Here is a 57,671-nt window from a genome sequence, read left to right on the forward strand (position 1 = left end):
GAAGAAACGGATATGTACACCACCCACCATCACTCAAATCCTGCGTCTACGCCCCAACTGCGGAATCCCCAAGGCAGGCGCCACCGCCACCCGCTCCACCCTCCTCCCAACCACCCCCGCCAACCCCACCACCGTCGGCTGACTGAACAACGACCGGGCATCCACCTCCAACCCCGCCTTACGCAGCCGCGCCACCACCCCCACGGCCAACAACGAATGCCCCCCCAACTCAAAGAAATGATCCTTACGCCCAACCCGATCCAGCTTCAGCACCTGCGCCCAAACCCCAGCAATCACCGTCTCCACCTCCCCCTGAGGCGGTTCATAGGCGCGACTCAACACCGCCTCCACCCCAGGCTCCGGCAACCCCTTGCGATCCAGCTTCCCCGCCGGATTAAGCGGCCACACCTCTACCCGCACAAACGCCGAAGGCACCATGTACTCAGGCAACCCCTCCACCATGTAACTGCGCAACGCCTCAAGCCCCGGCACCGCATCACGAACAGTGAAATACGCCACCAACCGCTCATCCCGGATCAACACCGCCACCTCGCGCAATGCAGGATGCGCCGCCAACCGCGCCTCAACCTCCCCCAGCTCCAGCCGCACCCCACGCAGCTTCACCTGAAAGTCATTACGCCCCAGAAACTCCAGATTCCCGTCCGGCAAATACCGCACCAAATCCCCGGTTCGATACAACCGATCCCCCGCCACAAACGGGCTATCGATAAACCGCTCCGCCGTCAACTGCTCCAACCCCAGATACCCGCGAGCCACGCCCACCCCGCCGATATGCAACTGCCCACTGCACCCCAGCGGCACCGGCCGATCATGCTCATCCAATACGTAAAGACGGGTATTACTGATGGCCCGCCCAATCGGCAACTGCACCCCCGGCACCGGCGCACCCGGCTCCAGCGTCCAGGCACTGCTGTCAACCGTCGCCTCGGTCGGTCCGTAGACGTTATGCAAGCGCACCTTGGGCAACCGCGCCTGAACCCCACGGGCCAAGGCCTCTGTCAGCTCCCCACCACCGCATAAAACGTCGGTAAGGCTGGTACAAAGCGCAGACTCCTCCAGCTCCAGAAACTGCTGCAACATCGCCGGCACAAACTTGATCACGCTGACCTGTTGCTCACGAATCACCTGCGCCAGGTACGCCGGCTCACGGTGCCCATCGGGACGCGCCAGGACCAGGCGCATGCCATTGGTCAGCGGCCAGAACAGCTCCCACACCGAACCGTCAAAACTGAACGGCGCCCGCTGCAACAACGCGCCACCCTCGGCATTCGGGCACAGTTGCGAGCCCCAGTGCATCAGGTTGCCCAGGCCGCGATGCTCGATCATCACGCCCTTGGGCGTGCCGGTGGAGCCGGAGGTGTACATCACGTACGCCAGGTTGCGCACGCTCAGCCCCGGCACTCGCGGGTTGCCTTCAGGCGCCTGCTGCCAGGCGCCGTGGTCGAGGTCGATCACCGGTATCGACACCTCCCCCGGCAAATCGCGGGTCGCGCCGTGTACCAGCAAGGCGACCGGCGCGCTGTCTTGCAGCATGTAGGCGAGACGCTCGCGAGGGTAGCCCGGGTCCAACGGTACATAGGCGCCCCCCGCCTTGAGGATGGCCAGCAAGCCCACCACCAGGTCCAACCCGCGCTCGACACACAAGGCCACCCGCGAATCCGGCTGCACGCCGCGCTCGCGCAGGTGATAGGCCAGGCGGTTGGCGCGCTCGTTGAGCTGGCGGTAAGTCAGTTGCTGCTCACCGGCCTGCACCGCCACCGCGTGAGGTGTGTGCCGGGCATGGGCTTCGAACAAGGCGTGGACGGTCTGGTCCACGGGGTAGTCGGTTTCGCTGGCGTTGAAGTCCACCAGTTGCTGTTGCAGTTCGGTCGCGGGCAGCACCTGCACATCGAACAGCGGCGCCTCGGGCGTCTCCACCAATCCCGCCAGCACCGTGCCAAGGTAGTCCAGCAGGCGCTGGGCACCGACCTTGCGGGGCGCCTTGGCCTTGAGCCGGAAACCGCTGGCCAGGTCGTCCACCGTCAGCATCAGTGGGTAGCTGAGGATGTCTTCGCTGCTCAGCAATTCGATGCCGGGCTGCAGCACCTCGAGTGCCTCGACCGAGACATGCCGGTAATTCAGCAGGCTGTTGAACAGCGGTGTGACGCCGCTGCAACGCTGGGCCAACGCCAGGGACGCTTGCTCGTGGGCGAGCAAGGCGCTGAGTTGCTGCTGCGTCTGCCTGATCGCCTCGCGCACCGTCACCCCCGCCAGGCGTACCCGCAGCGGCAAGGTGTTGATGAACATGCCCAGGGCACGGTCGGCGCCCTCACCGGCCTGCAGGCGTCCCAGCAGAACCGTACCGAAGACCACATCGTCACGGCCCGAGACGCGACCCAGTACCTGGGCCCACGCCAGATGAAACAGGCTCGCCGCGCTGACACCCAAGGTGCGGGCCTGCTCACGCAACAACTGGCCGAGTGCGTCGGGAAGCAGCACGTCGGCTTCCTCGGTGTCACGGCGATCCGCCTGGCGTTCCTGTAAACCGAAGGCCAGGGTCGGCTCGTCGACATCCGCCAGCCGCTCGCGAAAGAACGCTTCGTGCCCGGCCTCGCGTTCCGCTGACCGGGCCTGGGCGACCACGTTGCGATAGGGCACCGGCGCCGGCAATTGCTGTTGCTGGCCAAGCAGATGCGCCTGGATTTCCGCCATCAGTACTTGCGTCGATGTGGCGTCGTTCACCAGGTGATGGAAACGCAGCATGCCCACCCAACGGCGGTTCTGCCGGTCTTCGGCGTAATCCAGGGCCATCAGCGGCGCCTTGCGCAAGTCCAGTGGCCGCTGGCGTTCGCGCAGTTGTTCGAGAATTGAGTCCCCCTGGAGGGCCACCGGTTGCACGTCCAGAATCGCCTTGCGCCACACCACTTGCATCGGTTGTTCGAGGGCATCCCACGCCAGGCTGGTGCGCAGGATGTCATGGCGGTCGATCACCTGTTGCAGCGCCTGGGCGAACGCTTCCAGCTGTTCACGGCGGGCAAAGCTGAACATCGCGTGTTGCTGGTACGGATCGCGCTCGTCGGTGATGTGGTGATACAGCAGGCCTTCCTGCAACGGCGCCAGCGGGTAGATCTCCTGCACATTGGCGGCGCCGCCGGGGATCGCGGCGACGATGCGTTCTATCGTCGGCGGGTCCAGTTCGGCCAGCGCCAGCAGGTCCGGAGTAATCAATTGGCAACCCGCCGGAACACGGTTGGCCGGCACATCAAGCACGGTGCCCTGGCCAACCGCTGCCGCCAGTGCGGCCAGGGTCGGCTGGCCGAACAGCACCTGCACGTCGGCCTGCAACCCGACCTGGCGCATGTGCTGCACCAACTGGACCGCCAACAGCGAATGGCCGCCCAACTCGAAGAAATGGTCATGCCGCCCCACCCGCTCGACGTGCAGCACATCGGCCCAGATCTGCGCCAGGGCGATTTCCGTAGGCCCTTCGGGGGCTTCGTAGATTCGACTGATAAATGCATCGGCACCGGGTGCCGGCAAGGCCTTGCGGTCGAGTTTGCCGTTGGCCGTCAGGGGCAGCGCGTCCAGCTTTACGTAGGCCTGCGGCACCATGTAATCCGGCAAGCGTGACTTGAGATGGGCGCGAAGCGCTTCAATCGCAACCGGCGCGTGCTCGGTGAACCAGGCCAACAACTGCCCCTCGCGTACCAGCACCACCGCTTCGGTGACACCTTCATAACCCGCCAGGGCGGACTCGATTTCCCCCGGCTCGATACGCACGCCGCGAATTTTTACCTGGTCGTCGTTGCGGCCCAAATATTCAATATTCCCATCCGGCAGCCAACGCGCCAGGTCGCCGGTGCGGTACATGCGGCCTGGGTTGAATGGGTCATCAAGGAAGCGCTCTGCGGTCATGTCCGGGCGGTTCAAATAGCCCCGCGCCACGCCTTTCCCGCCGACGTACAACTCGCCTGCAGTACCGATGGGCACCGGCCGCTGTTGCTCATCCAGCAGGTAGACCGCGGCATTCGCGATGGGTTTGCCGATGTGCAGCGCCTGCCCGGCCTCAACGAGGCCCGAGGTGGCAACCACGGTGGCTTCAGTGGGACCGTAGTTGTTGATCACCGCGAAACTGCGCGCCTGGTTGAACTGGCGCAGGCGGTCGCCACCGATCAGCAGCGTACGCAAAGTCGGGTGTTCGATATTCTGGCTGAACGCATACTCGGCCACCGGCGTGGGCAGAAAGCATACGTCCAGCGGTTGCGCGCGCCACCAGGCCAGCAGCGCGTCGATGTCTTCGGCGCCGTCGTGGGCCGGCGGCAAGCGCAAGGTCGCGCCCACGCACAGCGCTGGCCAGACCTCCCAGGCCATGGCGTCAAACCCGAAACCGGCAACGCTGGCGGTATGACTGCCCGCGTGCAAATCGAAGGCCTGGCAATGCCAGTCCACCAGGTTGGCCACGGTGTGGTGCTCCACCATCACGCCCTTGGGCAGGCCGGTGGAGCCCGAGGTGTAGATCACATAAGCGAGGTTGGCGGGTGTCATCGCCACTTGCGGGTTGCGCGCCAACTGCGCCGTGGCGTGATCCAGATTGATGACCGGCACGCTCAATACCGGTAGACGCTCGAGCAAATCCGTCTGCGTCAGCACCGCCACCGGCGCGCTGTCATCGAGCAGGTAGTGCAGGCGCTCGGCAGGATGGGCCGGGTCCACCGGAACGTAACAGGCGCCGGACTTGAGAATCCCCAGCAAGCCCACCAGCGTCTCCAGGCCGCGCCGGGCGACGATCGCCACCCGGTCGTCGGGCTTTACCCCGAGCACCAATAGCTGCCGCGCCAGGGCATTGGCCCGTTGATTCAATTGGTCATACGTCAATCGCTGCCCCTGATACACCGCCGCCACCGCATGCGGGGTCGCCGCGGCCTGGGCTTCGATGCGCCCATGCAGGGTTTGCGCTGCGGAATAGGCCTGGGCGGTGGCGTTCCAGCGTTGCAACTGCGCGGTTTCCTCGGGCGTTATCAGCGAGAAGTCAGCCAGGGGCAACGCGGTGTTTTCCAGGCCCTGCTCCAGCAGATACACCAGGCGATCGGCCAGGGCCTGCACCTCGTGTGCCTGGAAATACGCCTCGTTGTAGACGCAGTGCAGGCACGCCGTGTCGTGGTAGCGATTGCTGCGCAAGTGAATCGCCAGCGGCAACGGCTCATGGTGGTTGGACACCTTGATCGCCCGGGCCGATGCCTGGCCGTAGCGAAATTCATGGTCGTCCTGCTCATAGGACACCGACAGGTCGAACAGTTGGCCGCGGTCGGCGCGCAGCAAACCCAGCTCGCGATTCATCTCGCTCAGCGGGAAACGTTGATGTCGGAAATCCTGCTGGAGCTGGTCGCGCACGCCACGCACCAGGGCGCTGAAAGGCAGGTCGTCGCGGAACTGCAAGCGCACGGCACTGACCTGGGTGAACAGCCCCAGGGTCGAACGAAAGCGTGCATTGGAACGGTTGAGTATCGGCAGCCCCACCACCCACTCCTGGCGCTGGCCGGTGCGGCTGAAGTACAGGTACATCGCCGCCAATAACACATGGAACGCCGACGCCTGGTAATGGTTCGCCGCCCGCGCCATGCGATTGAGCAGCGCCGCCGGAAACGGTGCTACCAGGGTGTTGCTCGGCGCATCGCCCTTGGCCTGGTAACGGCGCGTCAGCAGCGGCTCTGGCAGCGCCTGGTATTTGTCCAGCCAGTAGCTGCGGTCCCGGGCGTAACGGGCCGACTCGCGATAGCGTTCATCGTTGTCGATGAAGTCGATATAGGACGGCGCCGACAGGTCCGGTTGTCGGCCCTGCTCCAGGGCGCTGTAGATCCCGGCAAGGGATTGCAGCATCTGGCCAAAGCCCCAGCCATCGAGAATCAGGTGGTGAGCCTGGGTGCCGAGGCGGTAATGCTGGTCATCGAGCTTGACCAGGAAGAAGCGGAACAACGGCTCGTCGACCAGCGCATAGGTTCGCGCCATCTGCGCCTGCAACAAGGCCTCGGCGGCCGCGCGGGGATCCGGCTGGCGCGAGACGTCATGCTGCGGCACCGATACCGCCATGGCCTCGGCAAACGCCTGCCGTGGCAAGCCATCGGCCGCCACTTGCAACACCGTACGCAATGCGTCGTGCTTGGCCACCAGGTGCTCGATGGCTCGCTGGATCAATGCGGGACTCACGGTGCCCGTGAGTTCGATATAACCCCCGATGTTGTACAGCGGCGAGTCACCGAGGCGCAGTTGGTCGAGCCAGATATCCCGCTGGGCGGCGGTCAGGGGGAAATACGTCATAAGATCCTTCTCATGTGAGGTGTCGATAAGGCGCACAACGCCCCATTGAGGCGAAATCAACGGGATTTAAGCATCGCCCCGGAGGGCCGTATGTCACCCGAAACCCGGACAGCCCGGGTACCGCGCCGGGGTTGGCTGATGGTTCAGTGCTGAAACGATTAAATGGATGTAGGAGATTGGCTACATCTGGCCGATGCCATATAGCCGGGCATGTCGAGAAAATTGAGTAAATATGTTTTATATCAACTAGTTAACAAACTCTAAAATCCTTTTACCCTGCAGCTTCAGCCTATATCCCTGTCGGAAATGACGAAATAATGGCGCGCTTTTTATGGCAGGTTGTGTCCCTCGTTTCCGCTACATACGTAGGACAAATCCACGTGGCTAAATGAAGCCTCGAGCACCGACCCAGGTTCAAGGAGAACGGGAGGCCTGCACACGTACGGGCAACCGTTGACGGTTTTCGACATCAAGGATGAGATGGCTATGAGTCTGACCAGCAGTATTCGGAATATGGAAAATCCGCATTTTTATTTCGAGTTGGGAGAGTTGATTTCAAGCACCGGCACTGAACACTTCGCAGCGAAGATGCTGCAACTGGTCAACAAGCTGGTACCGGTTCACTTGGTGGACCTCAGTGAATGGACCCTCGACGAGCACAAGGCCTGCGTGCTCGATATCAAGTTACTTGGCAGCGACGGGTTGAAGCAGGACCTGCCGCCACCGCGCACCCTGCATCACCGCGACGATCATCCGCTGCTGAAAAAAATGCTCGGCATGAACGACCCGCTGTTGATCCAGATGAATGCCAAGGCCGACAGCACCCACACCCGCGGCACCTCCCATCAGTGCAACCTGGTATCGCGCCAGGCCAATCGGCGCTGCGTGATTTCGTTCTACCGGCCCCACACCCAACGCGCCTTTTCCCTGGCGCAGCTGTCGTTTCTCAAGAGCCTTTCGGAAACCTTGCTGCCGTTGATCGAGCGCCACGCGCAGATCAATCGACAGGCCCCGCCGGTAGCGCCCGAGCCCTCTAAAACTCCGTTGGAGCAGTCGCAATTGCAGCGCGAATTCTATAAACGCCTGTCACTCAGTGACATCACCTTATCGGCGCGGGAACAGGAGGTTTGCCTGGGGTTGTTGACCGGCGGAACCGTGCCGCAGATGGCCGAGAAACTCAGCGTGAAAAACAGCTCCATCGAAACCTACCTCAAGCGCGCGGCGGCCAAACTGGGCGTGAGTGGCCGGCATGGCCTCGCCAAATGGATGGTTGGCGCGTGATGAAAAAACTGATGCTCGGCGTGGCGTGTGTGCTTGGCGGGTGTTCGTTGATCCCGGACTATCGGCGGCCCGAGGCACCGACCCCGGCGCACTACCCGGTGTATAACGCGGACCGGGTGGGGCCATCGGCCGCCGGGCCTGACTGGCAACAGTTGTTCCGTGACCCGGTGATGCGGCAGTTGATTGGCCAGGCCCTGGTGAATAACCGTGACCTGCGGGTGGCGGCGCTGAATGTCGAAGCGTTCCAGGCGCAGTACCGCATCCAGCGTGCCGACCTGTTCCCGGCGGTGTCTGCCACGGGTGCCGAAAACCGCCAGAAAGTCCCGCGGCGCGCCACTACCACCGGCAAGTCTGCGATCACCTCTACCTATTCGGCGACATTGGGCGTCAGCGCCTACGAGCTGGATTTTTTCGGCCGTGTACGCAGCCTCAGTGAGCAGGCGATGCTGCAATACCTGGCCACTGAAGAAGCTCGGCGCAGCGCGCAACTGAGCCTGGTGGCCAACGTCGCCAACGCTTACCTGACCTGGCGCGCCGACCAGGAACTGCTGGCCCTGGCCCGGCAGACGCTGGCCTCGGACGAGCACAGCCTGCGCCTGACGTCGCGCAGTAAAACGGCGGGCAAGGCGACGTCGATCGATGTGATCCAGGCCCGGACCAGTGTCGAAAGTACCCGGGCAAGCATTGCGCGCTACCAGCGGCAGGTGGCCCAGGACCTCAACAGCCTGGCATTGCTGGTGGGTGGGCCGGTGCCGGATTCTTTGCCGGCACAGCCGCTGTCCGACGACCTGGTAGCCCGGGTGCCGGCCGGGTTGCCGTCGGACCTGCTGCAACGGCGGCCGGATATTGTGCAGGCCGAGTATCAGCTTCAGGCGGCCAACGCGAATATTGGCGCGGCGCGGGCGGCGTTTTTTCCTTCGGTTACGCTGACTGCCAACGCGGGCACCTCGAGTAAGGATCTGTCGGGATTGTTCCAGGGGGGCTCGGGGAGTTGGGGGTTCCAGCCGCAGATCAATCTGCCGATTTTCAACGCGGGCAGCCTGCGGGCCAGCCTGGATTACGCGAAGATTCAGAAGAACATTTATGTCGCGCAGTATGAGAAGTCGATTCAGACCGCGTTCCAGGAAGTCTCGGACGGGCTGGCGGCGCGGCAAACGTATAACGAGCAACTGGCGGCGCAGCGGGATTTTGTTCGGGCCAACCAGACGTATTACGACCTGGCTCAGCACCGGTATCGCAGTGGGGTGGACAGTAATCTGGTGTTTCTGGATGCGCAGCGGTCGTTGTTCAGTTCGCAGCAGGCGTTGATTGTTGATCGGTTGGCGCAGTTGGTGGCGGAGGTGAATTTGTATACGGCGTTGGGTGGGGGGTGGGAGGGTGATTCTGCTGGGGGTGGGGGCATATCCGTTTCTTCGGTCACGGCGGCTTATGGTTCCGCTCTTACAGCGGCTCACTTTGGAAAAGCCCCAAAGTAAGCAAAAGCAAAAGCACGGCGGCCTGAAAGCCGACCTGAGTGTTAAAAGCCAGATCAAAAGCCAGAGCGAAAGCAGATCTGCTTTTCTGTGGGAGCTGGCTTGCCTGCGATGCAGACAACTCGGTCTTCCAGGTACACCGAGGTGATGCCATCGCAGGCAAGCCAGCTCCCACATTTGAACCGTGCCCGCTTTTGATCTTGATCTTGGGCGCCCCGTTAAACCATGCTGGCCGAACGCACGCTTTGGACCGTGAGCCGCTGTAAGAGCAAAACCCTAAGGCCTTACCCGCGCCACCCGCCACACCTTGTTCCCCACATCATCCGCCACCAGCAACGCGCCCTGCCCGTCCAACGCTACACCCACCGGACGCCCCTGAGCCTCTCCATCACCATTCAAAAACCCAGTCAGGAAATCAACAGGCACACCCGACGGCTTTCCGTCCCGGAACGGAATAAACACCACCTTGTACCCCGCCTGCGGATTACGGTTCCAGGACCCATGCTCCCCCACAAATACCCCATCGGCAAACACCGCTGGCATCCCCCGCGCATCGGAAAAAGTCAGGCCCAACGGCGCAACGTGAGTCCCCAGCGCGTAGTCCGGTGCAATCGCCTGGGCGACCTTGTCCGGACGCGGCGGCTGCACCCGGCTGTCAACGTGAGGCCCGTAATAACTCCACGGCCAACCGTAGAACGCGCCGTCCCGCACCGACGTCAGGTAATCCGGCACCAGATCGCTGCCGATCTCGTCGCGCTCGTTGACCACCGTCCACAACTGCGTAGAGCCGGGTTTCCACGCCAGCCCATTGGGATTGCGCAACCCACTGGCGAACAGACGCTTCTGCCCACTGGCAAGATCCAACTCCCAGATCGCAGCACGCCCTTCCTCGGCCTCAAGCCCGTTCTCACCCACATTGCTGTTGGACCCGACGGTCACATAAAGCTTGGTACCCTCAGGATTGGCCAGGACGTTTTTGGTCCAGTGATGATTGATCCCGGCCGGCAGATCAGTGACCTTCACCGGCACGGCATCGATATGAGTCTGGCCCCGAACATAAGGCACCTTGACCACCGCATCGGCATTGCCGATATACAACTCATCCCCCACCAACGCCATGCCAAACGGTGACGTCAGCCCACTGAGAAACACACTCTTCACCTCGGCACGCCCATCACCGTCGGCGTCCCGCAGCAGCGTGATCCGGTTGGCGCTCGGCGTATCGGCACCGACCCGCCCCATCACAAACCCCATCGCGGTACGACGCGCCCAGGCGAGCAAACCCGTGCCGCCGTCCGTGGCACCTTCAGGCATGGGCGGATGGTTACTCTCGGCTACCAGCACGTCGCCATTGGGCAAGGTGTACACCCAGCGCGGATGGTCAAGGTCCGCGGCCAACGCCGTTACCGTGAACCCATCGGGCGCCGTTGGCTGGGCATTACCGGGCCAGCCGACAGCCTTGGAAACCTTGAGTGTCGGGATCAGTGATGCAGTGGGTTCGGGCAGTTGCGGACTTGGCCCCACACCGGCCTGAAACGGCAGTTTGGAGGAATCGCCACAGGCGCTGAGGGCAGCCGTGGCGGTGATCAGCAGCGCAAGGCGGCTTGGTGCATTCATTGGGAAACCTCGGGACAGCCCTTTATAGGGCAGGCAAAAACCCGACGGAGTATCGCGTCATTCCCCGACACCAAACACCGCCTACCGCGCAATTGAGTTTTAACTCAGTCGCACGAGTGGCTCGGCAGCACTCTCAGGCTTTCCACGGCCCCAACGCCAGGCTGTAGGGAGAAAACCCCTCGAACTGCCAACGCAGCGCCAGCGCCGCATCCCGTCGGACCACGTGTTCCACGGTCACCTTCCACAACCGCTCAGCCCCCTCGAACGTGGCCACTTCATCTCCTTCAAGAATCACCTCGGCCCGCCCGGCCACCTGCAACACATCACCCGTAGCAAAATCCACAAACAGCAAGCCCGCAACCGGGTTGACCTGCACATTGCCCAAGGTGTTGAAAAACGAGTTGCCGGTAAAATCGGGAATCGTCAGCACCTCTCCCTCCAACCGCACAAACCCACTGTTGCCGCCTCGGTGTGAAACGTCCACCGAACGCTTGGCCGCATCTCCTTCCAGGTCCACATAGCTGGCGACGAAAAACGTATCAGCGCTGCGAATCAGCGCCCGGTCAGCGTCATCGAGCGAGTTCGCGCGCCGCACAATACCTTTAGCAGCGCGCTGCCCCCGGGCCCCCGGGTCCACCGCACGCAACTGGATGTACTTCGGGCAATTTCCAAACGTGTGCACCACCGCCACGGTAAAACCGTCGACGCCGGCAGCCCCAATAACCCCGTTCATGCGATTACGCCGCCGCGTATTCAGGTCAATGCCCAACAGCCCGACCGACGCGCCTTGTTTCAGCCCGCTCCCGGCGGGGTCACTCTCCGCAGGCAGGCTGTCGATACGCAAGCTGTAGGGGTCCGGCGAATACGCAAACCCCGGCGTGCCCTCCAGCAGCGTGGCCCAGGGCAGCCCCTGCTCATCCACGGCCCCCACGACCAGATAGGGCAACAACTCATAAAAAGCCCGATGCTGCTCCGGCAAGTGATCCCGTATCACCTTCGCGCCGATCACCTCCATGCGCTCGGCCACGCCGGCACTTTGCTGCAACTGCCGCTCGCCGGCATGCCATGGCGAAACGGGGGAAGCGTCCTGGTGATTCATGATCAAGCCCTCGGTGAATGAAACGCCGGATGTTCACGCAATGCCGCCACGCTGAAATCGACAAAACTGCGCACCCGCATCGAAGCGTTGCGCCCTTCGCGGTAGACCACATGCACCGGCAGCGGCGGCGGTTCATAGGCCTGCAATACTCGACGCAGTTGCCCGCTCGCCAGGTGCTCGTGCACCGGGTAGCTCAAGCACCGGATCAACCCTGCGCCCTGCACCGCCGCATTGATCGCGCCCTGCACCGTGGTGCAACCGAGACGCGCCCGGGCCTTGATGCTGGCGCCCTGGAAATCCCACTGCACCCAATTCGAATACGCCTGGCTGGCGACCAGCCGATGCTCCTTGAGCGCCTCCGGTTGCACCGGTTCGCCATGGCTTTGCAGATAGCCGGGGCTGGCGCAGACGATGTTGCGCACCTGGCCCACGGGCCGGGCAATCAGGGATGAACCGGGCAGCTCCCCCACCAGGACTGCCACGTCCAGGCCGTCTTCATTGAGGTTCGGATAATGATCGTGGTAATGGGCAAACAGGCGGACTCCGGGATAGCGCTCCAGGTAGCCGGCCAACAGCGGCGCCATCACATAACGGCTGAACAGCAACGGAAAATACACCCGCAGGTTTCCCTCGGCCTGCGCGTGCGCACCCTGGGCAGACGCTTCGGCGGCGCTCACGCCGTCAAGGATCCGCGAACAGTCGGCCATGAACGTCGCCCCGGCTTCGGTGAGGCGAATGCCCCGGGTGCTGCGCTGTACCAATGGCACCCGCAAGCGCGTCTCCAGCCGGTCAATCGCGCGGATCACAGTGGGCCCCGAGATGCCCAGGGAGCGGGCTGCCGCGGCCAGGCTCGGCTGCCGGGACAGCGCCTGGAAGATCTGCATGTCGCGATAACGGTCCATCAGGCCGGCCGCTGCATCGATGGGTTGAGCGCAGCATCCTGCCCCAGCCGGCTGACCAGAAAATCCACGAACGTGTTGACCTTCGCCGGTACCCGGGCGTTGTTCTGGAACACCACATGGATCGGCAAGGCCGGCGGTTCGAAGTCTTGCAGGATGATTTCCAGTGCGCCTGCACGCACATCGCTGGCCACCTGATAAGACAACACCCGTGTGACGCCCCAGCCCAGGCGCGCGAGGTTGATCGCCGCGTTGTTGGCGGTGACCACCAGGCGCGGCTCAACGGCCACGCTCAACGGCTGGCCGCCTTCCCTGAACTGCCATTCGCTGACCAACTGGCTGGAAGACGACGTGACAATCTTCGCCTCACGCAGTTGCCCGGGGTGCAGTGGCCGGTGCCGCTCAAGGTAAGCCGGCGCCGCGCACACTACGCGACGCACCTCGCCGACCTTGATCGCCTGCTGGCCAGGTTCCTGCAAATGCCCGATGCGCACGGCCACATCGACGCCTTCATCGGTCATGTTGACCACACGGTCCACCAGCAAGGCGTTGATGCTGACCTGGGCAAACAGGTCCAGGTACTCCCCCAGGATTGGCGCGACGAACAACTCGCCGAACAACACCGGCGCGGTGACCGTCAGGTGCCCCCACGGGATCGAGAAGCTGCCTGCTGCCGCTTCTTCGGCCTCAGTCAACTCCGCGAGGATGCGCCGGCAATCGTCCAGGTAACGCTGGCCGGCCTCGCTCAGGTGCAGGCTGCGGGTGGTGCGCGAAAGCAACTGGGTGCCAATACGCGCTTCCATCGCGGCAATCGCGCGGGTCACGCTGGGGGGCGAGATGTTCAGGCGCCGGGCCGCAGCGGCAAAGCCCTGTTCTTCGGCGACGGCGAGGAAAATCTGCATTTCCTGGAAACGGTCCATGGGTCCCCTTAATCGAATGTGGTCCACCAAACCAGTGGCTTGGGAGCAGTTGTGGCGAGGGAGCTTGCTCCCGCTGGGCAGCGTAGCGGCCCCAAAATCCTGAGAGCGCTGCGCACTGGAGCGCCAGCCCGGTCCAGCGGGAGCAAGCTCCCTCGCCACAAAAATCTTCAAGCCTTGGCCAAGCCCACAGCCGTGCGTTGCATGCCGACAAAACCCGGCAGCGCCTCTATACTGCCCAGCCAGGCGCGAACCTGCGGATAGTCGTCCAGCGCGACATTCCCCTCCGGCGCATGGGCGATGTAGGTGTAGTGCGCGATATCGGCAATCGTCGGCAGGTCACCGGTGAGAAAGCGACTCTGCTCCAACTGGTGCTCTACCACTTTGAGGAATGCGTGGGAGCGGCTGATGGTCGCCTCGGCATCCAGCGCGGCACCGAACACAGTGATCAATCGCGCCGCTGCCGGCCCGGTGTGCAGTGGTCCTGCCGCAGCCGAGAGCCAACGCTGCACACGGGCCTGGGCCAAAGGCTCGGTCGGCAGCCACTGGGCGGTGCCATATTGGCCGGCGAGGTACACCAGGATCGCGTTGGAGTCCGCCAGCACCATACCGTTATCATCGATCACCGGCACCTGGCCGAAGCTGTTGAGGGTGGTCAGGAACTCGGAGGTTTTGTGGGCGCCTTGCTTCAGGTCCACCAACACCAGCTCGGCGGGCACGCCCAGCAGCGACAGCATCAACTCAACCCGGTGGGAATGGCCAGACAAGGGGTAACGGTACAGTTTGATCATGACGGGCTCCGCGATGTGCCAGGGACTCGACCCGGTGATCGGGTCGATGACGCTTATGTTCCACCGCTACGGCACGCAGCAGAATAGCCAGTTTTTACAATCCAGCATTTCGCCGGATGAAACAATCAATCACCAAACAACTCGTCGATCAGGTTGAACAGGGTGGTTTTCACCGGGCTGTCGAGCTCGGTCCACGCCAGGCCGGTCCTGGCCCGGAACGCCCCCAACGCCAGGTGCCTGGACACGCAATTGGCCGGCAGCGCCCGGGCCGCCTGCAGCGGCAACACACCTACACCCAGCCCGGCCGAGACCAGCGCCAGCATGGTGGTGAACTCGCCGAGTTCGGAGGCGATCTCCAGCGGCACGCCCATCGCCTGCACGAATTCATCGTAGAAACCCGGTGCATAACGCCGGGCCAGGATGAACACCGGCACCTTGAGCAAGTCCGTCGGCTGAATGGTTTCCTGGGTTGCCAACGGATGCTCGCCGGGCAAGGCGACCACGAAGCTTTCCTGCAGCACCTCAAGGGTCTGCACGCCGGGATAGGCCGCCGGCAAACGCATCAGGCCGAAATCCAGCTGGCCGTTTTTCAACGCAGCCGCCTGATCCGGGCCGGGCATGTCCTTGAGCTCCAGTTCAATTCGCGGGTAGCGCTGGTGCACCGCACGAATCAACCCCGGCAGCAATTGCGGCAATACCGACGAGACAAACCCCAGGCGCACCCGGCCGATCTCCCCGCGGTTCGAAGCCCGGGCGGCATCGGCGGCGCGGGCAGCCTGGTGCAGGGTGGCGCGGGCTTCCGGCAGAAACACCCGCCCGGCTTCCGTCAGTGTGACCGAGTGCCGGTTGCGGTCGAGCAGGCGCACGCCCAGGCCGCTTTCGAGCAGTTTGATCTGCATGCTCAGCGCCGGTTGCACGATCGACAACTGCGCGGCCGCCCGGCCGAAATGCAGTTCCTGGGCGAGCACGACAAAGGCGCGCAGGTGCTTGAGTTCCATCAGGTTGGCTCCGGTTATCACGGTTATTGATCACCCCATCACAAATGAAAATTGGACGCCGGGCCCTGGCTGCGCTGAAGTAAAGCCCGTGATGCACGATATGACAGGGTTTGACGTATAACAATGAGAGCGGCGCCCCGCACACTCGGATTGATAGTGTTGATCACCTGTCTCAGTCTTCGGAGATCGCCCCATGCAGCGTGTTTTAGACAGTTTCCGCCTCGATGGCCGCCTGGCCTTGATCACCGGCTCCAGCGCCGGCATCGGCCTGGCCATCGCCCGTGGCCTGGCCCAGGCTGGCGCACGGGTAGTGCTCAACGGGCGCAACCGCAGCACCTTGCGTGACAGTGCCGCGTTGCTGGCGGCGGAAGGCCTGGAGGTGCACACCCAGGCGTTCGATGTCAGCGACGGCGCGGCGGTGTTGGCCGCCGTGGCGGAGATCGGAGAGCGCCTGGGCCCGCTGGACATCCTCGTCAACAACGCGGGCATGCAACGTCGCGGGCCGCTGGAGGACTACAGCGAAACCCACTGGCGCGAGTTGATGAGCACCAACCTGGACAGCGCCTTCCTGGTCGGCCAGGCGGTGGCCCGGGCGATGATCCCGCGCAAGCGGGGGCGCATCATCAATATCTGCTCGGTGCAAAGCGAACTGGGGCGCCCGGGCATCGCCCCGTATGCCGCCAGCAAAGGCGCGCTGAAAATGCTCACCAAAGGCATGGCCATCGACTGGGGCCCCCACGGGCTGACGGTCAATGGCATCGGCCCCGGCTATTTCAAGACCGAACTGAACGCCAACCTGGTGGCCAACCCCGAGTTCAGCGACTGGCTGGTGCAACGCACGCCGAGCCGGCGCTGGGGTGACGTCGCCGAACTGGCGGGCGCTGCGGTATTCCTTGCCAGCGACGCGGCAAGTTTCGTCAACGGTCATATCCTGTACGTGGACGGTGGCATCACCGCCTCGCTGTAACCTGGAGAATTTCATGCACGCGATTGTCTGCCATGCCTCGAAAGACCTGCGGGTAGAACCGCAAACCGAACCCCAGGCACTGACGCCCGACCAACTGCGGGTGCGCATTGCCCGGGGCGGGATCTGCGGCTCGGACCTGCATTACTACCAGCACGGCGGCTTCGGCACCGTGCGGTTGCGCGAGCCGATGGTGCTCGGCCACGAAGTATCGGCGGTGATCGAGGCGGTAGGCCGTGAAGACGGGCCGTTCAAGATTGGCCAACGCTTGTCGGTCTCGCCGTCGCGGCCTTGCGGGGGTTGCCATTATTGCCATCAAGGGCTGCCGAACCATTGCCTGAACATGCGTTTCTACGGCAGCGCGATGCCCTTCCCTCACGTGCAGGGTGCGTTTCAACAAAGCCTGGTGATCGAAACGCACCAGGCGCATCTGCTGGCCGATCATGTGAGCCTTGCCGAGGGTGCAATGGCTGAACCGTTGTCTGTGGGTTTGCATGCCATCCAGCGTGCCGGGGTGGTGTTCGGCAAACGGGTATTGGTCACCGGGTGCGGGCCCATCGGCAACCTGTTGATCGGCAGCCTGCGGGCAGCGGGCGCGGGGGAAATTGTTGCGGTGGACCTGGCCGCCGGGCCCTTGGCCTGCGCCGAAAAAATGGGCGCCAGCCGTACTCATAACCTGGCGGAAGACGCCGACGCGTTGAAGCGGTATACCGCCGAAAAAGGCTACTTCGACGTGATGTTCGAAGTCTCCGGCAGCGCCCAGGCCCTGCGCAACGGCCTGGAGTGCATGGCCCCGCGCAGCGTGCTGGTGACGGTCGGTCTGGGTGGCGAGGTCTCGCTGCCGTTGAATATGCTGGTGAGCAGGGAGATCGACTTGCGGGGCACCTTCCGCTTCCATTCGGAGTTTGCCCAGGCGGTGGATTTGCTCAATCGCCAGGTGATTGATGTGCGTCCGGTGATCTCCCACACCGTGCCGTTCAGCGAGGCGGTGCAGGCGTTTGAACTGGCGGCGGACAAGAGCCAGGCGATGAAGGTGTTGCTGGATTTTGGTGTGGGTGATTGAACCGGATCTCGACAGCTCCCACAGGGTTGCGGTGCATTTTGGGGATCCGATAGCGCCTGCGCTACACCCGCTCTTCGAGCCTGAACCGCAGGAAACGATGGCTGGCTGAAAACAGTCGACGGTAGGTCAGCAACACCGCACCTACCGTGCCCAACGCCGACGACGCAGCGATCAAAAACATAATCACAATCTGATAACGTACCGCGTCCACCGGACTTTCCCCGGCCAGCACCTGGCCAGTCATCATCCCCGGCAAGCTCACAATCCCCACCACCGTCATCTGGTTCAGCGTCGGAATCATCCCGGCCCGCACAGCCTGGCGAATCGCATCCTGCGCCGCCTCCCAGCGTGAACCACCGAGGGCCAGAATCATCTCGATGGTATTGCGGCCGGAGGTCAGCTCCTGAGTCATACGCTCAATCCCCAGAGACACCCCGGTAAGCGTATTACCCAGAATCATCCCAAGGATCGGAATCGCATACTGCGGCTCGTACCACGGGTGAATCCGGATAATCGCGAACAGGCCAACAGCCGTCACCAACCAGGAACTGCCCCACACCGACACAATGCTGTCGGCCCGCTGCCCCGCATAGGTCCGCTTCCCACGCCCTGCAGCCGAGAGCCCGGCGATCAGAGTCATCAGGCACATCAGCGGCAGCACCACATACCAGTAGGCAAATTCAAAGACCCAGCCCAGCAGGTAACCGATCGCCAACAACTGCACCACCGTGCGCACAGCCGCCCAGAACAGCTGACGCTCCAGCCCCAGCCGCAACAACAGCGACAGCGCACCGTTGATCAGGATCAGCGAGGCGGCGATGGCCATGTCCAGTGCCGTGAGGTCGTGATAATTCATGGCTGCACGGCCCCCGTCAGCACGCCGGCGTCCATATGCAAATGGGTGGTGCTCATGCGTTGCGCCTGCTCAAGGTCGTGGGACACCCAGATATAGGCGTGAGCGCTATCCGCTTCGGCCCAGGCACTGATCAACGCCTCGACCTCCCCGGACGATGCCGGGTCAAGAGCGGCGGTAGGTTCGTCCAGCAACAACACATCGGGATTGAGTTGCAGGGTACGGATCAGTGACACCACCTGGGACTCACCACCGGATAAATCCCCGGCATTTTTTGCCAGAAAACCCGATTCCTTGCCCGCGTGGGCCAGCAGCGCCTTGACCGCCTGCGGGTCGAAACTCAGGTGATGCAAGGCTTTGAGGCTGTAGGGAAAACGCAAGTTGTCTTCCACCGTGCCTTCGATCAGCGCCGGGCGTTGGGAGAGGTAGCTGATGCGACTGCGATACTGCGGGACTTGCGCGTTGGCGATGGGCTGCCCGTTCCAGAGGATATCCCCTGAGGTCGGCGCGTCGAGCAAGGCGAGTGCCCGAAGGAATACACTTTTGCCGGAGCCCGATGAACCGGTGATGGATAGGCGGTCGGCGCGGTGCAGCTGGAAGTTCGTGGGCTGCAGCAGTTGCAGCTGGCGGCGCTCGTCCATCCGCGTGAGCGCCCGGGTTTCGACTAATACGCTCATGGCGTTGATGATCCTTGCTCCTGATTCAGACGCAATGGTAAGACAGGGCACGTCCCCCGTGGCGAGGGAGCTTGCTCCCGCTGGGCTGCGAAGCGGCCCCAATAAAGCCACTGCGATACACCTGAAAAAACACCGTTAATTTCTTGGGGCTGCTGCGCAGCCCAGCGGGAGCAAGCTCCCTCGCCACAGCAAGCTCCCTCGCCTCAGCGTTCTTCAGCGCTTGGGCTCCAGCGACACCAGGCGCGGCTTGATGGATTTCTCGCGCACCTCAAGCAACGCCAGGGTCACCGGCAACTTGAAACGTCGCCGCCCTGCACTGCCAGGGTTGAGAAACAGCCGCTCGCCGTGCCACTCGATCAATGGTTTGTGAGAGTGGCCAGTGATCACCAGCCGGATGCCCGGATCAAGCTCCTTCGGCACATCGGCAATGTCATGCACCAGCAACGCCCGCCAGCCGTTCAGGTCAAAATCCAGCCGGTCAGCCAAATGCTCTGCCCACGCGGCGTCGAGGTCGTTATTGCCGCGCACCACATGCAATGGCGCAATCGAGGCCAGCAACTCAAGGATCTCCGGGCTACCGATGTCCCCGGCGTGAACAATCTGCTCGCACCCTTCCAGGGCCGCCAGGGCCTCGGCACGGAGCAAGCCGTGGGTATCGGAAATCACACCAACTTTCATGAACGTCTCCTGTGCAAAACCCCGGCGCGATCCACCGGGCGGCTTGCAATCAATCATTGCACTGCCTATATTTCCCGCCTGGCGCCATCTACGCCACCATCCGCGGAAAGGGCTGCGCCCAAGACCTTGACTGAATATCACATTTCTACGACTCCCAACCTTAAAGCGGACAAGGTTTGTACAAGGAGATCGTATGTCGCAATCATTCTCGTCCACTAACGGCCGTATCAACCTTGAGCAGCAGCGCAAGCGCGCCAAGGAACTTTTGCAGCGCCTGAAAAGCGCCGATGCCGCCGCAACCCCGACCTTATCCGATGCCCAATGGTCGATCGCCAAGGAACTCGGTTTTCCCAGCTGGCCCAAGCTCAAGGCCCACGTCGATGCGGTGGATTTTGCCGCCCGCCATCCAGGTTTCGACGCCAGCGATGAAGCCCGCACCACCCACTGGCGCTGCGGCAACGATATCGCCCACAGCCTGGGCGTGGCGGGGTTCAAGGGCCGCTTCCGGATGCTGATTGACCCATTGTGCATGGGCCCGGTGCAGGACCTGCCTGCCGAGCAATACCAGGCCGTTCGCAGCCGCTATATCAGCCAGGTGTTTGCCATGGATGAGGCCGAAGTGGCGCGCCGGCATGCGGACGAATATCACCATCTTGAACAACTGGGCAGCGCCGGCCACAGCGTGTTGTGGTGTGAGGCGGATGCGTACGATCAATTGTTCCTGATTCGCGCGCTGGCTGGGCTTGAGCATCTGCCTGAAAAACTGGAGTTGATCGAAGTCGATCGTATCCCCGGCGTGCAGCGTTTTATCGGCATCGGCCAACTGGCGCCTGAAGTATTGGCGTGGTTGTGGCCGCAGCGCCGACAGGTCGACGAGGACATGCTGCAACTGGCGCGACAGGCCTGGCTGGCGTATTGCGCCAGCTCGCCGATCAAGCTGGCGGAACTGGCCCGGAGTAGCTTCACCTCTCTGCCCTTCCTGGCCCCGGCAATGCGCCGACAGTTGCAGGAATTACCAGGTGTGCAGGACGGTTTGTCACTGACCGAGCGCCTGTCCCTGCACTACGTGGATGAGGCCGGGCCGGTGCCGTTTGGCCGGGTGTTCGCCGAGCTGATAGGCAAGCGTGAACCACTGCCATACCTGGGAGACATGATGTTTCATGCGCTGATGCGGCCGTTGATCGATGGCGAGAATCCCCTGTTGATCGAGTCCGGGGCCCAGTTGCCATGGCCACAGCGGGTGTTGGCGCTGACTGCGCTGGGTCGCCAGGTTCTGAACGGCGCAGCCTACTGGCCGGATCATGCAACGGAAGAACGCTGGGTAGGTGGCGTCTGCCTGCGACCGCGCCACCCGCACTGGACAATTGACGAACATGGCATGCCCGTATGGCGTGATTGATTCTTCGCGACAGCTTTGATCTGTGTCATGTTGAGCCAAACAGGTAACGGTTCAGCGCGATGACCTTACAACAGCTCAACTACTTTCTCGCCGCCATCGAGCACGGTACGTTCTCCAAGGCGGCGGAAAGCCTGCATATTTCCCAACCCTCATTGTCCGAGCAGATCCTGCGGCTGGAGGAGCACCTGGGTACCCACGTGTTCATCCGCACCAATCGCCGACTGATGCTCACCGAAGCCGGACGCCGCCTGCAGCCATTTGCACAAGGCATGGTGACGTCAGCACGCCAGGGCTATGAAGCGGTGCAGGCTGTGCGTGAACTGTCCGGTGGCGTGGCCAGTTTTGGCACCTTCGGCACCGCCCACCACTATTTCCTCACAGACCTGATCGAGCAGTTCCGCACCCAGCACCCGGATATGCGGATCAAGATCGTCGGCTACAACTCCTCGGAAATCGCCGAGCTGGTGAGCCAGGGCGAAATTGAAGCGGGGCTGGTGATGCTGCCGATCAAGCAGCAGAACCTGACCGTCAGCGAGCCGGTCTGGTCGGCCCAGGTCGGCTATATCAGTGCCGACCCGGAGCGACTCAAGGGCCCGAAAACCATCAGCGACCTGGCGGTGGCACCGTTGATTCTCACCGAGGCGCGCTGGCGCACCGCCGACCCGATTCGCCGGTTGTTGGGGCAATTGGCGTCCAAAGGCGGCGAGGTGCTGGACCCGATCATCGAAGTGGAGCACCAGATCACCGGCTTCGAGCTGGCTGCGCGCGGGCTCGGCGATGTGATTGCCACGCGCCCGATCCTGCATCAGCTGGGCTTCAATGATCGCTTGGGCTGGGTGCCGATCAGCCCGGCGATCTTCGAGGTATTCGGCTTTATCCATCGCCACGACACGCCTATTTCGCCGCCCACCCGGGTGCTGATCAACCTGATGCGCAGCCACTTGAGCCGCATCCAGAACCTGTATGCGCACCTGGAGACGCTCTAGCCATAGGGATCACCTATAGGAAACACATGACTTAGCCCATTCATCCACCTCTTGCCGAGCGGGATACTCCAGCCACCGACGCCACAACAGGCGCTTGAATGGGGAGCCAGCATGTCCAATCACTACTGCATCATTGGTGCCGGGGCCGCAGGGCTGGCGGCGCTGAAGACCATGACCGACGCCGGTTTCGAGGTGGACTGCTTCGAAAAGTCCGCGAACATCGGCGGTCACTGGAACAGCGACTACGATGCCTTGCACCTGATCACCCCCAAGAGCAGTTCCTTCTTTGACGGGTTCCCGATGCCCGCTGACTATCCGGTGTACCCGAGCCGCGATCAGGTCAAGGCGTACATGAACGCCTACACCGACACCTTCGGCCTGCGCGAAAAGATCACCTTCAACACCGAAGTGCGCAGCCTGAAGCCCCTGGACGAGAACGGCGAAGCGGGCTGGCAGGTGACCCTGGCAGACGGCACCCACAAACACTACAGCGGCGTGCTGGTGGCCAACGGTCACCTGTGGGATTGCAAGATCCCGCAAGTAAGCAAGGGGTTCACCGGCGTGTCGATTCACTCCGGCGAATACCGCAACGTGCAGCAGGTGCAAGGCAAGGTGCTGGTGGTGGGGTTTGGCAACTCCGGATGCGACCTCGCAGTGGATGCCGCCCAGGCTCGCCTGGACACCACCATTGCGATCCGACGCGGCCAGCTGTTCCAGCCCAAGACCCTGTTCGGACTGCCCCGGGGCGAGCTGCCGCTGCTGGGGCAATTGCCGCCAGAACAGCAGAACATGCTCATGAACATGCTGATCATGGCCAGCGTCGGCACCCACAAGAATTACCCCGGGCTACCGGCACCGGATACCTACGACCTGGATGCGCAACCGCCGGTGGTCAACACCTTGCTGCTGTACTGGATCCAGCACGGCCGAATCAAGGTCGCACCGGGTATCGAGAGCATCCAGGGCAAGACTGTCACGTTCACCGATGGCAGCCAGGTCGATTACGACACCATCGTCTGGGCTACCGGTTTCAACACGCGCCTGCCGTTCCTCGATGAACGCCTGCTGCAATGGCGCGACGGTGTTCCGCTGCGTACCGCCGCGATGACCTTGCCGACCAACCTGGAAGGCCTGTTCTACATCGGCCTGGGCGCCCCACGTGGCCCGCAATGGCCGGTGTATTGCGAGCAGACCCGGCTAGTGATGCGCTTTCTCACCCTGCGCGAGCGTGGCATGCAAGGCCTGGCGGCGAAGTTTGCCCAGTTGCAGCCGGCCGACTCACGCATCGATATCGTCAAGCGCGAATGGCTGAGCAACTACCAGGACACCCAGCGCCAACTGGATGTGCTGGAACTGGCTCTGCAACCCGGCACCCCTCTTCCTCAATACGCCTGATCGGATAGCCCTTATGAACACTGCTCCGCACTCCAGCGTTATCGTTACCGGGACGTCCTCGGGCATGGGCCAGGCCGTCGCACAGCGCTTTCAGGCTGAAGGCTGGCACGTCGTCGCTGTGGACGTAACACCCAGCACACAGCCGGCGAGTCCCTTGTTTTCGCCAGTGGTCGGCGACATCACCCAGGAGGCCACACTGGCCCGTACCCTCGATGCCGCCCTGGACGGCAAGGCACCGCTGCGAGCCGTAGTGAATGCGGCGGGGGTCTTTCCCACGTCATCCCTGGATAGCTTCAGCGAAGCGCTGTACCGCAAGATATTCGACATCAACGTGCTGGGCTCACTGAACATCGCACGTATCGGCACCCGTCACCTGAAAGCCGCCGGCGGAGGCGCTATCGTGTTCTTCGCCTCGGTGGATGCGTTCACCGTGTCGAAAAACCAGTTGCTCTACAGCGCCTCCAAGGCTGCTGTGGTGTCGATGACCCGCTCCCTGGCCATCGAACTGGCCGGCGACAATATTGTGGTCAACGCACTGGCCCCGGGCTGGGTGGACACCGAAGGCACCCGTGCCGGCGGGCGCATCGAGGCCGCCATCGAATCGATCCCCTTGAAACGCGCCGCGCGGGTCGAAGAAATCGCCGACTGGGTCTGGCAACTGAGCGCCAAACCCTCCTACATAACAGGCGAATCATTGTGCATCGCCGGGGGCGTGTATATGCGATGACCCCAGCCTCCGCAGGCCCCGCGCATCAGACGTGGGCCTGCCACTCCCTATTGACTGCTGCCTCACTACAATTATTCCAGAGGGCAATATCATGGGCGAAGTTCACGCTTCCTCGATTCATCAAGGGTTTCCCGCCGACCGTGCATCGGCTGAACCCTCACGCAAACGGCTGACCAAAGCGGTCGTCGGCGTGACACTGGGCAATATGGTCGAATGGTTCGACTTTGCGCTCTACTCCTCTCTCGCCGGCATCATCGGCAAGACGTTCTTCCACAACGACAACCCGACCACCCAGTTGATGGCGATCTACGCCACCTTCGCGGCGGGCTTCCTGATTCGGCCACTGGGCAGCCTGGTATTCGGTCCCATTGGCGACAAGTTTGGCCGGCGCACGGCGCTGTCGCTGAGCATCACGCTGATGGCCGTCGCAACCTTCGCCATTGCCTTGATCCCGAGTTACGCGAGCATCGGCCTGTTTGCGCCCGTCCTGTTGATTCTCATGCGTCTGCTCCAGGGCCTGTCGGCGGGTGGCGAGTACGGCGGCTCCTGCACGTTCATCGCCGAGCATTCGCCGGACGAGCGACGCAGCTTTTTCACCAGTTGGCTGGAATTCGGCAATATCTCCGGGTTCCTGCTGGGCGGTGCAGTGGTCAGCCTGTTTACCCTGGGCCTGGGCGAACAAGCCATGCAGGACTGGGGCTGGCGCGTGCCCTTTGCGATTGGCGGCCTGCTCGGCCTGATCGCCCTCTACTTGCGCCTTGGCCTGGAAGAAACACCAGTGTTCAAGGAAATCCAGGCCAACGAAAAACTGCGAAAGGCGACGGGCGCCGAACCCAGCCTGTTCAGCTTACTGGTCAACGAATGGCCGAAAATCCTGCAATGCATGGGCTTGGTCACCGTGTTCAACGTGACCTACTACATCATCCTCGGGTACATCCCGGGTTATCTGGAAAATGTACTCGGGTACAGCAATACGTTCGCCAGGAACCTGGGGATGGCCGCGACGCTGTTCATGCTGGTGTTGATCCCGGTTTCAGGCTTGCTGGCCGACCGACTGGGCCGGAACCGGATGATCATTACCGGCTGCGTGCTGCTGATCGTCATGGCGTTCCCCTGCTTCATGCTGCTGCATACCCAGAGTGTCGGGTTGCTGCTGGCCGCCCTGCTGATCCTGACCCTCGCCCAGTTGTTTTTTGAAGGAGCGATGCCGGCCACCATGACTTCGCTGTTCAAGGCCCGCGTGCGCTACAGCGCCCTCGCCTTGAGCTACAACGTCGCGGTCTCGCTGTTCGGAGGCACGGCCCCGCTGATCAATACCTGGCTGATATCGATCACCGGCAACCAGATGATTCCCGCCTGGTACCTGATCGGCGGTGCCGTGGTCGGCCTGATTTCGATCCTGTTCGTCAAGGACTCCACCGGTAAACCCCTCCCAACATGAGAACCACCATGACCAGTAAAACCACAGCGCGGCAAACTATTTCCTCGGGCGGTCAGTACGAAAACGTGTTCGGTTATTCCCGCGCCGTTCGCGTGGGCAACCACCTGCACATCTCCGGCACCTGCGCCTCACCCGATTACGAACACAGCAATGCTTACGAACAGGCCCAGGCCATTCTCGTCACCGTCAACAAGGTGTTGGCCGAGGCGGGCATGGGCCCTGAAGACGTAGTGCGCACCGTGGTCTACCTGCGGGATATCAACGATGCCGCCTCCGTCGCCAAGGCACACAGCGAGGTGTTCGACGCCATTCGCCCGGCCAGCAGCCTGATTCAGGTGGATTCGATGCTGCGCCCCTGGCAGAAAGTCGAAATCGAAACGTACGCCATCGTTGCCGATTGACCCAGGCGATGAGTAAAAAACCGCGGCTTGGGCCGCGGTTTTTTTTGGTCCCGGTTATATCCATAGCAATAAACGATATTGGTATATACCAGATTGCTCCCTTATAAATCGCCCCCATCAAAAGACTGCAGGCTGGAGAAGCAAGCGATGGTGTCGGTAAAGGTAATGCTGGAGTACTTTCATCCCTGGCCGAATTCGGCGGGTTTGTACCTGGCGCGGGAACGCGGCTGGTACGCCGAGCTGGGCCTGGATGTGGAGTTGGTGGTGCACGACCCCTACCGTGGCGACACCCTTGAACACCTGCTGACCGGCGCGGCGGACTTCGGCATTTTCCCCAGCAACCGCCTGCTGGTCCGGCGCGGCCAGGGGCAAGCCATGCAAGGCATCGCGGCGATCAATCATGCGGGCCTTGAGTCGATTCAAACCCTGACCGACTCCGGCATCCGCCGCCCACGAGACCTGGTGGGCAAGCGCCTGGCGCTCAACCCCACGCCACGGGGTGTGGCGATGGTGCGTCACCTGGTGAGCAACGACGGTGGCGACCCTGATGGCGTGATCCTGGTGGACAGCGGCGTACGTGAGTTGCGGCCCGAACAGTTGGCCGAAGGCATCGCCGATGCCAGTTTCGGCGGCTACTGGGCCTGGGAAGCGTTGATGCACAGCCCCATCGAAGCAGAACGCCGGGTGGTGTTGCCGGTGGATCAGATTGGCGCACCGGCGTATCACAGCTACCTGTTGGGCGCCCACGAACGAACCCTCGCCGAGCAGCCCGGGTTGGTGCGTGATTTCCTCGCGGCCACTGCCCGTGGCTATTTTGCCGTGGCCGAAGAGCCAGCCATCGCGCTGGCAGCCTATGAGCACACTACGCCGTATTTCCCGGCGGAATTGCTCAGCGCATCCCTGCACAAAATCGCTCCGACCTGGCTGCATGACGGTCGTTGGGGCGAGCAACGCCAGGCGCTGCTGAAACCTTATGCCGAGTGGCTGCACGAGCACGCGGTGCTCGACAATCCGCAGGTGTGGCAAGGGGCAACCAGCAACGCCTATCTGCCCGGGGCGACGGCATGAATCCACAACGCACCGCCCATGGCCTGGGGCTTGATCCGGTAGCTGCCGACTGGCCAGCGCTGCACGAAGCAGATATCCAACAGCTGCTGCACGAGTACCCGCAACTGGGTCAACTGCGCAGTTTGCATTGGCACAGCCCGCGACCGTTCTCCGCTGCCGGGCTGATCAATACCGGCAGCGCCACCCTGTTCGTCAAACGGCATCACCGGCACGTGCGCCAAGCCGCATGGCTGGAAGAAGAACACCGCCTGATCGCCCACCTGCATCGCCACGGCGCACCGGTTGCCGCAGTGGTGTCGAACCGCCACGGAGCAACGGCCACGACGCAAGGTGAATGGACCTACGAGATTCACCATGTCGCCGAGGGCCTTGACCTGTACCGCGATGCGCTGTCGTGGTCGCCCTTCCAAAGCACTCAACATGCGCAGGCGGCGGGTGTGGCGCTGGCTCGATTGCACCTCGCAGCCGAGCACTACAGCGCACCCCGCCGTCAAACAGAAGTGCTGCTGGCCAACGCCCGGGTGATCGAACAACCCGCGCCACTGGCCGCGATCGCCAACACCCCGGCGCTGACCGAGTACCTCGCCGACAAGGATTGGCACGCACGGCTGACCGAGCTGCTGTTGCCCTGGCACGCGCCCCTGCAACCCTTGCTGCACCAACAACCGGCGCTCTGGACCCATAACGACTGGCACGCCTCGAACCTGCTGTGGCATGCAGACGGCAACGTCGCCAGCGTGCTGGACTTCGGCCTCGCCGACCGCACCTTCGCCCTCTACGACCTGGCGACCGCCATCGAACGCAACGCCGTGCCCTGGCTGGACCTGGACAGCGGTGGCCTGGCAGCAGCGGACCTCGACAGCCTCGACGCATTGCTCACCGGCTATCACCGGGGCCGGCCATTGAGCGCCCAGGACCTGCACACCCTGAGCGCCCTGCTGCCGTTGGTGCATGTGGATTTTGCCCTGTCCGAAATCGCGTACTACCAAGGCGTAGTGGGTTCCACCCGCAGTGCCGACGTGGCCTATCACGCCTACCTGCTGGGCCATCTGCAGTGGTTTGCCGGTGCCCAGGGGCAACGATTGCTCAACCACCTGCGGCGAAAATCCGTATGAGTATCCTGGTCGATACCGATTGGCTGCATGCCCACCTCGGGGAGCCCGGGCTGGTGATACTGGACGCCACCGTCGTCCTGCCGTCCCCGCGTTTTGACGGTGATTACCGGGTCGCCAGCGGTCATGCCGGTTGGCTGCACGCACATATCCCCGGCGCACGGCATGCCGACTTGCTGACCGATCTGGCCGACGTTCAAGCGAGCTACAGCTTCGCCCTGCCAACACCACAAGCCCTGATTCAGGCACTGGCGAATCTGGGTGCAGGCGTCGGCAGCAACGTGGTGATCTACGATCGCGCCGACGGTTTCTGGGCCGCACGCCTGTGGTGGATGCTGCGCGGGCTGGGCATTCACGCCGGCGTGCTGGACGGTGGTTTCAACGCCTGGCAACGGGCGGGGTTACCGCAGCACAGCGGGCAGCCTGCAAACACACCCGTCGTCGAACCCTGGCCGATCAGCACCTACGCACCACTGTGGATCGACCGCGCAGGCGTTGAGGCGGTGGCCGCAGGACAAGCACCCGGCGTACTCGTCTGCGCGTTGGGCAGCGCCTTGTTCGACGGCACCGCAGCCACCCGCTACGCCCGGCGCGGGCACATTCCCGGCAGCCACAACCTGCCGGCACGCACGCTGTTTGATGCACAGGGTCGCTACCTGCCCAAGGACGCCCTGGCCGTGGCTATCGGACCCACGCTGCTGCACAGCGACGGTCCATTGATTCTGTACTGCGGCGGCGGAATTTCCGCGGCGGCCAACGCCCTGGCCCTGACCCTGCTGGGTCGCCAGGACCTCGCACTCTACGACGGCTCGCTGCAGGAATGGGCCGCCGACGCACGCTTACCAATGACTACCGGAGCAGCTCCGGCCTGACGCCTTTTGCGGCGACCCCGGCTTTTTAATTTCGTACTGGCAACCCGTCCGTTGCGCAGCGCTGGGCCTCTTTGCGCCCAATAAAGCGCGAGGCGCCAGCGGGCAGGCCCTTGGAGCGCTCCTTTTATGGCAACACCGTACCGTCACACCCTGCTCGCCCTGAGCATCACCCTCGCCGCCACGGCCGCCCACGCCCAGGACGCGACCCTGGACACCGTCACCGTAGTCGGTGAACAGGCCACCGACTACCAGGCGAAAAAGGCCGCTGTCGCCGGCTTCGATAACGCCACGCTGCTGGACACCCCGGCCTCGGTGGCGGTGATCACCGAGGCTCGCCTGAAAGACCAGCAAGCCCGCCTGCTCAGTGAAGTATTGAAGAATGACGCCTCGGTCGGCGACAGCTATGCGCCGGTGGGTTACTACGAGAATTTCGTGGTGCGCGGTTTCTCGTTGAACCCGGCCAGCAGCTACAAGATCAACGGTCGCACCATCACTGGCGAACAGAACGTCGCACTGGAAAACAAGCAGCAAGTGGAAGTGCTCAAGGGCCTGTCCGGGCTGCAAAGCGGCGTGTCCGAACCCGGCGGCTTGATCAACTACGTAAGCAAGCGCCCGGAGAACGTGCGCTCGGTGACTGTCTCCACCAACGAACACGGCGAGCGCTACCTGGCCACCGACGTCGGCGGCTGGCTCGGTGCCGAGCAGCAGGTGGGGGTGCGGGTCAACCTGGCCCACGAAGACATCCGTTCCTACGTCGACCACGCCGACGGCCAGCGGGATTTTGCCTCCCTGGCCCTAGACTGGAACATCAGCCCCAACGCCCTGCTGCAACTGAACGCCGAATACCAGAACCGCGAGCAACGCTCGGTGCCCGGATACCAATTGCTCGGCGGCACCACCGTGCCCCACAACGTGTCGCCACGGGATCTGCTGGGCTACCAGAGCTGGTCGAACCCGGTGGGCATCAAGTCGCTGAACCTCGACGGCCTGTTCGAATACCGCTTCAACGAGGCCTGGAAAGCCAGCTTCAGCGCCTCCCGCAGCCGCGTGGTGATCGACGACTACAGCACCTTCGCCTGGGGTTGCTACGGCGCCGCCAGTTGCGCCAACACCGCAGTGCCCAACCACTTCAGCGCCGAGGGTGACTACGACATCTCGGACTATCGCAGCCCCGACGACACCCGCAGCAACGAAGAAGCCCAGGCCGCCCTCAACGGCCAGTTCGACACCGGTTTTCTCAAGCATGACCTGACCTTCGGCACCACTGCCTTGCGCCGCCTGGTGGACCGGCGTGAATCAGTCAACGAATACATCGGCGAGGGCAATATCTACGAAAAGCCGCCGGTACTTGACCCCTACGAGGGGCCGCTGGGCCATACCTACCGGCGCCTGGACAGCCGCCAATACGGGCTGTTCGCCAGCGACCGCATCAGCTTCAACGAGCAGTGGCAAACTGTTCTCGGCGGGCGCCAGGTGCGCCTCGACGAAGAAACCTACGACCAGGCCGGCGACACCACCCGCCATACCCAGCGCAGCGTATTCCTGCCCCAGGTGGCGCTGATCTACAAGCCGCGCCCGGACACAACCCTGTACGCCAGCTACAGCAAGGGCCTGTCCCTGGGCGGCACCGCGGCATGGTTCAGCAGCAACGCCGATGAGGTCTTGCCGCCGACCACCTCGCGCCAGCTGGAAGTGGGGATCAAGCGTGACTTCCAGCGCCTGAGCCTGACCGCCGCGCTGTTCCAGATCACCCAGGACCTGCAATACAACCGGCCCAACGATGACGGCAGCATCACCTTCGTACAGCAGGGCCAGCAGAAGAACGTCGGCCTGGAGCTTTCGGCCAATGGTCGGGTGACCGACAACCTGCAAGTGTCCGCCAGCGTGGCGGCGATTCGCGCCCGGGTGAGCGGCAGCGGCACCGACGACTACGACGGCCACCAGGCGATCAACGTACCCAAGCTGCGCGCCAGCCTGCACGGCGACTACAGCATTCCCGGGATCAAGGGCCTGGCCCTGCTCGGCGGCGTGCAATACAGCGGCAGCAAGTACGCGAACCGCGAGGCCAGCGTGAAGGTCGACGACTATGCGGTGTTCGATGTCGGCGGACGCTACAGCACCAAAGTCGGTGATTACGATACTGTGCTGCGCCTGACCGTCGACAACCTGTTCGACAAACGCTACTGGCGCGATGTGGGTGAATCGGCGGGCGATGGCTACCTGTTCCTCGGCGCGCCACGCACCGCGCGGTTATCCGCCACCGTCAATTTTTGAGGCTGACTGTTCATGCGTAATCTGATTTTTGCCAGTGTGTGCCTGCTCTCCACCGCCCTCGTCGGCTGCCAGCAGCAACCGCCCGCCAACGACCAGCTGGATGCGGTGCTGTGGACCCAGACCTCCATCGAGCACGAGCTGATCTACCGCCAGGTGTTCGCCAACGCCACTCGCCAACTGGACGTGGCCCTCAAGACCCCGGACTGGGACGCCCTGCCCTTGCCACCGCGCAATCTGGCCGGGCTGCCGCCAGCGGTGATCGTCGACATCGACGAGACCGTGCTCGACAACATCCCGCTGAATGCCCGGGACGTCGTCAACAACCAGGTCTACTCCTACGACCGCTGGAACACCTGGGTCGACCAGGCCAAGGCCCAGGCGCTGCCGGGCGCCGTGGCGTTCCTGCAGGCCGCCAAACACAAAGGCATCACGGTGTACTACATCACCAACCGCGAGCAAAGCCAGGTCCAGGCCACCGTCAACAACCTGCGCCTGCGGGGCTTTCCGGTGGACAGCGAGCAGCAGGTACTGGCTGCCGGCACGCCGATTGGCGGCTGCGAACACGCCGGCTACGGCAAGAACTGCCGACGCCAATGGGTCGCCCAACATGCCCGCGTGCTGATCCTGGCGGGTGATTCCCTGGGGGATTTCGTGCAGGCCGAACACAACACCCTGGACGCCCAGCGCAAGGCCGCCGAACCCTACCTGGGCTGGCTCGGCCAGCGCTGGTTCGTGCTGCCCAACCCGACTTACGGCAACTGGTACAGCGCGCCGTATGGCGACCAGGAAAAACTGCCCTTTGAACGCAAGCGCCAGCTCAAGCAACAGGCGCTGCACCTGCAAAACTGACCCTGAGGGGACCGTATGACGCCGCTGGAAATAGTCGCTGTGATCTTCAATATCGCCGGGGTGTGGCTCACCGCCCGACGGGTGCGCTGGTGCTGGCCGGTCAGCGTGGTCGCGGTGTTGCTGTACGGCTGGATCTTCTTCGACGTGAAGCTGTATTCCGACATGCTCCTGCAACTGGTCTTCGCTGTGTTGCAGGGCTACGGCTGGTGGCGCTGGAGCACCGGGCGCATCGACGCGGGCAAGGTGCGGGTGGAACGGCTGCCGGTCCAGGAGGCATGGCGACACCTGCTCGCCGGGGTGATCGGCGCGCTGCTGCTGGGCGCCGCCATGCACCACTTCACCGATGCCGCACTGCCGTGGCTGGACTCGCTGCTCACCGCTTTCAGCCTGGTGGCCAGCCTGTGGGCGGCGCGCAAGTACGTGGTGAGCTGGTGGCTGTGGATCGTGCTGGATACGGTCTACGTGGGGCTGTTTGTGTACAAGGACCTGCAGCTGACCGCCGCGTTGTATGCCGGGTTTGTGGTGCTGGCGGCGTATGGGTTGGTGTCGTGGCAGCGTGACCTGCGCCAACAGGAACGGTAGAGTCACGCCCACGCCCGGCCTGCACACGGAACCCCAGGATGCCTTTCGACCCGATTTCACCGCACTACCAGCGCATTCGCGAACAGATCGCCCACGATATCGCGGCGGGTGTGCCGCAGGCGGATGAGAAATTCCCGTCCGAACGGGAGATGATCGAGCGCTTCGGCTGCACCCGGGTCACCTTGCGCCAGGCCTTGCAGCAACTGGAAGCCGAGGGCCTGGTGTACCGGGAAAACCGTCGCGGCTGGTTTGTCAGCCCCCGGCGCATCCGCTATGACCCGACGCGCATCAGCGGCTTCATGGATTATGTGAGTGCCCAGGGCCGCACGCCGCGCACCGAATGCCTGCACGCGCAGTTGCGCCCGGCAGGCGATTGGCTGGCCAGGAGGATGGGCCTCGCGTCGGCGGATGAGCCGATGTTTTTCCTGCAACGGCGGCGCTGGATCGACCGGCGGCCGGTGTTGCTGGAGTTCAACGCGCTGCTGGCCAGCTGGTGCCCTGGGCTGCTGGAGGCCGACCTGAATACCTCGCTGACCCAACTGCTGCGGGAGCGGTTTTCCCGGGTGCTGTCGCGGTGTGAGCTGGAGATGCACATTGGCACGGTGAATGAAGAGCAGGCGGAGTTGCTGCAATTGTCCACCGGTTCCACCAGCGTGTATCTGGAACGCTTGAACTTCGGCGAGGATGACCAGCCGGTGGAGTTCGACCAGGAATTCTGGCGTCCGGATGCATTGTCCGTCGTGATGGAGACGCGCTACCCCGGGACGTGAATTTCACACCTGTGAAAGCTTGTGACTTGTTGCCAACGAACCCGTTTTCACTCGCTTGCAGCCCCTACTATCGAGTCCTCGTGCGCCCCTCACATGGACTGAACCGATGATCACCCGCCCCGAAAAATCCGCGTCGCCCCGCGTCGATCAACCCAACGCTCCCGAGCGGGTTTTCGACGCCGTCCTGAACAAAGCCAAAATCCTTGCCAGCACCGGGCCGGGCGACAAAACCCTCAAGCCCGAGGACTACAAGGAAGTCACCGCCCTCCCGGCCAAACTCGACATCGACAAGCTCAAGGTCATTTCCGAAGACAAGGACGCCGGGGTGATCTACTTCGAACAGGACGGCGCCAAATACAAGATCAGCGCCGAGGGTGCGGCCAACGCCCAGGACGGCTTCGACGTATTGAAGAACCTGCGCTTCGGCCATGCCGTAGCCCCGGTCAACCAGGGCGGGCCCGACGAAGGTACCCCGCTGTACACCTTCCTCCAGACCCTGGCCGAAACCCAGGGCACCCCGGCCGGCAAGGCCATCGTCGAAAGCCTGAAGAACCCCGACCAGCAACTGCTGCGCGAAGACGGCGACGGCGTGCGCCTGGCCAACATCAAATCCGTGGGCAAGGCTGAAGACGGCATCCTCAAGGTCAGCCTTGAAAACGGCAAGACTCTGGTCATTTCTGAGTTGCTCACGCCCCAGGCGTTCAGCACCTACACCCAGGCCGGGGTGACCAAGGAAGCTCTCAATGACGGCAAATCCAAAGGTTATGAAGAAGTCACCAGCCTGCCGGGCGACCTCGATTTCAGCCAGTTGAAAGTGGTGTCCGAAGACAATGTTGCCGGGGTGATCCTGTTCGAACACCAGGGCCACAAGTACGCGATCAGCAAGTCCGAAGCCGACCTGCCGCAGCCCGGCGCCGACCTCAGCAACCCCAACCCCAATGCGGGCGGCACCTTCTACAACTTCCTCCACGCCGTGCACGCCAGCGAAGGCTCGCAGGCCTTCGACTACATCAAGAACGCCCAGTCCCTGCCCGGCCAGGAACTGCTGCGCAAGGACGAGGCCAGCCTGAAGCTGGGCGACATCAGCAAGGTCGACGCGCCCATGGACGGCATCCTGGTGGTCAACCAGGCCGACGGCAAACTGCTGGTGGTGTCCAAGGACATCACCCCCGAAGCCTTCGCCGCCTACACCAGCAAGGGCCAAACCCTGGCCGGCATCGAAAAGGCCAAGGGCGACGGCTACACCCTCGCCGCCCCGGACGCTTACCTGGCCTCCACCGAAGACATCATGAGCGTCGGCGGCGCCGGTGATTATGGCCCGGGCCTGATCGCCTTCACCCAGCACAAGCCGGGGGGCAGCGAAGAGAAAATCGTGGTGTCGGAAGACAGCAACCCACAGCTGTTCGAGCAAATTTCCAGCTACCGCAGCGACATCGCCGCGCAGACCACCGACGTCGACAAGCTGCGCACCGATAACGGCCTGCCGCCCCTCAAGGACGTGTCCGTCGACAACCTCACCACCACCGAAAAAGATGAAGGCGGCAACCCGCTGTCGGTGCAGGACCTGTCGATGAAAACCCTGGTGGACAGCTACCGCGCCGGGGTCAAGGACGGCAGCATCGGCAAGGACGACCCGCGCGCCAAGTTCCTGCGGGCGGTGGAAGCCAGGAGCATGGCCGACAATGGCATGTCGATCATTCCCGAGCACGGCTTCGGCAACCAGGGCATCGCCACCACGCCCATCGACGTGACCTCGCGGGATGTACGCGACAACATCTTCGACACCAAGGCCATCGACCAGACCATCAACGACCTGCTCGGCGACTCGACCATCCAGCACGACATCAAGGCCAACCACGACGCAGCCCTGGGCAAGGTCGACGGCGGCCAGGCGAAGGTCGATGAGACCCGGCAGCGCCTGATCGACAGCACCTCCTCGGAGAACTTCACCCAGTACATCAAGTCCCTGCAGGACAGCGGCAAGACCGAACTGGCCACCCAGGAAATCCAGACCGCCTACACCGCCCTGGCTGATATCGACCCGGCCAAGGCCGACAACTTCCTGCAAAACCTGCAGATCGACGGCTACACCGATGCCGTTGAAAAGCTGATGGACGATCCCACCAAGATCTCAGACGACAACACCGCCCTGGCCACCACCGACAACACCATGGCAATCCTGTCGATGCTCAAGGGCAGTGCCGACGGCCTGCCGCGCCAGGCGCTGGGTGTGTATTCGAAGTTCGTCGACCAACTGCTCAAGGACAAAAACGCCGCCGCCGATTTCGGCAAGGCGATGATTTCCCTCGGCGACACCTGGCAGAAAAACGGCGTGATCAGCTTCAGCGACATCGACAAGGCCGTGAGCAAGGAGATCATGCCGGGCCTCAGCGAAGAGAACCGCAGTTCGTTCGTGAAGAACCTCAACTTCCTCAAGGACAACGGCGTACTCGGCTCAGTGGGCGGCGCGATCGGCATGGGCCGTATCGTCTACCAACTCGCCGGGCAAGGCGGCAAGCTGGCGGATACGCCGATGAAGCGCCTGGGCATCGCCAACGACTTCCTCGGCTTCCTTGGCACCGGCTCGCACTTCGCCACGCTGGGCTTGAAGGTCTACGACAAGTTGCGCGGCACCAATGCCTACAAGCTGATGGGCTTCGACCGTTCCCTGCCCGACCTGTGGGCCAAGCCCGGCGAGGGGTACCACGCGCTGCCCAAGGACGCCGAGGCGGTGCAGAAAAAGTACTTCGAGATCGTCGACCAGGCCATGGACGACGGCAAGGACGTGGGCAAGGCCCTCAACAGCGGCGGCTGGAGCGACGAAGGCGCGGCGAAGATCCAGGAAGGCATTGAAAAAGGCATTGCCAGCCGCGGCGGCGTGGCCGGGGCCGGGTTTGGCGCGAAGTTCGCCAGCAGCGCGATCAAGGTGATCGGCATGGCCACCGACGTGGCAGGCGGCGTGATCAGTGTGGTGCAGGCGGCGTTTACCTTGCGTGATGGTGTGCGCGAGAAAGACCCGGTGAAAATCGCCTCGGGTTCACTGTCGATGGCCGGTGGTGTCAGCAGCCTGGTGGGCGCGGCCGGCGGCGTGCTGGGCACGCTGGGGGTGACCGGGCGGATCATTCCGTTCCTGGGACCGGTGGGTTTCTTGATCTCCGGCGCGTTGTCGTTTGTCGGGGCGATCTTGAGCACGGTGCAGTCCCACAAGCTGCACAAGATCTCGATGCAGAACTGGGACCAGATCCAGGATTTCAAGCAGGACGGGCTGCTCAAGCCCAATGGGGATGAAGCGTACGTGTGGTTGCAGACCTACCTGTCCGACTGGGGCCAGCGGGATGCGCCGCAGGACCAGAGCATTTTTGATTTCCGCAAGGAAGAGTGGGATGCGCGGTCGAGTATCCGCGGGGGCGACCATCGGCGGGACCACCCGGACTTTATCGGGGACGGGAATAACCGTAACTCAGAGGACTACAAGTACTCGCTGAAACCGTCGGAATGGACCAATGAGAACCACGACATTATCTGGCGGGTGGGGGATGGGTATGGGGGTGAGTACCATGATGTGGACAAGCCATAACTGAACTTCCTGACACCCGGCAGAACCCATGTGGGAGCGGGCTTGCTCGCGAAGGCGGTGGGTCAGTCAACATTTTCAGTGACTGACACACCGCCTTCGCGAGCAAGCCCGCTCCCACATTTTGATCGGTGTTCGGCTCAAGATCGTCAGATCAACCGCGCCGCCACCAACCAGTCCGCCACCGCCTGGAACGAAGCATCCGGCACCGGATCCCCCGGCACCGTCTTGCGCGCAATCGCTTCCGCCAAGCCCTTGTCCGGCGCCTGCGGTATCCCTAAGTCAAACGCCTCCTGCAACATCCCCAACGCTTCCTCCGGCGAAGCGCGGCACACCACCACCGGCACCGGCGTTTCACCACGCACATAACGCACGCCTATCACCCAGCCATCGGTGGTGCCGATCATCATCGACGCCCGGCCCAACCCCAGCTTGGTGGCCAGCGCCTGCATCTCCTGGCGCTGGCGTCGCCGTTCGCTCTTGATCAACGGGTCGCCGTCAATGTCCTTCCGCTCGCGCTTGGTCTCGCTGCGGGTCATTTTCATGTCGCGGCCGAACAGCCAGCGTTGCATCAACACATCCACCCCACCCACCAGGATGAAGGCCGCGAGTACGGTAAACACCAGCGGCTTGAGCACCAGGAAAAACGTCGACTCGATACACCCCGCGCCACACCGCGACGACTCCATCAACGCCTGCAACGCATGCCGCCCCACCACGTAGAACGCCACGGCCAGCACATGCACCTTGATCAGGCCCTTGATGAACTCCACAAAGTTGCGCAGGGCAAACAGCTTCTTGAAGCCTTCCGCCGGGTTGATACGCTTGAACTCCGGCTTGATCGGCTCCACGGAAAACACAAAGCCACGCATGGTGATGATATTGGTCAGGATCACCACCCCGGTGGTCACCGCCATCACCGGCAGGGTAATGCCGATCACCAGTTGCTCGGCATGGTCCAGCACCCGTGGCCACACCGTGGCGAAGGGTTCGATGTAGATCTGCGCAGTCAGGTCGATCAGCGCCGTGACCTGGGCCTGGGCCCGGGGCGCGAGGATGGAAATGCACAGGGTGCAGAACAGGATGACCATGCCCGAGACCAGGTCCTGGCTCTTGGCGACCTGGCCTTTCTTTCGCGCGTCCTTGAGTTTTTTATCCGTGGCCGGCTGGGACTTCTCTTCGCTGGTATCGCCCATGCGCTACTCCATGCCCGCGAGGGTTTTCAGCAGCTCCACCGTGCCGCGAAATTCCGCCAACTGGTCCAGCATCAACGGAATCAGGAAGCCGATATAGATCACCATCAGGATCGAGAAAAACAGGTTTTTCACCGGTAACGACAGGTCGAAAATATGCAGGTTCGGCGCCATCCGCGACAGGTACGCCAGCATCAAATCAGTGACCAGCAGCGAGATGATCAGCGGCGACACCATCAGCACTCCGACCCGCATGATCTGGTCGAGAATCGACAGCACCGCCAGCAACGCCGAGCTGGCAAACACCGGGGTAAACGCGGTCACCGGCCACAGCTGGTAGCTGTGGTAATAACCGTCGACCATCAGGATAAAACCGCCGGACATGAAGAACAGCGTGATCAACATCACCGTCAGCAAGGTGGACATCACACTCGACTCCCCGGTGGACAACGGGTCCACCAGTTGCGCCATGGTCGAACCGCGCTGCAGGTCGATCAACTCCCCCGCCACTTCCGCCGCCCAGAACGGAATGCCGAACAACAGGCCGATCAGGATGCCGATCAGGAATTCCTTGATCAGCAACCCGGCGATAAACAGGCTGCCGTGGTTGGGCATCGAGGTCATGGCGTCGAACACCGGCATGAACATCGGGATCGAAATCGCCACGGCCACGCAGCCGCGAATCATTCCGGTGAGCCCGAGGCGGTTGAACGCCGGGGTGATCACCACCACGCCCATGGCCCGGCAGGCCGCCAGCGAGGCCGAGCTGATCACCGGGTAGGCGACTTCGAGAAACTGTGCGGTAAGGCTGGCATCCATGGGCGGTCAGCGCGTCCACAAGGGAAAATTGTCCAGCACCTGGCTGCCGAGTTCCGCCACTTGCCCGGCCAGCACCGGGCCGAGAAACACGATAGTCAACAACACCGCCACCAGCTTCACCACCTGGGGCAGGGTCTGGTCCTGGATCTGGGTCAGCGCCTGGAACAGGCCCACGCTCAAACCCACGATGATCGCCACCCCCAGCGCAGGCGCGGAGAGCATCAGCACGGTCATCAGTGCCTGTTTCATCAATGACAGGAAAACGTCCTGGCCCATGGGTCGTGCCTCAGCCGTAACTCAGAATCAAACCGTGCATCAGGCGCGACCAGCCGCTCAATGACACGAACAGGAAGATTTTCAGCGGGATCGAGATCAGGTTCGGCGAGACCATCGACATGCCCATCGCCATCAACACGTTGGACACCAGCAAGTCCACCACCAGGAACGGGATATACAACAGGAACCCGATCTCGAAGGCCCGGGTCAGCTCCGAACTGACAAACGCCGGGATCAGCACCACGAGGTCGTCATCCCGCAGGTCGGCTCGGGCTTCCGGCGACCAGATGGTCTCGGTGGCCTGCACAAAAAAGCCGCGCTCGGACTCGTTGGCAAACCGTGCCAGGTGCGCCTGTAGCGGCGGGCGCAGGGCGTCGCCGAGGTCCTTGAGTTGCTCGACGTGCTCGATATTCAGGTCGCGGCCCTCTACCTGGCGGTACATGTCGCCAATCAACGGCGTGGTGACGTACACCGAGAGAATCAGCGCGATGCCGTACAGCACCAGGTTCGGCGGCGTCTGCTGCACGCCCAGGGCGTTGCGGATCAGGAACAGCACCACCGAGATTTTCATGAAGCCGGTGAGGGTCACCACCGCCAACGGGATCAACCCGATGGTGGCAACCACCAGGATGATCTCGATCAGGTTCGGCTGATAACCGGTCATGGGGTGGCGAAACTCAGCAGGCGCACGCCCAGGCCGTCACCGATTTTCACCAGTTGGCCCTGGCCGACGCGACGGCCGTTGACCATCAGGTCGACGCCATCCACGGTCGGCGTATTCAGTTGCAGCAGGCTGCCCGCCCCCAGTTCCCGCAGTTGCGCCAGGGTCAGTTCCAGGCTGCCGACCTGGCACACCAGCTTGAGGGGCAAATCGTCCAGGGCCGCGGCGGCATCGACGTCAGTCATTGTGTTCTCCATGTCCAAAAGGGGCGTGTTCAGAGGTTCCTGCACCTGCAGCGACGAGCCGTCGCGCTGGCAGCGGGCTTGCAGGCGGCCCTCAAGGTCCAGCAGCCAGCCGCTGCCGGGTTCGAGCATCAGCACATCGCCGGGCTGCAGGCTGCGCAGCTCGCCGAGGCTCAACCATTGCCGCCCGGCCACTACCGACAGCGTGTGGCGCAGCGCCGGCAACGGGTCGGCGTCGATCTGGCCGTGCTGCTCCAGCAACTGGCCCACCAGCACTGCAGCGCTTTCACTCAAGTCCAGTTGGGCGGCCATTGGCGGGTGGTTGCCGAAGGTCAATGTCAGCGCCAGATGCACTGCATAAGGCCGCAGGTCGTCACTGGTTTCGAGCAGTTGCACGGGGTGGCCGAGCAACGGTTCGAGGCGCTCGATCAGGTCCAGCACGGCCAGTTCCAGCAGCAGCGAACGCGGTAATGCCGGCAGCACTTGCGCGTCGAACTGCAACGCCAGCGGCACCAGTACGTGTTCCAGGGCGGCAGCCGAGAGTCGCAAGCGCACCGGTGACTGGCCGAGCAACAGCAACACATCCCGGGGTGTTTTCAGCGGCTGGGGATCGGCGGCCCAGGCGACGCTCAGATCCTGCCCGGCGCAGCGGCCCTGCCACGCATGCCGCCGGCGGTGCAATTGGTTATGCAGCGTGAGCAGCGCCGGGTCGTAGTGCTCAAGCCAGGGCGCCAACGGGTCGGCAAGGGCCACGATCATGTGCCGAGTCCTTGTTCTTCACGCAGCTCGCCGGCCACCCGTTCGCTGCTTTCACGCCCGTCCAGCAGGCTTTGCCAGGCATCGGACTGGCGCTGGCGGCTCAGGCGCTCCTGACGGAACAGGTCGCGCTCACGCTCCTGGGTTTGCAGGGTACTGGACACGTGGCTGACGTCGCCTTCAAGCACCTGCTCATCGTCGGCCAAGCCCCGCAGGCGATCCTGGGCGGCCTGCCAACTGGCCACCGACAGGCCTTCGGTGAGGGAGGCGTAAATCTCGCCGGCTTCATGGGCAACGGCCTCACGGTGCAGGCGCAGTTGTTCCTTGGCGTCGGTCAAGGCGCCGTGGGTTTGCGCGCAGCGTTGCTGTTGCGCCGCCAACTGGCTCGCCGCCCGCTGTTCGCGCAGCACCCGCAGGGTTTGCAGGGTGCGCAGTTGCTCAGTCTTCATCGGTTCTTTTCTCCATCGTCATACCAACAGCGCACTCACTGAGTGCATGAAGATCGAATGTGGGAGCTGTAGAGCCCCGGCAACGCTGCAACATCGATGTCAGCAGTGCTGCCGCCATCGCAGCCTCGCTAAAGCTCGACAGCTCCCACACTGGACCTTGCTGCGCGTTCGGGCTCATGCCAGCACCTGCCGCCTGCGGTTCAGGGAGTGCATGAAGATCAAATGTGGGAGCTGTCGAGCCCCGGCGAGGCTGCGAAAGCGGTGGGTCGGGCAACATCGATGTCGGCTGTGCTGACGCTATCGCAGCCTCGCTAAAGCTCGACAGCTCCCACACTGGATCTTGCTGTGCTTTCAGGCTCATGCAAGCACCTGCCGCATGCGGATCAAGGAGTGCATGCAGATCAAATGTGGGAGCTGTCGAGCCCCGGCGAGGCTGCGAAAGCGGTGGATCAGGCAACATTGATGTCAGCAGTGCTGCCGCCATCGCAGCCTCGCTAAAGCTCGACAGCTCCCACACTGGACCTTGCTGCGCGTTCGGGCTCATGCCAGCACCTACCGCCTGCGGTTCAGGGAGTGCATGAAGATCAAATGTGGGAGCTGTCGAGCCCCGGCGAGGCTGCGAAAGCGGTGGGTCGGGCAACATCGATGTCGGCTGTGCTGACGCTATCGCAGCCTCGCTAAAGCTCGACAGCTCCCACACTGGAGCTTGCTGCGCTTTCGGGCTCATGCCAGCACCTGGCGCATGCGGATCAAGGTGTGCATGAAGATCAAATGTGGGAGCTGTCGAGCCCCGGCGAGGCTGCGAAAGCGGTGGGTCAGGCAACATTGATGTTGGCTGTGCTGACGCCATCGCAGCCTCGCTGAAGCTCGACAGCGCCCACACTGGAGCTTGCTGCGCTTTCGGGCTCATGCCAGCACCTGGCGCATGCGGATCAAGGTGTGTTCGGGGCTGCTGGGTTCGTCGGCGTTCTGGCGCAGGAAGGCTTCGATTGCCCCATGGCGGGTGATCGCTTCGTCGGCCAGCGGGTCGCTGCCGGCGGAGTACTCGCCGACGCGGATCAGCATTTCGATCTCGCCGTAGCGCGCCATCAATTCACGGATGCGCATCGCCAGGCGCTTGTGTTCATCACCGGCGACCTGCTCCATCAAGCGGCTGCGGCTGCGCAGCACGTCCACCGCCGGGAAATAGTTGCGCTGCGCCAGTTCGGCGCTGAGGGCGATATGCCCGTCGAGGATCGAACGCGCTTCCTCCGCCACCGGATCGCTGGCGGCGTCGCCTTCGGTGAGCACGGTGTACAGCGCGGTGATGCTGCCGGCAGGGCCCGGGCCGGCGCGCTCGAGCAACTTGGGCAAGGTGGCAAAAAACGACGGCGGATAACCGCGGCGGGTCGGCGGTTCACCCACGGCCAGGCCGATTTCGCGCTGGGCGCGGGCGAACCGCGTGAGGCTGTCCATCAACAGCAGTACATTGCGGCCCTGGTCGCGGTGGTACTCGGCCAGGGTGGTGGCGACAAATGCCGCGCGCACCCGCTCGGCGGCCGGGCGGTCGGAGGTGGCGACGACAGCAACGGTGCGTGCGCGGGCCGTGGCGTCCAGTTGCACGTCCAGCAGTTCGCGCACTTCCCTGCCCCGCTCGCCGATCAAACCGATGACAATCACATCGGCCTCGCTGTTGCGGATGATGCTCGCCAACAACGAGGATTTGCCCACACCGGGCTCGCCGAAGATGCCCATGCGCTGGCCCTGGGCGAGGGTCAGCAAGCCGTCGATGGAGCGGATGCCCAACGCCATGGAGCGCACGATCAATTGCCGGGAGAACGGGGCCGGTGGCTCGGCATGCAAGGGGTAGGTCTGCAGGTTCAGGGTTGGCGGTACACCGTCTCCGTCGAGAAACTCGCCCATGGGGCTGATCACTCGCCCCAATTGCGCATCGCCCACGGCCACACCCAGGCTTTCGCCGGTGGCAGTGATTTGCGTGCGGGTCGACAGGCCTTCCATGGAACCGATGGGCGACAGGATCGCTTCGTCGCCATCAAAACCGATCACTTCGGCGCTGAGGCTGCGACCACTGACCGGGTCGCGCAGGTGGCACAGCTCACCGATGCTCGCGCCCGCCACGCTGGCCCGCAGCAACACCCCGCGAATGCTCAGCACCGTGCCCTGCATCGGACGCAAGCGGGCCTGGGACAGCCGCTCGGTCAGGCGCGGCAGCAGTTGATCGAGGTTCATGCCACGCCCTCTTCGGCAAAGGGCAACAGGCTGCGGCGCAGGCTTTGCAGTTGCGCCTCCAGCCCCAGCTCAACCGAACCCGCCGGGCTGCTCAGGCGGGCCTGGCCGGCGCCCAGTTGCGCATCGGCCTCCACGGCGATGCCGTCCTTGAGCAACTGTGGGCGCAGGGCATTCACTTCGGCGGGCGGCACCCACAACGTCAAGGCCTGGCCCTGGCGAAACGCGCTCAGGGCCTGGCGTGTACAACGCACCACGCGGTCGGTGTCGTCCAGTTCGCCGAGTACTTCACGCACGATGCCCAGGGCCAGGTCCGCCAGCGACGCCTCAAGCCCGGCCAGGTAATGCTGGACTTGGGCCTGGGTTTCCAGCAGCAACTGTGCAACCTGTTCGGCACCTTCGCGGCGCGCACTTTCAAAACCCTCGGCGCGGGCGGTGTGCAGCCATTGGTCGCTGTCGGCCTTGATCTGCTCGGCGTGCGCCCTGGCGGCTTGCACAAAGGCAAAGCCATCGGTCCATAACGCCGCTTCATCGGCGCGCAAAATCCGCGCGGCCGGACGGCTGGGTAATTCACTCATGGGCAAGCTCCTCGGCGAGTAACCGGGCGGCGACGGTCTGGACGATCTCCAGGTCGCGGGGCAAGCGTCCGCTGTAGCCCTTGGGTGCGACAAACCGCAGGGGCAGCCAGCCTTGCAACTCGGCAGGCTGGGCTTGCAGCCAGGCGGCGACACAGGTGAGGCCATCGCGGTCGATGGCGTCGATCAACTCGGCGGGCTCGCGCAGCAGGTCGGCCGCGCCGCCCAACTGCCGGTGCGCGAGGGCCAGGGCAAAGGCTTCCTGGCCAAGGCCCTCGCGCAATTCATTGACCACTTCGCGGCGGATCTCCCGGCTCAGGGTCGAGCCATGCCAGATCGCACCACACAGCCTGGGCAGACGCGCAAATTGCGCCGGGCTCAGCAGCAGCACCGGCAAATCAGCGGCGGGCGGCGTGACCAGATGCGCCAGCGGCGCCAGCTGATAATGGCTGGCCAGCAGTTGCTCCAGCCGCGAGCGAAAACGCGGCTGCCCATGCAGGGCTTGCAGCACCTCAACCGGCAGGCCTTCGCCAAAACACTCGCCAAGGCTTTGCTCGCGCACAAACTGCAACGGCTGGGCGATCAGCCCCTGCCAACGCTCAACCAGGCTCATTCACCCTCCTTGAGCACATACAACGCCTGGGCCTGGCGCCGCGCCCATTGCTGGCGGGCCAACACACCACCCGCGCCGAGGGCGAGCAGCAGCAAGCCACCGAACAGCAACCGCGCCTGGTTGAGGTTGTCTTCCAACAGCCACAGGCCCATGAAACGCGCGAGTCGCGGTTGCGCCGGGTTCTGGCTGATGGACACCGCGGCCTTGATCGCGGTCACCGACACACCGTCATAGCTCAGGCCGGAAATGCCGTTGGCCACCAGGGTCTTGATCTGCGGGATCAGCGTGTTGATGTCGGTGCCCGGGTCGTAGCGCACCAGCACCGAGGCCGACGACGGCGAAATCACCCGCTTGAGCAGGTCATTGTCCGGCAGCACCACGTGCACCCGCGCCGAGACGATGCCGTCGATCTGCGACACCGAGTGGGACAGTTCTTCGCTCAAGGCATAGATCATCTGCGCCCGCTCCTGCACCGGCGACGACACCAGGCCATTGCCCTTGAACACCTCGCCCATGTTGGAAAAGCTCTGCTGCGGCAGGCCGGCGTTGTCCAGCAGGGTCATGGCCTCGGCGAAGCGCTGTTCGTCGACCACCACTTTCAACTGGCCGTTGTCCTGCACCTTGCGCGTCGCCGGGATGCCGTCGCGCAGCAGCACCGCGACCATGGCGTTGGCGTCGCGCTCGCTGAGGTTGGTGTAGAGGTCCATGTCGCAGGCCTGCAAGAGGCTGGCGAGCACGCCGATCAGCAGCAGGCGCAGGGCACGATTCGGGCTTGGCATGGCGTTATTGACCCTTGAGCAGCGTGTTGGCGGAACCGGAAATCTGCGTCGCACCGCGCACCACCATCTGGGTTTCGATGGAGTAGTCGAACATCTTGCCCAGTGAATGGACGATCTGGTCGACCTGCTGCTCGGCGACTTTCTTGCCCGGTTCTGCGGTGGGCGAGGCACCCGAGGTGCGGATATCCGCAGCGGCCACTTGCGGCGGCGCCGAGGGGTTATTGGTGAGCAAATCGGCGCGCTCGGAAAAGGTCCGGGAGCGGTCGATAAAACTGTTCAGGCGCTCCATCAGCCCCGAGCCGATCTGATGGGGGCTGGCGCCCTCGGGCATGCCCTTGGCCGTATTGGCCATGTGCTCGAACAGATTCTGCGAGGCCCCGGCGGGCCCCGCGCCGGCGGACGGCGGCAAGGCCGTGGCGCTGGCAGCGAGACTGATGGTCATGGGTGCGCCCTACTCTTCGTCGTCATCGGACATGGCGTCATTCAGCATTTCCTGGGCCTTGGGCATGATGATGAATTGGCCGCCGATGGTGACCGCCTGGGTGATCAGGGCATCGGTGAATTCGGCGTCGGTCATCTCCGGTTTATCGGCGCTCTTGGCGTTGTCCACCGCGGCGTTGAACTTGGCTTCAGGGCTGGCGCCACCGGGGGCGAGGTTGCTGTCTACGGCGGTTACGGACATGGTCATGCTCCTTTACTGGGGTTGGGGTGAATCAAGGGGTTTCAGTGCTCACCTGGGCGCCGCGAAACACCCGCACGCCGTGCTCGCGCGCCACAACAGGCGCGGCGGCCTTGGGCTGCAGGTGATCCACATGCTGCTGGACCAGCGCCAGGTACGGCGGCGGCCCGGAGACGAAGACTTCATCGCCCTCGGGGCCGTTACGCATCGACAACTGCTGGCCGAACACATCGAGGTTGTTCAGATAGGCCTGCAACTGATCCAGGTTCAGGGCGTTGGCCTTGAACAGCTTGGTGGTGATTTCATCGCTGGCATTGAGGTACAGCAGGTTGCCGTCGAAGTACCAGGTCAGGCCGTTGGTGCTGCACAACGTCTGCAAAAACTCCCCGGCGGTGGCGGCGCGCACGGTGCTGCGGGCCTTGCCACGCACCTTGTCCGAGAGCACCAGCGGTATGTCGAGGTTGTGGCCGAATTCTTCGAGGGCGGCGCGCACGTCCTGGTCCACCAGTACGTAGGCGTAGGGTTTGGTGAACCATTCAGGCTCGTCGTCGGCGTGGGCGATCGAGGCCCCCAACAGCACCGACAGACATAGGAGCGCCATGGAAAATATGCTTACATGACGTCCGCCTTCGCCCAACGAGTTGTGACGATGACCAAACACTTTTTGCTTGCCGGCAGCCTGTTGCTGGCTGCCTGTTCCAATACTGCGCCGAGCGATTCCGACCGCTCGCTGAAGCTGGCCGACGACCTGAACAAACGCGGCGACTACGCCAGCGCGGCGGCGCTGTACGAACGTGCGGCCCAGCAACCGGGCGCAAGCATCGACTTGTGGCTCAAACTCGGCCAGGCACGGCTCGACGGCAACGACGCGGTCGGTGCCGAGCGCGCCTTCCAACAGGCCCTCGGCCTTCAGGCCCACAACGCCGACGCCCTGCTGGGACTGGGCACCGCGCAACTGCGCCTGGGCAAAAGCCAACGCGCCGTGACGGCCCTGGGCCAGGCCGCCGAGGCCAGCCAGTCGCCGGTCGCCTACACCCGACTGGGCATTGCCCAGGTGTTGAACGGCCAGGCCGTCGCGGCACAAACCGCGTTCGCCAAAAGCCTGAGCCTGCAACCCGACGACCTCGACAGCCGCTGCAACCTGGCCCTGGCCTACGCCCTTGGCGGCCAGGCGCAGCAGGCCTTGGACACCATCGCCCCCGTCACCCAATCGCCCCGCGCGTTGCCACGGCATCAGCGTAATGAGTTGTTGGTGCTGGTGTTGGCGGGTTACGAACAACGGGTGGCCAGCTTGCCGCTGGACGATATTCCGGCCGCTGAGCGCGCACGCCTGATCACCGAAGCCAACCGCATCAAAGCCATCAGCGATCCGATTGCGCAAGCGCGGGAATTGGGGCTGGTGGATACGCACTGACTGATCGTTCCCACGCTCTGCGTGGGAATGCATCCTGTGACGCTCCGCGTCACCTTGCATCCACCGCGGGACGCGGAGCGTCCGGGGCGGCGTTCCCACGCAGAGCGTGGGAACGATCAGCGTGGGGTTCATTGCTGTGCTCCCGGAGCGCCAGCCTTGGCCTCTTGCTGAGCCTGACGCCGCTGCAACTGCTCCCGGTCAAACCCCTCGATATACACCTGCGCCGCCCGCCCAACCGGCGCCGCCATGGCAGGCCCCGTCGCCCGCCCCTGATTCAAATCCTGGCGCTGCTCCACCATCTGCATCAAATTCAGATTGTTGGCGCAGCCCAACGGCAAGGTTGCCTTGAAATCCTCGTCCAGCCCAATCTCATCCTTGGCCGGCGGCTGCTGGCACTGGCTTGGTACCCCGTCCGCCTGATACTGCGGCGAGTAATACACCGGCGCCAGATGCGTCTTGCACCCCACCACCAACAGGGGCAAACACATCAACAAACGCGAAACTTTCATGCCATGCCCCCTCATCAATTCATGTAGAAACCAAACGCCCCACCACTGCGCGGCCCCGCCGCGGCGGCGGTCGCAGGCTGTGCATCCAGCGGCGTGGCCAGGGTGCGACTGCGCACTGGCTCCACCAGGTACGGCGTGATCAAAATCACCAATTCGGTTTCATTGCGCTGAAAACGCTTGGAGCGAAACAGGTTGCCCAGGATCGGCAAGTCCCCCAGCAACGGCAGCTTCTCGATGTCCTGGCTGCTCTCACGCTGGAACAAACCGGCAATCGCAAACGTCTGCCCGCTGCCCACTTCCACCCGCGTATCGGCGCGGCGCACGCTGAACGACGGCACATGGAAATTGCCGAAATCCACCGTGCCGCCACTCACCACACTGCTGACCTCCGGGCGCACTTGCAGGGCGATCCGGCCGTTGGGCAGCAGCGTCGGGTTGAACAACAGCGACACGCCGAACGACTTGTATTCGATCCCCACCAGGTCCCGATTCACCGGCACCGGGATCGCCACTTCGCCGCCCGCCAGGAAGCTCGCGGTTTGCCCGGTCATGGCGGTGATGTTCGGCTCGGCCAGGATTTGCAGGATCCCGTTGGCCTGCAACGCGTCGAGCATGCCGTCGATATTGGTATTGCCCGAACCGCTGCCCGCTGCCGCCAGGCCACCGGCGGTGGCGGCGGCCAGCGGTCCGCCGGTGATCAGGCCAAAGGAGAACGTGCCGTTGCTGAACATGGCGTTCCAGTTAACCCCGTAATGCAGCAGTTCCGAGCGGGACACTTCAGCAAAGCGCACACGCAAGTTGACCTGGGCGGCACCGGCGTACTCAGTGGTGTTGACCGCGCTCTGGAAGCCCTGGCCCTGTGGGTTGAGCAAGGCATTCAAATCCGTCGCTTCTCCAACCGAACGCACCGTGCCCTTGGCGATCAATCGGTTACCGGCACCGCTGATCTGCGCGCCATTGCCGGGATGCAATTCCTGCATCGGCGCGGTCACTGCCTGGGTCGCGCTACTGACCGCCAGGCTCAGGCTGGCAAGCTGTTTGCCGTCGCTGCCAAGGGCAATCAGGCTGGTATTGCCCGGCGCCTTGCCGAAGATATAGATCACCCCGGGCGACACCACTTGCAGGTCGGCAATCCCCGGCTCGGCCACCAGTACCGACTCCACCGGGGCCACAAAATGCAGGATCCGGCCTTCACCGGAGGCCAGGTTGATAGACCCCTGGGCGCCGTTGGCGATGTCCTGGGCACTGCAGAAAAACGAGGTCAACGTCAGCAACAACAGACAAAAACGGATCATGAGGCAGACGCCAGGGAAGTGACGGAAGCCGCGGCAGGTGCACGGCGGTTGGAGATATCGGTAAGGCTGATGGTCACCAGCGCTTGCAGGTTGTATTCGGTGGCCAGTTCGCGAAACGACAACACCGCCAGCTCCAGTTCACCGCGCAGCACCAGGCGCCGCAGGCTGCGGCGCAGTTCCGGGTGCACCAGCAATACCGCACTGTTGGCTTCAGTGGTTTTGTCGCAGGCCTGGCGCAGTTGGGCGAGCAACGCGCGGTTGACTTCCTCGGGGATCACTTCACGGCTGGGCTCCTGGCGACGCAGGGACGCACGCAACTGGTCTTCCAATCCCGGCGCCAGCACCAGGGCGCCAATCACCCGATTGCGGTCGGCGTACTGATGGCTGATCTGCCGCGCCAACCCTGCACGCAGGTGTTCGGCCAGGCGGCCGGCATCGGTTTCCCGGGCGCCCCACTCCACCATGGCTTCGAGCAAGGCCCGCTGATTGCGGATCGACACGCCCTCGCCCACCAGCAGGCGCAGGGTCTCGGCCACCCGCTGCAGCGGCACCAGGCGCAGGGCTTCCTTGACCAGTTCGCCGTAGGTGGCTTCGGTGCGTTCGAGCAGCAGGCGGGTTTCCTGGATGCCGAGGAAGTCCGCGGCATAGCGGCGCAGGCTGCGTTCCAGCACGCCACGCAAGACTTCGTCCGGCAGCAGGAAACCGATGCCGGCGCTGCGCAGTGCGTCTTCGTGCTGACGCTCGATCCAGTGCGCGGCACGACCGTTGAGGGGCGAATCGGCTTGCAGGGTGGCGATGTCCAGCAACTGCACATGCACCGGATCGTCCTGCAACAGCAGGCAGTTGATCGGCATCTCGCCTTCGCTGACGGGTACGCCTTCCAGTGACACGCGGTAGCTGCCCGGCGTGGCCTTGGCGTCCATGTGAATGCCCGGCACCGGCATATCGACGCCGAGGTCGCTGCGAATGTCGTGACACAGCGCTTCGATGCGTTGGCTCAGTAGCTGGCGCGGGGCGCTGAGGGCCAACGCACTGCCGAGGGTCAGCAATACCCGAGTGTCGGGGGCCACGCCATAATCCTGCTCGGCCTGCACTTCAACCACCGGTTCCAGGGTCTCGACCAGCGCTTCAGGCTCTACCTGGTTTTCACGGGTATGGCGACGGTACATCACGAAGGCCGCACCACCGAACACCAGCGACAACCCGAGGAACACCCAGGTCGGAAAGCCCGGTATCACGCTGACGCCGACCATGATCAATGCGGTCAAACCGAGGGCGCGGTAGCTGGCACCCAACTGCTTGAGAATCTCGCTGCCGAGGTCACCCGCTTCGCCGTCGCTGTTGACCCGCGTCACCACAGTGCCCGCCGCTACCGAGATAAGCAGCGCCGGGATCTGTGCGATCAAACCGTCGCCCACGGTCAGCAGCGAATAGGTGTGCACCGCCGCGCCGAAGGCCATGTCGCGCTCGATCATGCCGATCAGCATGCCGCCCAGCAGGTTGACCGCGAGGATCACCAACCCGGCAATCGCATCGCCCTTGACGAACTTCATCGCCCCGTCCATCGCGCCGAACATCTGGCTCTCGCGCTCCAGGCGTGAGCGCCGGCGGCGGGCTTCGGCCTGGTCGATATCGCCGTTGCGCAGGTCGTTGTCGATGCTCATCTGTTTGCCGGGCATTGCATCCAGGGTGAAGCGCGCCGCCACTTCCGCGACCCGCTCGGCGCCCTTGGTGATCACCACGAACTGCGCCACGGTGATGATCAGGAACACCACCATACCCACCACCACCTGGCCGGCAATCACGAAGTCACCGAAGGCCTTGACGATATGGCCGGCGTCGCCGTGCAGCAGAATCAAGCGGGTGGTGGTGATCGAAAGCGACAGGCGAAACAGGGTGCTGAGCAGGATCAGCGGCGGCAGCGCGGAGAATTCCACCGAGTGGCCGATGTAGAACGCCACGATCAGGATCAGGATGCTCAGGGCGATGTTCAAGCCGATCAGCATGTCCACCAGGTAGGTAGGCAGCGGGATGATCATCATCACGATCGCCATCAGCATGAACGCGACGATGATCACGTCGGTACGCTGGGCGGCCATGCGCGCGATGCCGTTCAGGCGATTGAGCAGGTTCATGGCGCGGCTCTCCGTGCAGCGAGGTAGCGTTTGAAGCACTGGCGCGCTTCGTCCTTGCGTTCGCCGTACCACAGCGCCCGGGCACGCAGCAGCAACAGGCTGGCAGACTCACCCTCCAGCGCGACCAGCCGATCCAGGGCCGCGAGTGCGCGGGTGAAGTCGCCGCTGTCGGTGAACGCCAGCACCAGCGAGCGCAACAGTTGGCCATCGTCGGGCGCGACACTCACGGCAATCAGCAACATCACCAGCGCGCGCTGGGACTGGCCGTTGCGCCGGTACAGCTCGCCAATGCCCTTGAGCAATTGCACCGCGTCGTCGTTGTCCCGGGGCATCAGGCCTGGACCTCCGAGCGTTGTTGTTCGAGGGTGCGGCGCATCTCGATTTCCTCGCTGATCAGGTCATGGGCCAGCGCCTTGATCTGCGGCTCGGCGTCGAGATTCGGCAACAGGTGCTGCATCACGTGTTCCAGCAGTTCCAGGGAACGTGCGCTGCCGAACAGCAGCGAGTCGACGCCAGCGGCGCTGGTGAGTTCTTCCAGGTCACTGCGCAGGGAGCGGCGGGACTGGACCTTGCGGGTTTTCAGCAACGCTTCGAAAGCCGTGGCCTGGCGCGAGTTGACCGGGCGGATCGCCTCAACCGGCGCGCTGCGCACGTCACTGGGAATCAACGGACGGGGTTCGACTTTCATCCCGGGGCCTTAGCTGAAAAAAGCAGCGTCATAGGGTGAAGGTGAAGCGTTCTTCGCCACGGGCGAGGATCACCTGGTTGTTCTCGATGCGCTCCAGTACCCAGTTGTCCGCCAGGGCCGCGCCGGGGTACAGGCGCTTGCCGCTGTCATTGATCACGTAGGGGTTGGCGCCGAACCACACGGCTTGAAAGCGCACCCGTGGCCGGGCCGCATCTGCACGCACGGCGACCCGCGGGTTAAGCACGATCTGCTGGCCGTAACGCTGGTCGAAGGCTTGTTGCAGGGCGACCCATTGAGGCTTTTGCGCGCGCTCAAAGGAGCCGACGGCGTTGAGTTGGCCATCGATGTCGTTGACCTTCACGGCGTCCAGTTGGGCGGCCTGCAATTGCCCTTCGAACCAGGCCTTGGCCTCGGCACGGGAAGGCTTGGCTGCGGTTGTTTCGGCAACCGGCATTACGGTTTGCGCTTGCGGTGGAACGTTGCGAAATGCCAGGGCGCCGGCGCATACAAAGAGCAACGCGGTGGCGATGATCCAGGGCGTTAATGTGCGTGTCGTCGCAGGCGTTTTTTCAGGGCTGCCCGGCAGCGCCAGGCTCACACCCGCCGTGCCGATACGCAGTTGCAGCGGCAGCCGCGCGCGATGGCCGCTGCCTTGGGGAATACGGATATCGCCGGCAGTGCCGGTGATCAGTACATCGTCGCCGAGGGCCTCGACGGCCACCTGGGCCCCTTCAAAACGCAGGCGCAGGTGCAACTCGGCAATCCCGGGATCGCTGAGCTGGAGGTCGGCCGCCAGGGCGGCGCCAAGGGTGTAGACCGGCTGGTCGAGCATCAGGGAACTGCCCTGGTGCAAACCGTGGGTCACAAGCAGGGTCGGCGCGCCGTTCGCGGCGGGCAGGCCCAGGGAAATCAAGGCTGTCATGGTTGGGTTTGCCCCCTTGAGAATCACAGGCCGCAACGACGCCTGTGCCGATCAACAACGGTGCAACGGGGTAAGGCAGGTATACGGGCAGCGCCGGCGCTGCCCGCATGGCGAATCAGTTCTGCGGACGCTGTTTGGTGGCGTCGAGCTCTGCTTTTTTCGCGGTGCTGATCTCGGTGATCTTGGCCGACTTCTCGATGGCCATGTTGAAAGTTGCTTCCATCTTCGCGATAGCGTCGTCGGCGCCGCCTGCACTTACTGGTGGAGTAGTAGCCATGTTCAATCTCCTTGCATCGATAGGGAAGTTAAGCCGCATGCAAACCGAAACAAACTCCCAGCGTCAGACAGTGAGTTGGCCATGCAGCCGTCGGTTTGCATGGGAACCATACTACTCACGAACAAAACGCCTTCGCTGTGAAAGCTTGTGAAACGTTCATGGCAGGTGCTGTGAAAAATCCGGCTCAACGTGCCGTTGAGAAAATCTCATCGCCGCGCGGGCGTGGAACTTTTGTTAAAAAACCAATACACGACGAGACCCAATGTTTACGGGGGCACAACCTGAAAAACGAACCAACTCGAACAATTTACGAGCCCGTTACCCCTGGGTAAAAACGTTGATCACTCAACAATTCCAGAAAATAAATCCGACAACTTCACACTTTTAACTAATAGCCATTTGCCCAACTTTGCAGATATTTCCATTTGTAACAAAACCGACTTGATCATCGCGTTTGATAGCTCGGCGCGGGTTAACCCAATAACACTTCGCAACTTTCGCCCGCCCCAGTTAGTGCACTTGCACTAAATATCGACTGATATAAAACAACTTCCAGGTGATCTATGACTGCGATCCCGAATGGCCTTGACCCTGCCGACAACAAAGGCCCGGATGGCTCCCGGAGCACGTTCGAAAAAGCCCTGTTCACCGCCGTCGACAAGCCGGTATTCGACCCCTCGAAAATCCGCGGGCCGTCCATTCCGCTGCCGTACCAGAACGTGCAGGCACCGGTGAACAACAGCATCACCTACACCCCGCTGGGCAGCGACAAACCGGTGACCCTCAAGCAGATCGACAACCCCAGGCTGTTTGAGCAATTGGTCAACCAGTACAACGCACAGCAAAGCGACGCGACCCTTGAGAAGAATCTGGCCGACAGCAAAGGCGCCGGCTACAAGGAGGCAGACGCCAGCACCGTGGCGCCTGGCCTGGGCAACTACAAGGCGATCGGCAGTACCACCGAATTGGGCCCGGGACTGATCCGCTACGAGACCAGTGCCGGCGACAAAATCGTGGTCAGCCAGAAGGAAACACCCGCGCTGTTCGCCCAGGTCAGCGGCGACTCGGCCAAGCTCTTTGCGATCAATGCCAGCCAGGCCGAGGGCTACCGCCTGGCCGGCCCCATGGAAACCATGGACCCGGCAGCGAATATCGGCCCGCCCGAAGAAGTCGGCCCGGGCCTGATTCGCTATACCACGGCGTCGGGCGACAAGGTGATCGTGTCCCAGGACATCACCCCCGCGCTGTACGACCAGGTGGCCAAACTGTATGCCGGCAGCACCGGCGCGGCGGGCGCCTCGGATACGTCCTGGATCGACACCTCATCGTTTGGCGTGTCGGGTGCCAAGGACTGGGACACCATCACCGGCAACACCAGCGGCACGCCGACCAAGGAAGAACTCGACCTGAACCGGCCCAAGGCGGCCGCGCAATTGCTCTCGCAAAACTGGGACGCCTGGGGCCTGCATGGCGCGCCGATCGACTTCGCCAACCCACCCACGACACTCCCCCCCGAGGCTCAGGCCGTACTCAAGTACGTGGCCAGCAGCCCGAGCCTGATGGCCGCGCTGGATACCGGCGGGCGTGGCAAGGCCGACAATGTGATCACCCATTCCGATGTCGACCATTTCATCGACAACGCCGGCAAGGACCTCGGCGCCGCGTCGAAATCCTATGGCAGTTTCCTCGGCAGCAAACCCGGTGACCTGGCCAAGGCGAATGCCAAGTCGGCGGCAATCCTGATGGCCAACGAGAGCCTGGCCGCTGGCGCAGGTCCGGCGATGCACCCCGGTGACGCCAACCAGCGCAGCAACGACGGCATGCTGCGCAGCGACAACCTGCAAGCCTTGGGCAGCGATTCGGCCCTGAGCACCGAGCTGACCGGCGCGGCGGCCATGTGGTCCAGACCCGGGATGTTCCACGCTCTGGAAACCGGCGGCGACAACCCCGCCACCGGCAAGTCGGACGGCATCGGCACCCGCGACAACATCGGCGCCTGGCTGGAAAAACAGGCGCCGAAAACCGACAGCGACACCCTGACCTTCCTCGACGGTGCCGCCACCCGCGATGCGGTCGCAGGCGTCGACACCTCGGGCCTGACCGCCGACATCCTGGCCAACCCGCAGAACTACAGCGGCGAACAGAAAGCCGCGGTGCTGGTGCAGTTGACCGATGCACAAACCCGCCTGCTGGTCAGCGACTACGTGCCCCACGCCGGGTTGATGGACAAGTACACCTCGCCCCACTACGGCCTCAACCCCAACGAAGACAAGATCAAGGCACAGCTGCAAAGCGGCATCGAAACCCTCTCGGCCGACCCGGACGTGCAAGGCTTCCTGCAAAACAATCGTGGCCCGGCACTGGCCGACATCGTCGACAGCAACCCAGCGATGAAAGTCGCGATGCAGAACTACTACACCGACGACATCGAGACCGGCAAAAACCTTAACGACAACCTCAACGCCAAGGACCAGAACGGCAAGCAGATCGACATGGGCATGGGCCTGCAAAACGCGGCCAACGATACGACCATCGCCAACCTGGCGCTGGGGGGCAACGGCCATGTGGACCTGACCGGCATCGCCGACAAGGCCGGGCAAAGCGACAACATCCAGCAGTACTACAAAAACCAACTGGTGACCGGCAAGGCCTTTACCGACGCGGTGGCCGGCGGTATGGACCCCACCGTGGCGGCCAGCAGCTTCGCCGCCAGCACGGCCTCGGCCCAGGCCTTCCTCGGCGACAAGGCCTCGGCGGATGACGCCGCCACCTTGCAGGTGAATTTCAACGAAGCCCTTGGCGACGCCCTGCTCGGCGGCGCCACCACCGACACCCTGAACATCACCCTGGGGGACGGCAAGGGCAACTTCGACGAAGCCAAGGTCACTGCCGCGATCAACGACGCCCAGCAAAAAGACCCAGAGATGTTCGTCACCTCGGATGGCGGCAAGATCGACCCGGCGCAAGTGGTGTCGATGCTGCGTTCGGTATGGGACATCGGGCGCCAGGGCAACAAGATCGCCGACGCACTGCCCAAGGCCATCGAAGGCATGAAGTTCGGCGACGTCAGCCCTGCATTCAAGCAAGGCCTGTTGCACATCGGCAGCGCAGTACTGATGAGCGGCGTGCTGATGGCCCGTTCGGCCAGCGGCAGCAACACGCCGGTGGCGGACGCGAACCGGGTATCCGCCGGGCTGCAATTTGCCGGGTTGTTGATGGAAGGCGGCACCAAATACGCCAAGGAAGCGGGTTACGGCATCACCTGGGTCAACCGCCCGGATGGCGGCACCATTGGTGACTTCCCCGGCAAGGTACCGGTGGGCAAGGGCCCGTTGAGCCCGCAGCAAATCGCCAACCTCGGCGCGGCCGGCAAGATCATTGGCTCGGCGGGCGGGATTATCGGCGGTGTGATCGGGGTAATTGGCGGTGTCGACTCGTTGAAAAAAGGCGACTACCTGAGCGGCAGTTTCTCGGTGGCCACCGGCGTGCTGGGTACGGGTGCGGCGGTGGCCGGGTTGGTGGAAGCCGGGGCCGGGTTGTACGGGGCCACGGAAATCGGCGCGGTGGCCGGGACCATCAGCGGGATCCTCGGCGGGGCAACGGCGATCCTTGGCGGGATCGGCAGCGCGTTCCTGCCCTTCGCCCTGGCTGATGCCCATGGCAAGGCGCAGGACGCGTTCTATGGCCAGCTTGCGCCGGTGCTCAAGCAATACGGGTTGACTGGCGGGCCTACGGAGCCGGGTGATTATCCTGAAGACCCGATCCCGGCGATCAACACCTGACCTTCCCTTGCAGCCTTGCGCGAAGGGAGCCGCGCGGGGTTGTGTTTTTGAACATGCACAAAGGTTAATCACATGACGTATTCACACCGCGGCCACCTTGAAGACAGCGCTATTGAAATCCACTTTGGCCCTTATCGACTGCTGCCCCGACGTCATCTGCTGCTGAAAAACGGTGAGCCGGTGAGCCTGGGCAGTCGGGCCCTGACGTTGCTGATTGCCCTCGCTTCGCGGCCTGGTGAGCTGTTGGAGAAGACCCAATTGCTGGACATCGCCTGGCCACGGTTGGTGGTGGAAGAGTGCAACCTGC

The 57,671-nt window shown here is 63.3% G+C and carries 52 protein-coding genes (1 of these 52 running past the window's edge); 21 read left to right on the forward strand and 31 right to left on the reverse strand.

Features of this window, described 5'->3' with window-relative positions:
* Positions 1-33: 33 nt before the first annotated feature.
* Positions 34-6,315, reverse strand: coding sequence for a non-ribosomal peptide synthetase (locus HX811_RS06970; protein WP_177045329.1), 6,282 nt, complete (start codon positions 6,313-6,315; stop codon positions 34-36).
* Positions 6,316-6,801: 486 nt separating this feature from the next.
* Here HX811_RS06970 and HX811_RS06975 point away from each other — a divergent pair, with 486 nt between their 5' ends.
* Positions 6,802-7,596 carry a helix-turn-helix transcriptional regulator gene (locus HX811_RS06975; RefSeq protein WP_177045331.1) on the forward strand — a complete coding sequence of 265 codons (795 nt, stop codon included), beginning with the start codon at positions 6,802-6,804 and terminating at the stop codon, positions 7,594-7,596.
* Complete coding sequence (locus tag HX811_RS06980; protein WP_256344396.1) at positions 7,596-9,071, forward strand: efflux transporter outer membrane subunit; 1,476 nt, start codon at positions 7,596-7,598, stop codon at positions 9,069-9,071. The genes HX811_RS06975 and HX811_RS06980 overlap by 1 nt, the downstream gene beginning before the upstream one ends.
* 273 nt (positions 9,072-9,344) lie before the next feature.
* Here HX811_RS06980 and HX811_RS06985 read toward each other — a convergent pair whose 3' ends face one another.
* From HX811_RS06985 to HX811_RS07010, 6 genes are all read right to left on the reverse strand, one after another.
* Positions 9,345-10,685: a sorbosone dehydrogenase family protein gene (locus HX811_RS06985; RefSeq protein ID WP_177045333.1), complete on the reverse strand. Its 1,341-nt coding sequence runs from the start codon at positions 10,683-10,685 to the stop codon at positions 9,345-9,347.
* 133 nt (positions 10,686-10,818) lie between these two features.
* Positions 10,819-11,784 carry a pyridoxamine 5'-phosphate oxidase family protein gene (locus tag HX811_RS06990; protein WP_177045335.1) on the reverse strand — a complete coding sequence of 322 codons (966 nt, stop codon included), beginning with the start codon at positions 11,782-11,784 and terminating at the stop codon, positions 10,819-10,821.
* Positions 11,785-11,786: 2 nt separating this feature from the next.
* On the reverse strand, positions 11,787-12,686 hold the full coding sequence (locus tag HX811_RS06995) for a LysR family transcriptional regulator (protein WP_177045337.1): 900 nt from the start codon (positions 12,684-12,686) through the stop codon (positions 11,787-11,789).
* Positions 12,686-13,603, reverse strand: a complete 918-nt coding sequence (locus tag HX811_RS07000) for a LysR family transcriptional regulator (RefSeq protein ID WP_003208270.1) — start codon at positions 13,601-13,603, stop codon at positions 12,686-12,688. Before HX811_RS07000 ends, HX811_RS06995 begins: the two co-directional genes overlap by 1 nt.
* Before the next feature lie 167 nt (positions 13,604-13,770).
* Entirely contained in the window at positions 13,771-14,391 is a 621-nt protein-coding gene (locus HX811_RS07005; RefSeq protein ID WP_177045339.1) for a glutathione S-transferase family protein, read from the reverse strand.
* A 125-nt stretch (positions 14,392-14,516) separates the two neighbouring features.
* Positions 14,517-15,389 carry a LysR family transcriptional regulator gene (locus HX811_RS07010; RefSeq protein ID WP_177009730.1) on the reverse strand — a complete coding sequence of 291 codons (873 nt, stop codon included), beginning with the start codon at positions 15,387-15,389 and terminating at the stop codon, positions 14,517-14,519.
* A 193-nt stretch (positions 15,390-15,582) separates the two neighbouring features.
* Here HX811_RS07010 and HX811_RS07015 point away from each other — a divergent pair, with 193 nt between their 5' ends.
* Positions 15,583-16,356 (forward strand): glucose 1-dehydrogenase, encoded by a 774-nt coding sequence (locus HX811_RS07015; protein ID WP_177045341.1) that lies wholly within the window; start codon positions 15,583-15,585, stop codon positions 16,354-16,356.
* Positions 16,357-16,369: 13 nt separating this feature from the next.
* On the forward strand, positions 16,370-17,416 hold the full coding sequence (locus HX811_RS07020; RefSeq protein WP_177045343.1) for an L-idonate 5-dehydrogenase: 1,047 nt from the start codon (positions 16,370-16,372) through the stop codon (positions 17,414-17,416).
* Between the two features lie 61 nt (positions 17,417-17,477).
* Here HX811_RS07020 and fetB read toward each other — a convergent pair whose 3' ends face one another.
* The 3 genes from fetB to HX811_RS07035 form a co-directional block, all read right to left on the reverse strand.
* Positions 17,478-18,272: an iron export ABC transporter permease subunit FetB gene (fetB, locus tag HX811_RS07025; protein ID WP_003208279.1), complete on the reverse strand. Its 795-nt coding sequence runs from the start codon at positions 18,270-18,272 to the stop codon at positions 17,478-17,480.
* A complete protein-coding gene (locus tag HX811_RS07030) occupies positions 18,269-18,946 on the reverse strand; it encodes an ATP-binding cassette domain-containing protein (RefSeq protein ID WP_003208280.1) in 678 nt (225 codons plus the stop codon). Before HX811_RS07030 ends, fetB begins: the two co-directional genes overlap by 4 nt.
* Before the next feature lie 213 nt (positions 18,947-19,159).
* Positions 19,160-19,624, reverse strand: coding sequence for a metallophosphoesterase family protein (locus HX811_RS07035; protein ID WP_003208282.1), 465 nt, complete (start codon positions 19,622-19,624; stop codon positions 19,160-19,162).
* Between the two features lie 193 nt (positions 19,625-19,817).
* Between HX811_RS07035 and HX811_RS07040 the strand changes: the two genes are divergently transcribed.
* From HX811_RS07040 to HX811_RS07105, 14 genes are all read left to right on the forward strand, one after another.
* Positions 19,818-21,023: a DUF1835 domain-containing protein gene (locus HX811_RS07040; RefSeq protein WP_177045344.1), complete on the forward strand. Its 1,206-nt coding sequence runs from the start codon at positions 19,818-19,820 to the stop codon at positions 21,021-21,023.
* A 59-nt stretch (positions 21,024-21,082) separates the two neighbouring features.
* A complete protein-coding gene (locus tag HX811_RS07045) occupies positions 21,083-22,009 on the forward strand; it encodes a LysR family transcriptional regulator (protein WP_003208286.1) in 927 nt (308 codons plus the stop codon).
* Between the two features lie 111 nt (positions 22,010-22,120).
* Positions 22,121-23,404, forward strand: a complete 1,284-nt coding sequence (locus tag HX811_RS07050; protein WP_102369480.1) for an NAD(P)/FAD-dependent oxidoreductase — start codon at positions 22,121-22,123, stop codon at positions 23,402-23,404.
* Positions 23,405-23,417: 13 nt separating this feature from the next.
* A complete protein-coding gene (locus tag HX811_RS07055) occupies positions 23,418-24,131 on the forward strand; it encodes an SDR family NAD(P)-dependent oxidoreductase (protein WP_177045346.1) in 714 nt (237 codons plus the stop codon).
* A 91-nt stretch (positions 24,132-24,222) separates the two neighbouring features.
* Positions 24,223-25,572, forward strand: coding sequence for an MFS transporter (locus HX811_RS07060; protein ID WP_008433139.1), 1,350 nt, complete (start codon positions 24,223-24,225; stop codon positions 25,570-25,572).
* A gap of 8 nt (positions 25,573-25,580) precedes the next feature.
* Positions 25,581-25,973, forward strand: coding sequence for a Rid family hydrolase (locus HX811_RS07065; RefSeq protein WP_003208292.1), 393 nt, complete (start codon positions 25,581-25,583; stop codon positions 25,971-25,973).
* A gap of 147 nt (positions 25,974-26,120) precedes the next feature.
* Positions 26,121-27,041 carry an ABC transporter substrate-binding protein gene (locus HX811_RS07070; RefSeq protein WP_177045348.1) on the forward strand — a complete coding sequence of 307 codons (921 nt, stop codon included), beginning with the start codon at positions 26,121-26,123 and terminating at the stop codon, positions 27,039-27,041.
* On the forward strand, positions 27,038-28,156 hold the full coding sequence (locus tag HX811_RS07075; protein WP_177045350.1) for a phosphotransferase: 1,119 nt from the start codon (positions 27,038-27,040) through the stop codon (positions 28,154-28,156). Before HX811_RS07070 ends, HX811_RS07075 begins: the two co-directional genes overlap by 4 nt.
* Positions 28,153-29,025: a sulfurtransferase gene (locus HX811_RS07080; RefSeq protein ID WP_102369483.1), complete on the forward strand. Its 873-nt coding sequence runs from the start codon at positions 28,153-28,155 to the stop codon at positions 29,023-29,025. The genes HX811_RS07075 and HX811_RS07080 overlap by 4 nt, the downstream gene beginning before the upstream one ends.
* A gap of 126 nt (positions 29,026-29,151) precedes the next feature.
* A complete protein-coding gene (locus tag HX811_RS07085; RefSeq protein ID WP_177045352.1) occupies positions 29,152-31,299 on the forward strand; it encodes a TonB-dependent siderophore receptor in 2,148 nt (715 codons plus the stop codon).
* A 12-nt stretch (positions 31,300-31,311) separates the two neighbouring features.
* Positions 31,312-32,148 (forward strand): 5'-nucleotidase, lipoprotein e(P4) family, encoded by an 837-nt coding sequence (locus HX811_RS07090; protein ID WP_177028588.1) that lies wholly within the window; start codon positions 31,312-31,314, stop codon positions 32,146-32,148.
* 15 nt (positions 32,149-32,163) lie between these two features.
* Positions 32,164-32,730: a nicotinamide riboside transporter PnuC gene (gene pnuC / locus HX811_RS07095; RefSeq protein WP_102369486.1), complete on the forward strand. Its 567-nt coding sequence runs from the start codon at positions 32,164-32,166 to the stop codon at positions 32,728-32,730.
* A 38-nt stretch (positions 32,731-32,768) separates the two neighbouring features.
* Positions 32,769-33,500 carry a UTRA domain-containing protein gene (locus HX811_RS07100; protein ID WP_134326968.1) on the forward strand — a complete coding sequence of 244 codons (732 nt, stop codon included), beginning with the start codon at positions 32,769-32,771 and terminating at the stop codon, positions 33,498-33,500.
* A 106-nt stretch (positions 33,501-33,606) separates the two neighbouring features.
* Positions 33,607-37,077 (forward strand): hypothetical protein, encoded by a 3,471-nt coding sequence (locus tag HX811_RS07105; RefSeq protein ID WP_177045354.1) that lies wholly within the window; start codon positions 33,607-33,609, stop codon positions 37,075-37,077.
* Between the two features lie 146 nt (positions 37,078-37,223).
* Here HX811_RS07105 and HX811_RS07110 read toward each other — a convergent pair whose 3' ends face one another.
* The 14 genes from HX811_RS07110 to HX811_RS07175 all read right to left on the reverse strand — a co-directional run bounded on the left by HX811_RS07110 (position 37,224) and on the right by HX811_RS07175 (position 46,943).
* Positions 37,224-38,270, reverse strand: a complete 1,047-nt coding sequence (locus HX811_RS07110; protein ID WP_003208311.1) for an EscU/YscU/HrcU family type III secretion system export apparatus switch protein — start codon at positions 38,268-38,270, stop codon at positions 37,224-37,226.
* 3 nt (positions 38,271-38,273) lie between these two features.
* On the reverse strand, positions 38,274-39,086 hold the full coding sequence (sctT, locus tag HX811_RS07115) for a type III secretion system export apparatus subunit SctT (RefSeq protein ID WP_003208312.1): 813 nt from the start codon (positions 39,084-39,086) through the stop codon (positions 38,274-38,276).
* Between the two features lie 6 nt (positions 39,087-39,092).
* Positions 39,093-39,362 carry a type III secretion system export apparatus subunit SctS gene (gene sctS / locus HX811_RS07120; RefSeq protein ID WP_003208314.1) on the reverse strand — a complete coding sequence of 90 codons (270 nt, stop codon included), beginning with the start codon at positions 39,360-39,362 and terminating at the stop codon, positions 39,093-39,095.
* Between the two features lie 10 nt (positions 39,363-39,372).
* Entirely contained in the window at positions 39,373-40,026 is a 654-nt protein-coding gene (gene sctR / locus HX811_RS07125; RefSeq protein WP_003208316.1) for a type III secretion system export apparatus subunit SctR, read from the reverse strand.
* Positions 40,023-41,024 (reverse strand): type III secretion system cytoplasmic ring protein SctQ, encoded by a 1,002-nt coding sequence (gene sctQ / locus HX811_RS07130; RefSeq protein ID WP_177021009.1) that lies wholly within the window; start codon positions 41,022-41,024, stop codon positions 40,023-40,025. Before sctQ ends, sctR begins: the two co-directional genes overlap by 4 nt.
* A complete protein-coding gene (locus tag HX811_RS07135) occupies positions 41,021-41,470 on the reverse strand; it encodes a hypothetical protein (protein WP_102369490.1) in 450 nt (149 codons plus the stop codon). Before HX811_RS07135 ends, sctQ begins: the two co-directional genes overlap by 4 nt.
* Complete coding sequence (locus HX811_RS07140; protein ID WP_177045356.1) at positions 41,460-41,831, reverse strand: hypothetical protein; 372 nt, start codon at positions 41,829-41,831, stop codon at positions 41,460-41,462. Before HX811_RS07140 ends, HX811_RS07135 begins: the two co-directional genes overlap by 11 nt.
* Before the next feature lie 545 nt (positions 41,832-42,376).
* Positions 42,377-43,699, reverse strand: a complete 1,323-nt coding sequence (locus HX811_RS07145) for a FliI/YscN family ATPase (RefSeq protein ID WP_102369491.1) — start codon at positions 43,697-43,699, stop codon at positions 42,377-42,379.
* Positions 43,696-44,274 carry a FliH/SctL family protein gene (locus HX811_RS07150; protein ID WP_008433162.1) on the reverse strand — a complete coding sequence of 193 codons (579 nt, stop codon included), beginning with the start codon at positions 44,272-44,274 and terminating at the stop codon, positions 43,696-43,698. The genes HX811_RS07145 and HX811_RS07150 overlap by 4 nt, the downstream gene beginning before the upstream one ends.
* Positions 44,267-44,884 carry a hypothetical protein gene (locus HX811_RS07155; protein WP_003208324.1) on the reverse strand — a complete coding sequence of 206 codons (618 nt, stop codon included), beginning with the start codon at positions 44,882-44,884 and terminating at the stop codon, positions 44,267-44,269. The genes HX811_RS07150 and HX811_RS07155 overlap by 8 nt, the downstream gene beginning before the upstream one ends.
* Positions 44,881-45,663, reverse strand: a complete 783-nt coding sequence (gene sctJ / locus HX811_RS07160; protein WP_003208326.1) for a type III secretion system inner membrane ring lipoprotein SctJ — start codon at positions 45,661-45,663, stop codon at positions 44,881-44,883. Before sctJ ends, HX811_RS07155 begins: the two co-directional genes overlap by 4 nt.
* Positions 45,664-45,667: 4 nt before the next feature.
* Positions 45,668-46,105: a hypothetical protein gene (locus HX811_RS07165; RefSeq protein ID WP_003208328.1), complete on the reverse strand. Its 438-nt coding sequence runs from the start codon at positions 46,103-46,105 to the stop codon at positions 45,668-45,670.
* 9 nt (positions 46,106-46,114) lie between these two features.
* Positions 46,115-46,345: a hypothetical protein gene (locus HX811_RS07170; protein WP_003208330.1), complete on the reverse strand. Its 231-nt coding sequence runs from the start codon at positions 46,343-46,345 to the stop codon at positions 46,115-46,117.
* A 31-nt stretch (positions 46,346-46,376) separates the two neighbouring features.
* Positions 46,377-46,943, reverse strand: coding sequence for a type III secretion protein (locus tag HX811_RS07175; RefSeq protein ID WP_177045358.1), 567 nt, complete (start codon positions 46,941-46,943; stop codon positions 46,377-46,379).
* A 48-nt stretch (positions 46,944-46,991) separates the two neighbouring features.
* Between HX811_RS07175 and HX811_RS07180 the strand changes: the two genes are divergently transcribed.
* Complete coding sequence (locus HX811_RS07180; protein WP_134326973.1) at positions 46,992-47,756, forward strand: tetratricopeptide repeat protein; 765 nt, start codon at positions 46,992-46,994, stop codon at positions 47,754-47,756.
* A 128-nt stretch (positions 47,757-47,884) separates the two neighbouring features.
* Here the strand turns inward: HX811_RS07180 and HX811_RS07185 are convergent, their stop codons facing one another.
* The 7 genes from HX811_RS07185 to HX811_RS07215 form a co-directional block, all read right to left on the reverse strand.
* Positions 47,885-48,265, reverse strand: coding sequence for a hypothetical protein (locus HX811_RS07185; RefSeq protein ID WP_087694648.1), 381 nt, complete (start codon positions 48,263-48,265; stop codon positions 47,885-47,887).
* A 14-nt stretch (positions 48,266-48,279) separates the two neighbouring features.
* Positions 48,280-49,560 carry a type II and III secretion system protein family protein gene (locus HX811_RS07190; RefSeq protein ID WP_008433173.1) on the reverse strand — a complete coding sequence of 427 codons (1,281 nt, stop codon included), beginning with the start codon at positions 49,558-49,560 and terminating at the stop codon, positions 48,280-48,282.
* Positions 49,557-51,695: a type III secretion system export apparatus subunit SctV gene (gene sctV / locus HX811_RS07195; RefSeq protein WP_134326974.1), complete on the reverse strand. Its 2,139-nt coding sequence runs from the start codon at positions 51,693-51,695 to the stop codon at positions 49,557-49,559. Before sctV ends, HX811_RS07190 begins: the two co-directional genes overlap by 4 nt.
* Positions 51,692-52,027, reverse strand: a complete 336-nt coding sequence (locus HX811_RS07200) for a lipopolysaccharide assembly protein LapB (protein ID WP_087694813.1) — start codon at positions 52,025-52,027, stop codon at positions 51,692-51,694. The genes sctV and HX811_RS07200 overlap by 4 nt, the downstream gene beginning before the upstream one ends.
* The gene (locus tag HX811_RS07205; RefSeq protein ID WP_003207269.1) at positions 52,027-52,383 is read right to left on the reverse strand and encodes a hypothetical protein; all 357 of its coding nucleotides are present in this window, start codon (positions 52,381-52,383) and stop codon (positions 52,027-52,029) included. Before HX811_RS07205 ends, HX811_RS07200 begins: the two co-directional genes overlap by 1 nt.
* Before the next feature lie 28 nt (positions 52,384-52,411).
* Entirely contained in the window at positions 52,412-53,305 is an 894-nt protein-coding gene (locus HX811_RS07210) for an FHA domain-containing protein (protein WP_177045360.1), read from the reverse strand.
* 115 nt (positions 53,306-53,420) lie between these two features.
* Positions 53,421-53,582, reverse strand: a complete 162-nt coding sequence (locus HX811_RS07215; RefSeq protein ID WP_003207273.1) for a hypothetical protein — start codon at positions 53,580-53,582, stop codon at positions 53,421-53,423.
* A gap of 563 nt (positions 53,583-54,145) precedes the next feature.
* Here HX811_RS07215 and HX811_RS07220 point away from each other — a divergent pair.
* Both HX811_RS07220 and HX811_RS07225 read left to right on the forward strand, forming a co-directional pair.
* Entirely contained in the window at positions 54,146-57,364 is a 3,219-nt protein-coding gene (locus tag HX811_RS07220) for a type III effector HrpK domain-containing protein (protein ID WP_177045362.1), read from the forward strand.
* Positions 57,365-57,436: 72 nt separating this feature from the next.
* Positions 57,437-57,671: the 5' portion of a winged helix-turn-helix domain-containing protein gene (locus tag HX811_RS07225; RefSeq protein WP_177045364.1), read on the forward strand. Its footprint extends 212 nt past the window's final position; 235 of the gene's 447 nt are visible here — the first part of the coding sequence; its start codon is at positions 57,437-57,439; its stop codon lies beyond the right edge, outside the window.

The sequence above is a fragment of the Pseudomonas sp. F8002 genome, from assembly GCF_013385495.1.
GTDB lineage: Bacteria > Pseudomonadota > Gammaproteobacteria > Pseudomonadales > Pseudomonadaceae > Aquipseudomonas.

Bases quoted from the DNA above. Each gene is read 5' to 3' on its own strand.
- HX811_RS06970 (WP_177045329.1), bottom strand. From the start codon at position 6,315: ATGACGTATTTCCCCCTGACCGCCGCCCAGCGGGATATCTGGCTCGAC.
- HX811_RS06975 (WP_177045331.1), top strand. From the start codon at position 6,802: ATGAGTCTGACCAGCAGTATTCGGAATATGGAAAATCCGCATTTTTAT.
- HX811_RS06980 (WP_256344396.1), top strand. From the start codon at position 7,596: ATGAAAAAACTGATGCTCGGCGTGGCGTGTGTGCTTGGCGGGTGTTCG.
- HX811_RS06985 (WP_177045333.1), bottom strand. From the start codon at position 10,685: ATGAATGCACCAAGCCGCCTTGCGCTGCTGATCACCGCCACGGCTGCC.
- HX811_RS06990 (WP_177045335.1), bottom strand. From the start codon at position 11,784: ATGAATCACCAGGACGCTTCCCCCGTTTCGCCATGGCATGCCGGCGAG.
- HX811_RS06995 (WP_177045337.1), bottom strand. From the start codon at position 12,686: ATGGACCGTTATCGCGACATGCAGATCTTCCAGGCGCTGTCCCGGCAG.
- HX811_RS07000 (WP_003208270.1), bottom strand. From the start codon at position 13,603: ATGGACCGTTTCCAGGAAATGCAGATTTTCCTCGCCGTCGCCGAAGAA.
- HX811_RS07005 (WP_177045339.1), bottom strand. From the start codon at position 14,391: ATGATCAAACTGTACCGTTACCCCTTGTCTGGCCATTCCCACCGGGTT.
- HX811_RS07010 (WP_177009730.1), bottom strand. From the start codon at position 15,389: ATGGAACTCAAGCACCTGCGCGCCTTTGTCGTGCTCGCCCAGGAACTG.
- HX811_RS07015 (WP_177045341.1), top strand. From the start codon at position 15,583: ATGCAGCGTGTTTTAGACAGTTTCCGCCTCGATGGCCGCCTGGCCTTG.
- HX811_RS07020 (WP_177045343.1), top strand. From the start codon at position 16,370: ATGCACGCGATTGTCTGCCATGCCTCGAAAGACCTGCGGGTAGAACCG.
- fetB (WP_003208279.1), bottom strand. From the start codon at position 18,272: ATGAATTATCACGACCTCACGGCACTGGACATGGCCATCGCCGCCTCG.
- HX811_RS07030 (WP_003208280.1), bottom strand. From the start codon at position 18,946: ATGAGCGTATTAGTCGAAACCCGGGCGCTCACGCGGATGGACGAGCGC.
- HX811_RS07035 (WP_003208282.1), bottom strand. From the start codon at position 19,624: ATGAAAGTTGGTGTGATTTCCGATACCCACGGCTTGCTCCGTGCCGAG.
- HX811_RS07040 (WP_177045344.1), top strand. From the start codon at position 19,818: ATGTCGCAATCATTCTCGTCCACTAACGGCCGTATCAACCTTGAGCAG.
- HX811_RS07045 (WP_003208286.1), top strand. From the start codon at position 21,083: ATGACCTTACAACAGCTCAACTACTTTCTCGCCGCCATCGAGCACGGT.
- HX811_RS07050 (WP_102369480.1), top strand. From the start codon at position 22,121: ATGTCCAATCACTACTGCATCATTGGTGCCGGGGCCGCAGGGCTGGCG.
- HX811_RS07055 (WP_177045346.1), top strand. From the start codon at position 23,418: ATGAACACTGCTCCGCACTCCAGCGTTATCGTTACCGGGACGTCCTCG.
- HX811_RS07060 (WP_008433139.1), top strand. From the start codon at position 24,223: ATGGGCGAAGTTCACGCTTCCTCGATTCATCAAGGGTTTCCCGCCGAC.
- HX811_RS07065 (WP_003208292.1), top strand. From the start codon at position 25,581: ATGACCAGTAAAACCACAGCGCGGCAAACTATTTCCTCGGGCGGTCAG.
- HX811_RS07070 (WP_177045348.1), top strand. From the start codon at position 26,121: ATGGTGTCGGTAAAGGTAATGCTGGAGTACTTTCATCCCTGGCCGAAT.
- HX811_RS07075 (WP_177045350.1), top strand. From the start codon at position 27,038: ATGAATCCACAACGCACCGCCCATGGCCTGGGGCTTGATCCGGTAGCT.
- HX811_RS07080 (WP_102369483.1), top strand. From the start codon at position 28,153: ATGAGTATCCTGGTCGATACCGATTGGCTGCATGCCCACCTCGGGGAG.
- HX811_RS07085 (WP_177045352.1), top strand. From the start codon at position 29,152: ATGGCAACACCGTACCGTCACACCCTGCTCGCCCTGAGCATCACCCTC.
- HX811_RS07090 (WP_177028588.1), top strand. From the start codon at position 31,312: ATGCGTAATCTGATTTTTGCCAGTGTGTGCCTGCTCTCCACCGCCCTC.
- pnuC (WP_102369486.1), top strand. From the start codon at position 32,164: ATGACGCCGCTGGAAATAGTCGCTGTGATCTTCAATATCGCCGGGGTG.
- HX811_RS07100 (WP_134326968.1), top strand. From the start codon at position 32,769: ATGCCTTTCGACCCGATTTCACCGCACTACCAGCGCATTCGCGAACAG.
- HX811_RS07105 (WP_177045354.1), top strand. From the start codon at position 33,607: ATGATCACCCGCCCCGAAAAATCCGCGTCGCCCCGCGTCGATCAACCC.
- HX811_RS07110 (WP_003208311.1), bottom strand. From the start codon at position 38,270: ATGGGCGATACCAGCGAAGAGAAGTCCCAGCCGGCCACGGATAAAAAA.
- sctT (WP_003208312.1), bottom strand. From the start codon at position 39,086: ATGGATGCCAGCCTTACCGCACAGTTTCTCGAAGTCGCCTACCCGGTG.
- sctS (WP_003208314.1), bottom strand. From the start codon at position 39,362: ATGGGCCAGGACGTTTTCCTGTCATTGATGAAACAGGCACTGATGACC.
- sctR (WP_003208316.1), bottom strand. From the start codon at position 40,026: ATGACCGGTTATCAGCCGAACCTGATCGAGATCATCCTGGTGGTTGCC.
- sctQ (WP_177021009.1), bottom strand. From the start codon at position 41,024: ATGATCGTGGCCCTTGCCGACCCGTTGGCGCCCTGGCTTGAGCACTAC.
- HX811_RS07135 (WP_102369490.1), bottom strand. From the start codon at position 41,470: ATGAAGACTGAGCAACTGCGCACCCTGCAAACCCTGCGGGTGCTGCGC.
- HX811_RS07140 (WP_177045356.1), bottom strand. From the start codon at position 41,831: ATGAGCCTGAAAGCACAGCAAGATCCAGTGTGGGAGCTGTCGAGCTTT.
- HX811_RS07145 (WP_102369491.1), bottom strand. From the start codon at position 43,699: ATGAACCTCGATCAACTGCTGCCGCGCCTGACCGAGCGGCTGTCCCAG.
- HX811_RS07150 (WP_008433162.1), bottom strand. From the start codon at position 44,274: ATGAGTGAATTACCCAGCCGTCCGGCCGCGCGGATTTTGCGCGCCGAT.
- HX811_RS07155 (WP_003208324.1), bottom strand. From the start codon at position 44,884: ATGAGCCTGGTTGAGCGTTGGCAGGGGCTGATCGCCCAGCCGTTGCAG.
- sctJ (WP_003208326.1), bottom strand. From the start codon at position 45,663: ATGCCAAGCCCGAATCGTGCCCTGCGCCTGCTGCTGATCGGCGTGCTC.
- HX811_RS07165 (WP_003208328.1), bottom strand. From the start codon at position 46,105: ATGACCATCAGTCTCGCTGCCAGCGCCACGGCCTTGCCGCCGTCCGCC.
- HX811_RS07170 (WP_003208330.1), bottom strand. From the start codon at position 46,345: ATGTCCGTAACCGCCGTAGACAGCAACCTCGCCCCCGGTGGCGCCAGC.
- HX811_RS07175 (WP_177045358.1), bottom strand. From the start codon at position 46,943: ATGGCGCTCCTATGTCTGTCGGTGCTGTTGGGGGCCTCGATCGCCCAC.
- HX811_RS07180 (WP_134326973.1), top strand. From the start codon at position 46,992: ATGACCAAACACTTTTTGCTTGCCGGCAGCCTGTTGCTGGCTGCCTGT.
- HX811_RS07185 (WP_087694648.1), bottom strand. From the start codon at position 48,265: ATGAAAGTTTCGCGTTTGTTGATGTGTTTGCCCCTGTTGGTGGTGGGG.
- HX811_RS07190 (WP_008433173.1), bottom strand. From the start codon at position 49,560: ATGATCCGTTTTTGTCTGTTGTTGCTGACGTTGACCTCGTTTTTCTGC.
- sctV (WP_134326974.1), bottom strand. From the start codon at position 51,695: ATGAACCTGCTCAATCGCCTGAACGGCATCGCGCGCATGGCCGCCCAG.
- HX811_RS07200 (WP_087694813.1), bottom strand. From the start codon at position 52,027: ATGCCCCGGGACAACGACGACGCGGTGCAATTGCTCAAGGGCATTGGC.
- HX811_RS07205 (WP_003207269.1), bottom strand. From the start codon at position 52,383: ATGAAAGTCGAACCCCGTCCGTTGATTCCCAGTGACGTGCGCAGCGCG.
- HX811_RS07210 (WP_177045360.1), bottom strand. From the start codon at position 53,305: ATGACAGCCTTGATTTCCCTGGGCCTGCCCGCCGCGAACGGCGCGCCG.
- HX811_RS07215 (WP_003207273.1), bottom strand. From the start codon at position 53,582: ATGGCTACTACTCCACCAGTAAGTGCAGGCGGCGCCGACGACGCTATC.
- HX811_RS07220 (WP_177045362.1), top strand. From the start codon at position 54,146: ATGACTGCGATCCCGAATGGCCTTGACCCTGCCGACAACAAAGGCCCG.